Here is a 51,491-nt window from a genome sequence, read left to right on the forward strand (position 1 = left end):
CTTGAACTTCTTCTTACTTGATCCGTCAAACTATAACGTTCTTCCACCGGAAAACTCTTTGATACAATAAAAATCAAATTTGCTACCTCTTTAGCTTTCTGAAATGCTTTTAGTGTTTTATAGCCAGGCATAGGTGATGTTTTAAATTCAAAATAGAAAAACTTATTCTTTACTGCAACTGGTAACTTCATCGCCTTACGACTTTCGACTAACGACTACCGGCTATCGGCTATTTTCCTACCTTTGAATTCTAATTCATCAACTATGCAAATTTTTGATTTAACTAAACCCGTTGCCATTGGTTGCGACCATGCAGGGTTCGATTATAAAGAAGACCTGATCTCCTTCCTCGAAGGAAAAGGAATTGCGTTTAAAGATTTTGGTACACATTCAAAAGACAGTGTAGACTATCCCGATTTTGCGCATCCGGTTGCATCGGCTGTTGAAAACGGCGAAGCTGCTTTTGGTATTTTACTTTGCGGCAGTGCAAATGGTGTAGCCATAACTGCCAACAAACACCAGGGTGTTCGTGCCGGCCTTTGCTGGGGCGAAGAAATTGCTCAGCTTGTTCGTGCACACAACAATGCCAACATTATTTGCATTCCTGCCCGCTTTGTACGTGAAGGCGATGCAGAGAAAATGGTGCACACGTTTATGACAACCGAGTTTGAAGGCGGCCGCCACGGTTTGCGTGTAAATAAGATTGCCTGCAGTTAGTTTAGAAACACGAATTAACCATTCATACAACTATCCCGCCAATGGCGGGATTTTCGTTTATATTCGACCTTCTAAAAAATTTAATGCATGAGGACTTACTTCCTTGCCGCACTTAGTTTGCTGGCACTCACTGCATCGGCACAAAAGAAAAACAAAACAGCCGAGCAGTTTTCAAAAACAATCACTGCTGATGATCTGAAAACACATCTGTACATTCTGGCCGGTCCGGAAATGGAAGGTCGTGAAACTGGTACTGCAGGTCAACGTAAAGCTGCCGACTATCTGAAACAACAGTTTCAGCGCATTGGTATTGCGCCGGCAAACAATGGTAATTACGAGCAGTTTTATCCCTTGTACAAAGACACGTTGAAAGAAGCTGCTGTAACTGTTAACAGCAAAAGCTTTGAGTTTGGTAAAGATTTTTCTGCTGCACTCAACAACATCATTACAACGCAACAGTTTTTTAGCGAGGTAGTGTACATGAGTAAGATCGATACCACAACTGATATTCGTGGTAAAGCGGTAGTGATCGTTGCAAAGAACGGTACACAGTTGCCTGCGTTTAACGACATCAACAAACTCTACAGTCGCCAGCCTGCAGCTGTTTTGTTTGTGGTAAACAATGTAGACAAAACACCGTCGCCACGTGCAGGACGTTTAAGCATGAGCTTATACCGCAACCGCCAAACACCGCTTGTAGTTCGTATTTCGGAGGCAATGGGTGAAGCTTTGTTGAAAAACGATTTTGCAAATGCGAAAGCACAAACACTCGAAACAAAAACAGTTGCCACAGAGTTAATGCTCCACTTCAAAAAAGATTTTGATGTTACACAGGCTTCGAACGTGTTAGGCTTTATTGAAGGAACAGATAAGAAAGATGAGTGGGTGATCATTTCTGCACACTACGATCACGTGGGTGTTATTGGTGGTAAAATTCACCCCGGTGCCGATGATGATGGAAGTGGCACCGTTGGTGTATTGGAAATTGCCGAAGCATTTGCAAAAGCAAAAGCAGCAGGCAAAGGTCCACGTCGCAGCATTTTATTCTTAGCTGTGAGTGGCGAAGAAAAAGGTTTGTGGGGAAGTGCCTACTATGCTGAGCATCCTGTTTATCCGTTGGAGAAAACCAGCATTGATATCAACATCGATATGATCGGTCGTAAAGACGATAACCTGAAGTCGCTCGACAGCAACAATCATGTGTACTTAATTGGTGATGATAAGCTGAGCAGCCAATTAACACCGTTTGTTGACAGCATCAATAAAATGTACATCAACATTATTACCGATCGTAAATACAACGATCCGAAAGATCCGAACCGTTTATACTACCGCAGCGACCATTACAATTTCGCAGCGAAAGGAGTTCCGATTGTGTTCTTCTTTGATGGTATTCATAAAGATTACCACAAGCCAAGCGATACGCCTGATAAGATCAACTATGATCTGCACGAGAAACGCAGCCGTTTGGTGTTCCTGTTAGCATGGGAAGCTGCCAACCGTAACAACATGTTTGTGCGTGATATTCCGTTAAACGTTCCTCCAAGATAGTTGAGAAGAACAACGCATAAAAAACCCCGGCACATGTGCCGGGGTTTTTATTTTTTGTCTTTTCGGGACAATTTATCGGTAGAGAAATTTTTAAAAGTTATTACACGTTCCGTAGGAACGTTTGATGAACATTATCTTTCTTTTTTCAAGCGTTCCTAACGGAACGCAACCCAACTCCTTGTTTTCTGCTACCAAGCAACTGTTCCTACAGAATAAAATACACAGTAAGAATCTTTACTGTTGCTTTTACGATAAGAACAAAATCAATAGTTGAGCGGCAATAATGCGTAAGATCATTGTCAAGGGATATACAGTTGCGTAGGTAACAGAAGCTACTTCATTTTTGGCCAGTTGTGTAGAGAATGCCAATGCCGGCGGATCGGTGCTTGCACCGGAAAGCAAACCACATACTTCGAAAAATGTTTTACGAAATACATAGTGTGCAACCAATCCAACAATCAACAATGGAACAATGGTAACGGCTAATCCCATCACAATCCATAACCAGGCATTGCCCCCACTCAATGCGGCCTGCAAATTGGCACCACTGCTTAACCCAACACTGGCAAGGAACAAACTGATGCCCAACTCACGCAACATTAAATTAGCACTGTAAGTAGTGTATTGATTCAAATAAAACTTACCGCCGTAACGGCTCAACAGCAAAGCAATAATGAGCGGACCGCCAGCCAATCCAATTTTCACCGGCACCGGCATATTAAAAAAGTACATGGGAATACTGCCGAGCACAACACCTGCAACAATACCAATAAAGATAGGTGCCAGATCGGGCACATCCAAACGCTTCAGCTGATTACCTACAGTTTTTGTAACAAGATCAATACCTTCTTCGGTACCAACAACTTTCACCTGGTCGCCAAGTTGTAAAATAATATCGCCATGTGGTACCATTTCCACACCGGCACGGCTTAAACGTGTTAAGGTAAAATCGTGTTGGTGCAGTGCAGCAATATCGCCCAGTCGTTTATGCGTTACCTCGGGTTGCGAAACAATGATGATGCGTGAGATCAGTTCACTCTTCGGCAGTTCTTTCAAATTCATCTCACTCTCTTCGCCAATAATCGTCTTTAATACCTGCAGCTGATCTTTGTGTGCAACAATCAGCAATACATCGCCCTCTGCCAAATGCGTTTGCGGTGTAGGTGTCATTACTTTTCCATCGTGAAATAAACGGGATACAACAACCGGTTCTTTCAACAGTTCAAAAACATTACGCAGCGGTTTGCCGATCAGTTGCTTATTCTGCATCACCAAATGAATGGAAACTGGTTTGTTTGATTTGATGACATCGAGCTTGCGGTGCAGCTCCCGTTCTTTATCAAGGTTCACACGAAAAACAGCTTTCAAAATTAAGATGGCAGCGATGATGCCAAACACACCAAACGGGTAAACCACTGCATACGCCAGTGTAATGAATGAAATATCATCGGCCGGCAAATGCAGATCTTTTGCAGCTGCCTGTGCAGCACCAAGGCCGGGTGTATTTGTTACAGCACCACTCATAACACCTGTAAGCGTGGTAATGGGCTGACCCAGAAAAAAATAAAAAGCAACAACAGTTAACACACCAAGCAGTACCACCAGTGCTGCTAGCCCGTTTGTAACAGCTGCATTTTTTTTAAGTGATGAAAAGAAACCCGGGCCTACCTGTAAGCCGATGGAGTATACAAAAAGAATTAAACCGAACTCTTTTAAAAAGTGTTCGGTTTCTTTATTTACATGAATGCCTGCATAAGAAATAGCAAGACCCATAAATAAAATCCATGTTACACCGAGAGAGATGCCGAAAATTTTTACTCTGCCCAACCAGGTGCCGATTGCGATAACAACACCAAAAATGATGACTGTTTGCGGAATACTTTCTTCGAGCAGTAGTTTGAGAAACCAGTTCATGAGATTATGTTTTGGTATCTGCCAATGGCAGACGATGTTTTGCTAAGTAGTATGCTCATTGTTATTGTGGTTGGCTTTGAGCATTTCATTTATATAAAATAAGATGCGTAAAACTAAGTTGCTGATACGAAACAGGTACTAATCAAAATCACGGTTGATGCTTTTTTTAAACATGTTCTGTTGAAAATGCGGCTATGCATCCTGCACTGTCATGGTATACGTTAAGCTGTCGTGCCACATTAAACCGCCAAAAAACACACTAAACAATTCAAACGGAATAAGACGGCAAAGTGTCCGCAGAAACGCTTTCTTATAACCAAGAGGAGAACCGTCAACCTGTATGGCTTTTGTTTTCGTAAGCAGTTTGCCCAATGTTTTTCCCTTTGCGCCTTCTAGCAACGTATAGTACAAAAAATAAGAAGCAACAAATGCGATCAAAAAAAGCAGTTGTATCGATCCGCCCGGATAGCCATCTCCATCAAACCTCAGTGCAAATGCTAACAAGCCCGTTATTAATCCTAAAAGGAAATTGAGTACATAAAAAGCAACTGTGTCAACGATAAAATTTAACAGGCGTTGACCAGTACTTGCAAATTTGAACTGTGGTTCGGTAAAATCGGAAAGTACATTTGTTTGTTCTTCCATAAGTTTTGGTTGTGATGAAGGCTTTAAATTAATTCTTTCTTTTTGCTTACAAATAAAAAAGCCGCAGCAGTTGCTGCGGCTTGTAAATAAAAGTTCGGTTTATTATTACCAACCAAGAATCCATGCAAACATCAGCGGCGCTACAATGGTAGCATCACTTTCTACAATGAATTTTGGTGTATTGATGTCGAGCTTACCCCAGGTAATTTTTTCGTTGGGCACTGCACCACTGTACGAACCGTACGATGTTGTTGAATCGCTGATCTGGCAGAAATAACTCCAGAACGGAACATCGTGCCATTCAAGATCCTGGTACATCATGGGCACCACACAAATCGGGAAATCGCCTGCAATACCACCACCAATCTGGAAGAAGCCCACACCTTTTCCATCGCTGTTCTGGCGGTACCAATCGGCTAACCACACCATATATTCAATACCACTCTTCACGGTACTTGCTTTCAGTTCGTTTTTAATTACGTAGCTGGCGAAGATGTTACCGGTTGTGCTGTCTTCCCAACCCGGCACTACGATCGGAATATTTTTTTCTGCAGCAGCAACGATCCAACTGTTCTTTGGATCGATTTCGTAATACTGTTCCAGGTCGCCGCTTAATACTGTTTTGTATAAGAACTCATGCGGGAAATAGCGTTCGCCTTTTGCTTCTGCTTCCACCCACTGGCGGTGCAGATGTTTTTGCAAACGACGGAACGCTTCTTCTTCCGGAATACAGGTATCGGTTACACGGTTGTAGTGGTTTTCTAACAAATCCCACTCATCCTGTGGTGTAAGATCACGATAGTTGGGCACACGCTTGTAGTGGCTGTGTGCTACCAGGTTCATTACATCTTCTTCGAGGTTGGCACCTGTACAGCTGATGATCTGTACTTTATCCTGGCGAATCATTTCTGCCAGGCTTAAGCCTAACTCTGCAGTACTCATGGCACCAGCCAATGTAATCATCATTTTACCACCTTCGTTCAGGTGTGCTTCATAACCTTTAGCGGCATCCATTAAAGCTGCTGCGTTAAAGTGACGGTAATGATGCTGGATGAATTGAGAAACGGGTCCTTTGTTCATTTGTTGAATTTTAAAAGTGACCGCCTTCAGACCCCGGCTGTAAGCGTCGGGGGACTTTGCGAAAGAGTTGCAAAAGTAACGGATTGTGCGAAAAAAGGAGAGCGTTTTATTCGTTGCCGTAGTATTGCCCATAGGGAAAATAAAAAGCCCTCTTTTGTAAGAGGGCTTATCCAAAACAACAAGCAAACTACTGCTTTGTTATACACTTTTTTTCTTGGTTTTGCTAATACGTGTATAGTCGCCGGAAGCAAAAATTTTATACACACTTACGCATTTGTCATCGTCGATTTTTACAAGGTAAAACTGTTCACCTTCTTTGCTGATTTCGGCTACATTCAACAAGGTTTTATTCGCTGCTAATTCTTCAACTGTTTTTGCACTGAGGTAAGTCATTTGCGAAGGTTGGATAGAACGTTGCATTGCCTGCAGGTCACCGTTATCGGAGTACCAGGCCAGCATCCAGTCGTTATTCAGCTTAAACGATACGAGATAGTAACCATCTTTTTGTGTCCAGGAAACTTCTTTGGCTTCGCTGAATTCTTTTTTAAACGCTTCCTGTGCCTTTTCATTTTCAATTGGAGAAGGAGAAGCCCAGGCTGAGGCAGTGATGAAAGCTGCCGCCAGCATTACGAAGATCTTTTTCATACAGAACATATTTTTAAGGTTTAATGATTAATGACTCTTTACAGAAATCATTTTTGATGATGCAAACATATTTTTATGCTTGTTGTAGTGCAAGTGAATCGTGACAAAAGGCTGTTAACAGTACGTTCATAGTGATGAGCGGATGCAACAGGTGTAACACGGACATTCAGAAAAACAAAAACCCTTTACAGCAAAGGGTTTCAGCTACTCTTAAAGAAATGATAAATGCCGATTGGCTTCACGAACGGCAAAACCTGTAATGGTTGAACGGAAAATACTTTTACTGTTTTTTACATTGTTCCAGCCAATCGTTAATGCCTTGCACAATTGTTTGCGCCATCTGTTTACGGTAAGCAGGGTTGAGTACATTCATTTCATCTTCCGGATTACTGATGAACAATGTTTCGATTAAAACATTGGGGAACTCTGTAAAACCATTGAGCATAAAATTGAAATTGCCCACATTACCATACTCGCCCAAACCCATTGCCAGCATACGTTGTAAAATTGTTTGTGTTAACGACCGGTAGCCAATGTGTTTATAATACGTGCTGACGCCTTTGGTTGTAAGCGGATCGGCACTGCTGTTCAAATGAATACTCAACAGTAAATCAGGATCTTTTTCCTGGTAGTAGGTATAGCGATCGTGATTATCGTACGTTGTATCTTTTAACCTTGTGGTAAGTACGGTTGCTCCTTCTGCTTCCAATACAAGCTGCAGTTCTTTTGCAATGGCCAGCGTCATATCTTTTTCCGCTACACCGGTTAAACCAAACGCACCTTTGTTGCTGCCACCATGCCCTGCATCAACTGCAATTACAAGATCTTTTAACAACAAACTCTTTGGTTGCCGTTTTACTCTAACAACAAGTGTATTGCCATTATAGTAGATGCGATGGCCCCAAGGCTGCGGATGTTTTAACTGAATGTTGATGCGGAAAATGTCTTCTTCAAGTTGGTTATAGGTTACGTTTGCAATTTCGTTGCTGCTGCTCATTTGCGTAATCCAATTAGTGTTGGATATTGCACCAAACACATCAACCGTTATGGTAGACGGATTCACTTGCTGAAATGTTTGATAAGCCAAACGCTCTGTCAATGCAAGCGAAACATAATCAAAACTGCTGTCGCCCCATACACGCATGTTACCGGTGAGTGATGAAGGTGTATAATTTTGAGCTAACACATTTACATGCTCAGCTTCGATATACGCCTGCCGGTTTTTACTCAGCTGCACACAATACTTATCGCCTACTTTGTTTACTGCTTTCAACTTTACCAGCGAGTCAACATAACCCATCTTTGTTCCACCTAATCGATCTTCACCCAAGCCTAGTAAAATGTACGGGATCTTCCCTTTAGTTTGCAGCAGCAACCCATTCTCCGGCATTGTTGCAAAACTGCTTCTGCTCGTTGCTTCAACAGGATCGTTGCCATCGGCCCAAACCATCAGTTTCAATTTCGATGGTTTGGATGTAAACAATTCATCATTCGGTTTTACAACATACTCCAGCTGATAAATTCCTTTTACGCCGTTTGAATCTTTAACCGGCAGTTCGGTAAACTTTGTTCCGTTCTCCAGTTGTACCACAGCACCTGGTAATGCTTTTGCTGTCATCTTTAATCTATCGCCCGGCTTTACCAGTACATCACCTTGCGGTTCAATACGCCAATAAGCCACGGTATTTGTTGTAAGCGATTTTTCTTTTTCGGGTAACTGATACTTGTAAAAGATTCGCTGCGTTTCTTTTGTGCCTTTTTCGTTTACAGCCTTTAGCAAAAAACTGGTATCACCCAACTGCAGTTTCAGTTCAACAGCAAATGCACCTGTTGGCCACACTTTCACATCTGCACCGTTTATTGTTACCGTACAGGTTTTGCAGGTAAGGCCTGCTATATATTGTTTCGATGCAGTAACGGTATTTTGATTTTTTATGGGCGTACTTAACCGCAAAAACACCTGTTGGGCTGTTGCTGTTTGTAAAAAAAAGACCGATGCAAAAAAAAGGAGCCTCATATAGTAAGTTAAAAAGGAGAAAAGCATGCCATACTTACAGGAACAACGAAATACAAGTAAGGCTTGCTGATTCTTGAAATAAAAAATCCTTTGCAAATTAGGCAAAGGATTTTTAAACGGGTGTAGCCGCAGGCTCACCATACTTATAACGGATACTTTCCGTCGTTTCTCAGCTTCGCTACGATGCGTCTTCTTGCTTCTTTTGTATTGAAAGGATCAACTTTTGTAAATCGTTTCAGACCGAGCAACATCATGCGGTGTTCGTCGCCTTCTGCAAATGCATTGATGGCATCTTTACCGAATTTGTTAATACGGTCTGCAGCATCGTACAAATAAGTACGCATGATATCCAGTTCAAACGCACAAGCTGCTTCGCCTTTTTCTTCCACGAGTTTTGCTGCACGCAGTAAAGCACTTTCTGCATTAAAGGTTTGGATAGCCATATCGGCAATATTCATCAGCACTTCCTGCTCGTGCTCAATCTTCATCATAAACTTTTGCACTGCAGCGCCTGCCGTTAACATAATGGCTTTTTTGAAATTGGCAATCGCCTTGTATTCTTTTGCAAACGCTGTTTCGTCTTCACTGCCAAAATCAGGAATGCTCATCAGTTCTTTCTGCACATTCATGGCGGCATTCATAATATCCAGTCGGCCTTTCATGGCACGCTTCAACACCATATCAACGGTTAACAAGCGATTGATTTCATTGGTGCCTTCGTAAATACGGTTGATGCGGCTGTCACGGTATGCACGTGAAATATCATACTCATCACTAAAGCCATTCCCGCCATGTATCTGCACACCTTCATCTACCACATAATCCAGCACTTCACTACCATCTACTTTCAGCATTGCACATTCAATAGCGTACTCTTCGGCTGCACCAAGCAATGCTTCGTTAAATGGTTTACCCGCAGCCAGCAACTGGTGCTCCATATCATCGATCCATTTACTGGTACGATACAGCGCACTTTCGCACACCCAAATGCGGATGGCCATTTCTGCAAGCTTATGTTGAATAGCCCCGAAGTTGAGAATAGGTTGTTTAAACTGCTCACGTGTTGCTGCATACGTTAATGCAATGTTGAGCGAACGTTTAGAACCACCCAATGCAGCAGCAGCTAATTTCAAACGACCAATGTTGAGAATGTTGAAGGCGATAACATGACCTTTACCAATTTCGCCCAGCAAATTTTCTACAGGCACTTTACAATCCTGGAAATAGAGTTGCACTGTAGAGGAACCTTTAATCCCCATCTTGTGTTCTTCCGATCCTTGTGTAAACCCTTCCATACCACGCTCTACAATAAAGCCGGTAAACTCTTTTCCATCAATCTTTGCAAACACGGTGTACACATCTGCAAAGCCTCCATTGGTGATCCAGCATTTCTGTCCGTTGAGGATATAATACTTACCATCATCACTAAGCTTGGCTGTTGTTTTAGCACCTAATGCATCGCTTCCGCTGTTTGGTTCGGTTAGACCATAAGCACCTTTCCACTCACCACTTGCGAGCTTGGGAATGTATTTTGCTTTTTGCTCGGGTGTACCAAAGTACAGAATGGGCAATGTACCGATGCCCGTATGCGCAGCTACGGCAACAGAAAATGAATAACCGCCGCCAAGCGCTTCGTTAACCAAGGTTGATGTAATGAAATCTTTACCGAGGCCACCATATTCTTCCGGTGCGGATGTGCCCAGCAAACCCTGTTCGCCGGCCTTATCCATCAGCGAAGGCATAAGGCCTTCTTCCATTTTGTCGAGACGCTGAACAACAGGCAACACTTCGGTATCAAGAAACGTCGCACACATTTCTTTTACCATTACCTGTTCTTCATTAAAATTTTCGGGAATAAATGTTTCCTGCGGAGTACTTGTTTTAATCAGCCACTCGCCACCTTTTAAGGTTGTTGCAATCGTTGGGGTGCTCATATCAATAGTATTTAAAGTTTAGAGATTCGTTGTTTCAGAAAACAGCCGTTACTTGAGATTATCGTATACAATCTGCAATACTTCTTTACAGATCTCGATCTTATCGGCAGGTACACTTTCCAAAGCTTCGTTTAATGTGTTGTTGGCTACGTTCATGGTTTCTTCTTCCAGCTTGCGGCCCTGCTCGGTTAAAAACACCTGGTTAATTCGGCGGTCGTTTTTACTTGCCACCCGCTTAACGAGTTTCAGCTTTTCAAGATTATCGACCAGCCGTGTAATACTGGGTTTATCACGAAAAGTTGCGTTGCACAAATCCTGCTGGCTCAATCCATCGCTTTTCCACAAATGATAGAGCACACTCCATTGTTCAACGGTAATTTCAATACCGCCCTGCTTCATATTTTTCTGCAAACGCCGTGCTATAGCCGTGCTGGCTTTGCCCGTCATGAAGCTGTATAACTCGCCTTTTTTAAATTGGTTGTTTGGCATATAGTTGTTTATGCAACTACTCAAATATAATAATACTTCCCGAAAGCTGGCAAATTTTTTCTTAAAAGAGTATCTTAAAGTTCACTCCGCCTCCCTCCGCAAAGCAAAACCTGCATTTTCACTTTTAAACCAACCAAACATGACCATCAATGAAGCTGCTCCTGTATCGCAGGGAGAACGTATTGTACTCATCGACTCACTCAGGGGTATTGCCATACTTGGCATTTTACTCATGAACATTCCGGGGTTTGCTTTGCCCGATCCGGTTTACCACGATCCATCTGTTTTAAACGAATGGGGTACCCTCAGTTACAAAGCCTGGTATTACATCGACTGGATATTTGAAGGCAGCCAACGTGCCTTGTTTTCGATGCTGTTTGGCGCCGGCATTATTTTATTTATCAGCAGGCAGGAGCGAAAAACAGAAGGACTCTGGCCAGCCGATTATTTTTTCCGCAGACAATTATGGCTGCTTGTATTTGGTTTATTTAATGCATTTGTATTGCTGTGGTTCTGGGATATTCTTTTCCAGTACGCCTGTTTTGGAATGGTTGCATTTACATTTAGAAGATTAACAACGAAGGGGTTGCTGATAGCAGCTTTTGTTTCGCTTCTATTAATGACGGCAAGGGAAAACATTGATGCCTACCGTGACTATAAAACCATTGCAAAAGGAGAAGCCATTGCAAAAATTGATACCACTGTTACAAAGCTTACTGATAAACAAAAAGAAGAACTGAGTGCAATGACGGAGATGAAGGAACGATCATCAATGACAGCGAAGAAAAAGAAAATGGAAAAAAGTCTTGCCTTGGTTCGTGGAAACTATAGTGAGTTTTACCGCTACCAAAGCAACCGCAGTTTTGAAGGTGAAGTATTTTTTACCTACTTCGCTATTTGGGATATTCTGGTGTTTCTTTTTCTTGGGATGGCTTTTTATAAGTCGGGTGTGTTAACAGGGCAGGCTCCTGTGCGTACTTATCTTATTCTTTGCATTACGGGGCTGGGGTTGGGTTTGTTTCTTTCTTATCTCCGCTTACAACCTTTAATTGTACATAAGTTTAATGGTTTTGAAATTATGCGGCGTTTGCATTTTGAGTTTTATGAAATCTCCAGAACGTTTCGCTCCATTGGTATTTTCGGATTAATCATGTTGTTGTATAAATCCGGTTGGTTTAAGTGGTTGTTTGCTTTGTTACGTCCGGTTGGGCAAATGGCTTTTACCAATTACCTGATGCAATCGTTCCTCGTTGGTTTATTCTTTTATGGCGTTGGATTTGGCATGTACGGAAAGCTGAGCCGTTTTGAAATGTATTATGTTGTTGGCGGTACATGGTTGTTACAAATTATCTGGAGCCACATTTGGCTACGGTTCTTTCGCTTCGGGCCGCTTGAATGGTGTTGGCGCAGTTTAACGTATTGGAAGAGGCAACCGTTTGTGAAATTGTAATGAAAGCCTGTTGTTTAATTTGAGCAACAGGCTTTCTTCTTTGTTGAACAACTTCTTCTGTTACTCTAATTGCAATTATCTTTGCCCCTTCAATGCCGCAATTACACCGCAACGATATACTCAACCTGTTTTCGAAAATTACGCCACGCCGTGCATGGAATATGACGAAAGTGTGGAGCAGTTATCAACTGAGCAGGCTGTTGAACAAACCCATTCAATGGGGTTATCCCGTTTCTATTTCGTTTGAGCCAACTACCAGTTGTAACCTGCGTTGCCCCGAATGCCCCAGCGGCTTACGTGAGTTTACCCGACCCACCGGCATGTTGCAGAAAAGTTTTTTTGAACAAACCATTGATGATATTCATAAAGACTTACTCTATCTCATCTTCTATTTCCAGGGTGAGCCATTTTTGAATCCGGAATTTCTGCCGATGGTGAAGTATGCAGCACAAAAAAAAATTTACACCGCTACATCAACCAACGCACATTACTTAACCGATGAAAAAGCAAAGCAAACAGTTGAGAGTGGATTGGACCGTTTGATCATTTCCATCGACGGTACTACACAGGATGTGTATCAACAGTACCGAGTAGGTGGCAATCTGGAAAAAGTAATTGCAGGTGCAAAGAATATTGTGAAGTGGAAGAAAGAACTCAACAGTAAAAAACCGTTTGTGGTGTTTCAGTTTCTGGTGGTGAAGCCCAACGAACATCAACTGGAAGAGGTAAAGCAACTGGCGAAAGAAGTAGGTGTAGATGATGTGTGGTTTAAAACTGCGCAGGTATACGATTATGAGAACGATCCTAATCAACTGATACCTACACTCAACAAATACAGCCGCTATAAAAAGAACGCCGACGGTTCTTACGCTCCCAAAAACAAATTACAAAACCATTGCTGGAAGCTGTGGCACGCCAACGTTATTACCTGGGATGGTTTGGTAGTACCTTGTTGTTTCGATAAGGATGCCATGCATCAACTGGGTAATTTAAAAATGCAATCCTTTAAACAGGTGTGGCAAAACGATAACTACAAACAGTTTCGCCGTGAACTCATGACCAGCCGCAAAAACATCGATATCTGTGCCAACTGCAGCGAAGGGTTAAAAGTGTGGGAAGAATAAAATAATTTGCCGGTTCAACCTTTAATAGTACCCGTTCAGGAGTTTTTCTTCCTGTTCGGCTGTTGTTGTTTCTATCTTTCAAAAAAATAATTATGAAACAACTATTGCTTTTCATTTGTGGCTCTGTGCTGTTTTTCTCCTGTAAAAAAAATAATTCTGTAACGCAACAGCCAACAGTTATAAAAGAGTTTACATTAAACTTAAGTGCCAAAAACGAAAACCCTGCACCGGCAGGCAGAAATGAAACAGGTGTTTTTGTTTTAAAAATTATGAGCGATAACTCTGTTCAATACAATATTACCGTTTCGGGCCTGTCTTCTACCGATGCATTAACATCTGCACACATTCATACAGGTAACCCGGTTGTAAACGGTGGTGTAATTTTAAATTTTACCCCAACTTTTACCGGAGGTGCAGCAAGCGGAACTGTAAAAGATGTTCGTACTACCTTATTAGACAGTATGAAAAACGAAGCGGTTGACCTTTACGTAAACGTGCATTCGTCTCAAGTTGGCAGTGGTTTGGTAAGAGCACAATTAAACAAAACAGTTGAATGGACACAGGATGTTGCATTAGCCGGCAGCAATGAAGTACCTGCTGTTACAACAACAGCAAACGGTACAGCAAGGTTTCGTTTAACAAGTGATGGGACTATCTATTATCTTGTGAATGTTACCGGCTTAACTGCAGGTGATGGTACCCTAACTGCTGCACATATACACAATGGTGCAGCCGGCACAAACGGCTCTGTATTGCTTGCCTTAGCTTCGGGTGCAGCCGATTTTGGTGTAGATAAAAAAGTAGTACTTACCGATGTGCAAAAAACAGCTATTACCGGCACCTCTGCTATTTATGTTAATGCTCATTCAAGTACATTTCCCGGAGGGCTTCTTCGTGGACAGATAAGATAGTTTGCGCCTCCTCATTATAACCGGGCTTGTGCCCGGTTTTTTTATGGCTGAACCTGTTGCAGTTTTTCTTTGTAATTTCATTTCATGGCATCATTCAGCAGCCGCTTACGGCAAATTATTCTCTTGGTTGTTTTAATTGCGCTGGGCTTTTTATTGGTAAAGGAGCTGTATATTTTTCTGCCCGGCTTTTTAGGTGCAGTTACATTATACATTCTCAGCAGAGGATGGTACCGGTATCTAACCATCAATCGTAAATGGAACAAAAACGCAACAGCCACTTTGTTCATGTTTGGCTTTCTCATTATGATTGGTTTTCCGGTGTATTACATCATCAGTTTACTATCACCCAAAGTAACCGAAGTATTTAAGCATTCAGATGAAGTGCTACTTGGCTTAAAATCTGTTTCTGCGCAAATAAAAGAATGGACCGGACAGGAGTTGTTTACCGATGCCAATGTTGCTGAGTTGCAAAAACGTATTGCAAACTTCTTCCCCGCTTTTCTCAACAGCACAGCCATGATTCTGTCGAACCTGGCGATGATGCTGTTTGTATATTTCTTTATGCTTACCAATGGCAAAGCCATGGAAGCTTCGTTCGATTACTTTTTACCGTTACACGAAAAAAATATTGATATACTCGGCAAAGAAACCATCAGTGTTGTGCGTGCAAACGCCATTGGTATCCCACTGATCTCTTTTATACAGGGTGTTTTTGCCATGATCGGTTACTGGATCTTTGGCATAAAAGAACCGGTCTTATGGGGTTTTATTACCGGTGTGTTTGCGTTCTTTCCTATTGTTGGTACAACGCTCATCTGGGCTCCACTGGTTGTGTATTTGTTTTCGCTAGGGAACACAGGCCAGGGAATTGGTTTGCTCATTTACAGTTTACTGATAACCGGCAACGTTGATTACCTCGCCCGTATTACATTGATGAAACGTTTGGGCGACGTGCATCCGATGGTAACAGTATTGGGCGTCATTGTGGGATTAAGTTTGTTTGGCTTCTGGGGTTTTATTTTTGGTCCCTTACTCATCAGTTACTTTATGTTGCTGTTTAAAATTTACACCAACGAGTTTGGACCAATGCATGCTACGGATAATGTGCATGAGCACGGATCTTAGGAACCACGAAGACTCAAAGAACAGAGAGGAACACAAAGAATACAATTAACGATTGCTTCGTGAAGCTTTGTGACTTCTGTCTTTGTGGTTCAATTCTTTTCAAGTTCCTTTATCCACTTACTAATCAACGCCACTCCTTCTTTATGAATGCGTGTTCTTACCAACTCCGGCATGGCAATTCCTACATCGGTACTGTTCATCCGATATACTAAAAACGATTGATTGGGTTTGCCTGGTTCAATCGCATATTTGAGATTGCCACTTCCTCTGCCTGCAGCAACAGGTGTTTTAAAAATACCAAGTGCTGTTGGGTTGCTTGTATGAATATCTAACAACAAACCCGATGTACTTGCCGGACCATAGGCATTATGGCAATGACCGCAATTAATATCAAGATAAGCTCTTGCCCGATCGTTGAGGCTACCACTTTGCTCATCGTTCCATTTGGCATTGGCAGGAATAGTGGTTGATGGAAGAACGATGAGCCCACGCTGTTGCCAATACTGTAATTGATTTTGTTTACCTGTTGCATAAGCATAGTCACCATTAAGGTGACGGGCTGCCATACCAATGGGCACAATCGTATCTCTGCGACTATGACAACCTTTGCATTGCGGTTGACTAGGCACTACATATTCTGCTTTTATTTTCTTCCCTGCTGCATCAATGTATTCAGCCGTTGTTACATCACCAATGGGTTCAAACACCGCATCGGTTTGTTCTTCGTTCCAGATGTATTGATAGGTATGCCAGCCATCCTGCATATGCGCCAGTAAACGTGTTTCAATAATTCGTCGGCCCAGTTCCGGTTTGCGTACATCGTTGTAGAAATAAAAGTTTTTGATGAGCACTGTGCCCAATGGCATATCAAATAAATGGTCGGCGTTGTAGCTGATCTTTTTTCCTGCCGGTACTTTTATGAAGCGTGCCTTTTCTGCATAATCGGTAAACAAAGGCGTGTTCAGGTCGTAAGGAATAATATCGTCAGCAGGCTGCAGTTTGTTCAGTTCACCTTTAAAGAAGTTGTATTCGCTGAGGTTTTCGTGAAATTGAAAATAAGGATCGGTCTGTTTGTTACTGAATGATAAAACAACAAACATGCAGCTTAGCACAATAACTGTAATAACAATTTTCTTCATGATTCGAAAGTAAATTTTTCTGTCATACCGACGAAGGAGGTATCTGCCCGGCTTTGTACAAATGCCTAACAGATTCCTCGTGCCTCGGAATGACAATTGCTATTCCTCAATTCTTCAACTCTACATTTGGTATCGGCTGTAACGTACAATCATGTTTCAATGCATCACGACTGATCTTTTTAAATCCATTCTCCGCATCCAGATTGGCAAAGCTTTGGTTCGTGTTATTGCGGATGCAGATCTCTGCCGGGTTCTTTGCATCCACAATACCATCGTATTGAATGTGCGGTACATTTTTTCCAAAGCGTAGTTTAAAGCGATACATCTTTCCCATTCTTCCTTTACCGGTTGCCCTCACGTTTTCACGTTCGTAATTGTTGTTATAAACATTGATCTGTGTTGGAAACGGATAGTACGATGAATCTTTAATCGGGTTTTCAGTAATATAATAACTCACAATAGCGGTGCTGGCGGTGATGTTGTTGACGATCTTATTCTCAAACACATCCACATGGTTGGTGGCAAGGATCATTACTCCGGTTCCCTGCGGAACTTTTCCAACAATATTTCCTTTGGGTGCAAAGTTGATATGATTGTTGTGATGCACATTGTTCCGGTATACCCGAACATAACCACCTTTCTTCTGCACGAGATCGGGCAGATCGAAAATTAAAATACCACCAGTGTTGTTGGTTGTTTCGTTATCATACACATCTGCATACAACGAGTTTTCAATTTCAATACCGGCTACATTTTCGGTTGCCTTTGAATTACGCACAATAATGTATTTGCTTTGTCCCACATAAATCCCGGCATCGCTGGCGCCTCGTGCTTCGCATCCATCAATCAATACATTCGTGCATTGCACCGGGTATAAACCGTATCCGCCATTATTACTGTTTGCTCCTCTTGTCCATTCAGCTTTCACCTGTTTAAACGTCATACCATCAACATACTGCGTTTTTACGGCATCGCCTTTTGTATCCTGTACGGTTACATCCTGCAGTGTAATGTTTTTTCCGTTGGTAATTTTTATCCCTTCTGCACCACTTACCTGGTTGGTAAAATTGAGAATGGTTTTATCCATTCCCTTTCCTTTAATAATGACGTTTTTCTTTCCGTCGAGCCACAAACTCATGTTGAGTTGAAACGTCCCTTCCGGTAATTCAATGGTTGAGTTGTCGGTTGCTGTTACAAACAGACGCTGCAGTTTCTTCTGCTCTGCATCCTGTGCGTTAACAGTTGCAAATGAAACCAACAAAACAAAGCTGATACAAAGACGAAAGAAGCAAAGCATAATAGTGGAATAAGGTTGCAACAAATTACAAATTCTTTTCTACGCTTGCAGTGCTTTCGCTAACTTTCAATCTTAAAACATTTGTTATGTCATTCAACGGAAAAACAGTTTTCATTACCGGTGCATCAAGAGGTATAGGTAAAGCAATGGGTTTAAAATTAGCGAAGGAAGGTGCCAATGTAGTAGTGGCAGCAAAAAGTGTAGAAGAAAATCCAAAGCTCGGCGGTACTATTTTTTCTGCAGCGGAAGAAATGACAGCTGCTGGCGGTAAAGGATTAGCTATTCAGTTAGATATTCGTTTTGAAGACCAGATACAGGCGGCTGTTGATAAAACAGTTGAAACATTTGGCGGTATTGATATTCTCATCAACAATGCATCGGCTATTTCACTTACGCCAACCGAACAAACAGAGGCCAAACGTTTTGATTTGATGCACAGCATTAATGTACGTGGTACATTCTTCATGACGAAGGCTTGTATTCCGCATTTACGCAGAGGAAAAAATCCGCATATACTTACGCTTTCACCGCCTGTTCATTTAAAACCAAAGTGGCTGGCGGGACATATTGCCTACACGCTCACCAAATTCAACATGAGTATGATGACGCTGGGCTGGGCCGAAGAGTTGAAGAAAGATGGCATTGCTGCGAATGCGCTCTGGCCACGTACAACAATTGACACGGCTGCTGTGCGGAATTTATTGGGTGGTGAAGCACTTGCAAACATGAGTCGTACGGTTGATGTACTGGCTGATGCTGCTCATATAATTTTAAGCAAGCCATCGAACGCATGCACAGGTAATTTATTTATTGATGAAGACGTGTTTGCAGCAGAAGGTATTACCGATTTAAGCAAATACAGTGTAGTGCCTGGTGGCAAGTTGTTTACAGATTTATTTGTGGATTAATTGGCCGCAAAGGCACGAAGAAAGGAAGAAGCACAAAGAGAACCGAACCTGAATTTTGGCTTTACTTTTTTTCTTTGTGCATCTTAAAGCATTTACGCCTTCGTGGCAAAAAAATGTAGGCATAGCTTACAATTCACAACACAGAGAAATAGAGGTGCAGAGAACCCAGAGATTGAGTCAGGCCGCTCAAAGCGGCCAGACAATGAAACTACCAAACTTATTTTTTCTTTTTCTTCTTTGTGCATCTTTCAGCCTTAGCGCCTTTGTGGCAAAAAACATGAAATACTTATTTATACTTTTTCTATTCGCAGCATGTAAAACAAAACCGGCCATGCAAAACGACGAAGTAAAAATTCACGCCTTCCGTTTAAAACCGGGGCAGGATCTGAAACAGGAAATCACATCATACGTGCAGCAGCACAAGATTGAAGCTGGTTGGATCATGACCTGCTTAGGCAGTGTTACACAATACAACCTTCGTTTTGCCAACCAGCCCGAAGGCAATAAAGCAACCGGTCATTTTGAAATTGTAAGTTTGGTAGGTACTGTCAGCATCAACGGTTCGCATTTGCACATGAGTGTAAGCGACAGCACGGGCAAAACCATCGGTGGACATTTGCTCGACAGCAATCTTGTTTACACCACTGCCGAAATTGTAATCGGCGAAGGCAAACAACTGGTCTTTACAAGAGAAAAAGACGGCACAACGCCTTGGGAAGAATTACAGGTAAAACCAAAGCAGTAAGCATGCTTAGCCGTTTACAATTCATCAGTATTTTTTATATAGCAGCTCTGTTGCTCTTTACGGTTTACTGGGCCAACTATTATCCAACTTACAGCGGACATACGAAAGGTGAGGAACTCTTTACTGCATTGGAAGTATTTTTGTTACTCAGCTTTTTCTATTTTGTTGTGTTGCAACTTTCCGTGACCCGTAACAACTGGGTGCTTGCTTTGTTCCTGCCCATCATCAATGCCATTGTTACTTTCTTGATTACGGTTGTTGTATTATGGCTGGGTTCTTTTGATGGCAACCCGGTAGAAGATATTTTAATTTTCGGAGTAACCTATACGTTGCTTTCTGCAACAGTGGGATTGGTGTTGTGGAGGAAAATCTAAGGGAAAGAATTAATTTAGATATTTTCGAAGCCTTTGGCGCAAAGAAAAGAGAACGCAAATGCAATCGCAGAGTGTAATCTCTGCGTTTTACTCTTTTACTTCTTTCTCTGCGCCAAAGTTTTAATAACAAGCAAAATAAAAACCGGAGCTCATCACTCCGGTTTTCTTTTATCGAAATCATTCATTTTACTTTATCACTTCCTTCGGCACTTCTCTTTCTAATAAATTCTTGTAAATAAACAGTGCAATTTCGTTTTGCGAATGCAGCTGTTGGTTACCTCCCCAGCCGTGTCGGCCACCGGGGTACAGCATAAACTCAAAATGTTTTTTCTTCTCCTGTAATTTTTTAATCAGCTGAATGCTGTTCTGCATGTGTACATTGTCATCCATTGTTCCATGATAAATACGCAGTAAACCTTTGTACTGATCGATATAAGTATAAACAGAAGATGATTTATAACCTTCCGGATTTTCTTTCGGTGTATCCATAAAACGTTCGGTGTAATGACTGTCGTACAAACTCCAATCAGTAACACTGCCACCCGCTAAACCATGTGTAAAATAATCAGCACCATAAGTCAGCGCATAACAAGTCATGTAACCGCCATAGCTGAAACCGCTGATGGCCACTTTGTTTTTATCTACGCCTGCATTTTCAATGAGCCACTTTACAATCGTAATCCAGTCTTTCATTTCCCAGTAACCCAGGTTGCGGTGCATATAGTTCACCCCTTCTTTACCAAAGTGGCCGCTTGCACGATGATCCATTGCTACCTGTATCATGCCTTCTTTGGCCCACCATTGCTGCTGCATGTTTAACTGCCAGCCATCATAAACAGTACCTGCGTTAGGACCACCATAAATGCTGATCATCACCGGGTACTTTTTATTCTTATCGTAATTAGCAGGCCACACAATACGCAAAGGCAAATCGTATTTACCATCTTCACTCTTTACACGCAGCAATTCTGTTTTAGCCAATGCCGTTGTTGCAAACGCTTCGCCTTTTGCATTACCTAATTCACGCAACTGTTTTCCTTTCGTATCAACCAATGCCATTACATCGGGCGTAGATACATTGGAATAAGAAGTAACAAAGTAAGTTCCGTTGGGCGATACACGGATATTGCGATGTGTAAACTCGCCAAAGGTTAAACGCATTAAACCGGTACCGTCCATTTTTACTTTGTAGAGATCGTAACGGGCACTGTTGTCTTTACGGCAGGTGAAGTAAACGAGTTTGTTTTTTTCATCCACGAGGTTTACATCCGTAACGGTAAAGCTGCCACTGGTAATAGCGTTGATGCGTTTGCCTGTTATATCGTGCAGGTACAAATGATTCCATCCTGTTGCATCGCTTTGCAGAATAAACTGCTTACCGTTTTTCAAAAACGTAATGCGGTTTGCATCATCAAGATCAATCCATGTTTTTTGTGTTTCATCGTAGATTACTTTTTTGCTGCCATCCGCCAAATTCATTTCATACACTTTCAGATTATCCTGTGTACGAGGCATCCACTGAATCCACAAGGCACTGCCATCGGGTTTCCACATCGGCATACCAAAATACTGATCGTCTTTCTGGTTAAAATCGGCCCACACCGTTGAACCTCCATCAGCAGCAACAACACCCACTTTTACTTCCGGATTTTTATCGCCTGCTTTGGGGTAACGGGTGCGTTCAATAAAGCCATGCTGTCCTTCTTCGCTGTAAATGGGGAACATCGGCACTTCACTTTCATCCATGCGCATGTAAGCAATCTTCTTGCTGTCAGGACTCCACCAAAAACTTTTGTAACGGGTGGCACGACCCAGGATTTCTTCAAAATACACCCAGCTTGCGTAACCGTTTAAGATCACATCAGTACCATCGTTGGTGAGCTGTGTTTCTTTTTTTGTATTGAGGTTGATTGTGTACAGGTTGTTGTTACGTGTAAACGCCACGTATTGCTTATCGGGCGACAGAACAGGGTTCTTCTCTTCGTCTTTATTGTTGGTGAGACGGGTTTCTTCGTTCGCCATTTTCAAATACAGATCGTTGCCCTTGTTGATGATTTCGGGAACAACCACTGTAGTTGTCATCACGGAACCTGCATAATCTGTTTCCTTACCTGTTTTCACATCGTGCAGGTATTGCTTTCCTTCTCTGCGGATGACAAAGCTGTTATCGCCCACCCACTCTACAAATTGCGGTAAAGGTTTGGTTACTTTCTGTGCAGCTCCTTTGAGCATTTGTTCGGTAGTCAATGCTGTTTGTGCCGATGCGCCAAATGCAGCAGCAATAAACAACAGCAAGAATCCATTTTTTCGCATGCTTGATTTTTTTAAGGGGATGAAGATAATTTTTTTGTTGAAAGATGCAGTGGCATTTGGATGAATGGAATAAAAAAGCCGCAGCTGTTTTGCTGCGGCCCGAACAGATAGAAGAATTCTTTATTTCTTACCTAAATTGATCTGCACACCAAAGTTGAGATTGAGTGCGCCCTGATCCATCATATCGCTGTACAATCGGTCGTAGGTAAGCTGTGTAAACAGGCCCACTTTCTTTGAAGGAAACCATGCCAGACCGGCTCCACCACCATAGTTCAAATAATTTAACCGGCCTTTGGTTGTTACTCCGTTGTAAGTAGTTCGATCGAACTGCCAGTTGTACCCTGTTGAAATGACGGCAAACGGTTTCAGTTGCTTTGTTCCAAAATAATATTTGCTGTAGAGTTGTGGCGCAAAGGTGATTGAACGGGATTTGTCTAAATTAAACAGATCGTTGAACGGCGCTTTCTGTTTTAGTGTATTAAAACCGGTTTGTATGCCTGCACCTATTTCCCAATTGTTCTTTACAAAGTAGCCCACGTTTGCGCCTACATTTAATTTAAACCGGTTAAAGGCATCAGTGCTTTGAAACTGTCCACCGCTATTGCTTCCAAATAAACCATTGATGTTGATTGTTCCCTGTTCGGTTTGTGCAGTTGCAGCAAAGGTGCTCAGCAGCATAGCAGTAGCTAAGTAAAATGTTTTCATGTGTTATAAATTTTGAGCAAAGAAACAGGCAGCACCTGTTATAAAAAACAAAAGAAACAGATGCTGTTTTATTTTAACATAACTGTAAGTGCAAGAAAAAACCGCAGCTGTTTTCAACTGCGGTTTACTTTCTTTCTGCATCAAGAAACATTTTTATCAACTCAATATTTCGTGGTAAATGATTTTGTACAACATCCCACACAATCTCAACTTCTACTCCAAAATAATCGTGGATCAATACATCTCTGAACTGCGCCATTCTTCTCCATTCAACGGCTGCATTTATTTGTTTTGTTGAAGTACTGATGAGTTTCGATGCTTCGCCGATAATTTCCAGATTACGAACAACTGCATCAATCATCATGTCGTTTTTTACAAACTCAGCAAAAACAATATTTTTCGTGTAAGCCGCAATCTTATCGCCCGATTGCAAAATGTCGATGAGAAGTAATTTGTCTTCCCGTTTAGGCATAAATCAGTTCGTCTTTTATTGCCTGAAAATACAAAGGCTTGATTGCTTTACGGGTAACCACCTGTACAGATACTGTGGCGAAAGTTTGTTGAAGTAAATCGTAGGTTTCAAATAGAGCAGCGGCAGAAGAATGTTTAAAATCAAGAAGCAGATCAAGATCACTTTCAGGCTTTGCTTCATTACGGCTGTAGGAGCCAAACAATGCAAGCTCCGTAAGTCCATACTTTTCTGCAAGTACCGGCTTAATTGCTTTTAGTTGTTGTATGATCTGCTCTTTGGTCACGCTGAATAAAAGTACAACTAATTTTTTTGAATGATAAGTAACAAAAAACCGCAGCTGTTTTCAACTGCGGTTCATTTATTTTAATGTAGCTCACAACTATAAACTACAAACCATAAACTTTAAACTTACTCAACTGTTTTCTCGGGACGCATCATCGGAAACAACAGCACATCTTGTATGCTTGGTTGATTGGTCATCAACATCACCAAACGATCGATACCAATGCCAATACCACTTGTTGGCGGCATACCGTATTCCAATGCACGGAGGAAATCATAATCAATAAACATCGCTTCATCATCGCCACGTTCTTTCAGCTTCACCTGATCTTCAAAACGCTCACGCTGATCGATCGGATCGTTCAACTCGCTGTATGCATTGGCAACTTCCTTCCCATTCACCATTAACTCAAAGCGCTCTACCAATCCTTCTTTGCTGCGGTGCTTCTTGGTAAGCGGACTCATTTCAATCGGATAGTCAATGATAAATGTTGGCTGTATACATTTTGCTTCGCTTGTTTCGCCAAATAATTCATCAATCAGTTTGCCTTTACCCATCGATGCATCTACATGGATGTTGAGTTGTTTGCACACACTGCGTAATCCTTCTTCATCCAAACCGCTTACATCAATACCGGTATTTTCTTTAATGGCTTCGAAAATAGACAAGCGTTTGAACGGCGCTTTAAAGCTGATGGTTTTATCGCCCACCTGTACATCGGTTGTACCATGCAGCGCAATAGCAATACGCTCCAGCAGATTTTCTGTAACATTCATCATCCAGAAATAATCTTTGTACGCCGTGTACCATTCCAATACGGTAAACTCAGGGTTGTGTGTGCGATCCATACCCTCGTTACGGAAGTTGCGGCTGAACTCATACACCCAATCGAACCCACCAACGATCAAACGTTTTAAATACAACTCGTTTGCAATACGCATGTACATCGGTACATCCAAGGCGTTGTGATGCGTGGTGAACGGACGGGCAGCAGCGCCACCGGGGATGGTTTGCAGTACCGGCGTATCTACTTCCAATGCACCATGCTCATTCAAGTATTCACGAATGGTATTGATAAGGATGGTACGTTTAACAAACACATCTTTCACCTGTGGGTTAATGATGAGATCGGCATAACGCTGACGGTATTTGAATTCCGGATCGGTCACTGCATCGAAGGTTTGTCCTTCTGCTTCCTTCACCACCGGTAATGGCTTTAATGACTTGGTAAGAACGGTGAGTTCTTTTACGTGTAAACTTGTTTCACCTGTTTTGGTGGTGAACACATAGCCCTTCACACCAATAATGTCGCCAATGTCTAATAACTTTTTAAACACCACATCATACAAGGTCTTGTCTTCGCCGGGACAAATATCATCTCTACGCACATATACCTGCAAACGGCCATGGCTATCCTGCAACACGGCAAAGCAGGCTTTACCCATATCACGCACACTCATAATACGGCCGGCAATACAAACATCTTTGTACTCGTCTTTGGTTTCTTCGTTAAACCCTGCCTTTACAGCAGTTGAATAATGGGTAACAGGGTACAACGGTGCGGGGTATGCATCGATGCCCAGTTTGTTTAACTCAGCTAATTTCTCTCTACGGATAAGTTCCTGTTCGCTCAAATGTGTACTCATAACATGGGGTTGATGTGAAGCCGCTGCATGTTTGGCTTCGTTTTAACAGCCCGCAAAATTACCGTAAGAACAGCAAACGGGCAAAGCAAGTATCTTCGGCACAGAATATGCAACGTTTCGCTTGTCAAATCCGTTTAACTGTAAAATAAATATCAATGAAGCGTTTTCTACTGTTACTGACCGTTCCCCTGTTATTGACCTCTTGCGAAGTATTAAGCCAGCTGCCTACCATACCGGGTTCAACAGGCGTTACCGAAGCCGAAGCCGGGCAGGGTATTAAAGATGCCTTGGGCCAAGGCCTTACCCGTGCCGTAAGCAACCTCAACAAGACGGATGCCTTTTTCGGCAGCCAGTTGTACAAAATATTGTTACCCCCCGAAGTGCAGAAAGTGGAGCGTACGCTGCGGACCATCGGGCTGGGACCAACCGTAGACAAAGCCATTCTGCAGATTAACCGTGGTGCAGAAGATGCGGTGGGCTACGCCACACCCATTTTTGTAAATGCCATTAAGCAGATGACCATTACCGATGCGATCAATATCATTAAAGGACCGAAGGATGGCGCTACCAATTACTTCAAACAAAAAACAACGGAGCAATTGATTGCTGCATTTTCGCCTGCGGTTAAAAATTCGCTGGACAAAGTGGAAGCCACCAAATATTACGGCGACCTGGTAAATGGTTACAACAGACTGCCCACTACCCGTAACAAGCTCAATCCCGATTTGACAGCGTATGTTGTAGGCAAAGCTGTGGATGCGTTGTTCGATCAGATTGCAAAAGAAGAATTAGAGATTCGTGAAAACCCGGTGAAGCGTACCACAGAAATTATGAAGAAAGTGTTTGGTGCTGTATGGAACTAAGAGTTTAAAAAAGTGAAAAAAGATAAAGAGGGGGGTTGCAGCTGATGCAGCCCTTTTTTTGTCTCACACAGATTACACGAATTAACACAGATTAACTCATATTTTTTATCCGTGTTTATCTGCGAAATCTGTGAGCAACCTATTGTGAGCAAAGCGAACAATCAAATCTGTGTTGATCCTTCTAATCTGCTTCATCAGTGATTCTATCTATTGTGAGTGAAGCGAATAATCCAACATCCCAATACCCAATTACTAATTCCTCTCTACTTCTTTTCTGTGTTCTCTTCACCTCCAGTTCTCTGTGTTAATCATTGTAAGCGAAGCGAACAATCCAACATCATAAATCCTACATCCTCAATCAGACATCAGTCTTCTCTTTTACTCCTTCCCTCATTCAATCTCTTAGCCTGCCTTTCACCTCATCATACTTTGCCTCATAATCTTCCCGCATGGTACCCATCAACCGATCCCAGAATAAAAAGTACAAACCATAGTTACCGGTGAAGTATTGGTGATGTTGATTGTGTGTAACCGAAGTGTTGATCCAACGGCCAATCCAGGTACGTTGAAAATTTTTCGGAAATAATTCCCAACCCAAATGACCATACACATTGTACAACATCTGGAACAAAAAGAAAAAGAACAGGTGTGCTTTGGTAACAGGAATGGTATAGATGAGCACAACTAATATTCCAACTTCTAAAATTGCCTCCAACGGATGAAATGCAAAAGCTGCCCAGGGCGATGGGTTGGTACTTTTGTGATGAATAAGATGAAAAATGCGGAACAGTTTGGGATGATGCATCAGGCGATGAATCCAGTAAAAATAAGTATCGTGTATGAGCAACATCAAAGGAAATGCCAACCAGAAATACAATTGCCCGTGCAGGTTGATGTCTTTGTAAAACGTAGTTGTTTTTCGCATGGCTTCATGACCCAGAAAAAACCAGGGAATAAAAGCAAACAGAAACATCGTGCAGAGCGAAAAGAAAATTTCCCGTTGATAATCTTTGCCCGAAGGAAACCGCAGCTGAATTTTTTTAAATGAAATTCTCTTGCGCAGCAAAACATACCAAACAAAAAAAGCCAGTCCGGCAACAAGTAAATACCGGATACCGATCACCAGAAAATAACTGATCCATGTACCATTGGGGTGAAGCATACGCTAAATTAATCTGTTGTTGTTAATACAGCACAACAGCAGAAAAAGTTCAGCAGATTTACTACAGGTCTATTGTAAATCGTACAGATGGTACAACCGATCTTGTAACTCCGTTTAATTGCAGCCGCTGCACAGGTTGGGCTGTCATCGATAGGGCCACTTTTTTATTTTTTGCCGACTGATTGAACAAGACAATACTGGTAACAATCGCACCCGTGCCCAGTAGTAACAATGCAACACCTGCATTGGTTATATTTCGGGCCCTGTTGTCGGGTTGCTCGCCCGAAATACCGGAGCCAATCGTTTCAACAAAAAAAATGGTGCCGCCACCAATAACCATCAATCCGCCAAACGTAGCGGTGAGAATACCGCCGGTTAAACTAACAATGGCACCTGTACGCTGGCGTTTACTCTTCAGTAAATAATCTTCTTTTGTTAAGGAAGGAATGGTGTCGGTAGAAATGGATGCAGATGCATTTGTTGCCTGTACAAAAAAGAATACAAACAACAAGTAAACAATCTTTTTCATAACAAGGGTTTTACTGTGGACAAATCCAGTTCACTTCCTGTAATGAACCGGCACCTATAAGTTACGAAAAGAAAGCTGCTTTATCAACTATCAGCCAGTAATACCTGCCAGGCTTCTGTTACGTTTCCTGCATCGAGTAATTCTTTCGCATACTTGTGCAACTCCTTATCCATCTCATCGGGGTTGATGGAGAAATACTGGATGATGTTTTTCAACCGCTCATCTTCGAACGTTGCATCAACCGTTGGGTATTCGTGCACATTTGCTAACTGACCAAGATTGTTGCCGGTAAGAACCGAACTGTTGCGGATGGTTTCGGGCAGGGCATCGATGCCAATGCCGAGCTGGGTGTTGGGTTTGGCTACATGAAACAGGCTTTGCTCATCCACCTTGCAATACCAATCGCCGCCGAGGCGTGCAATCAGCTGCAGTTTACGTTGATCGATCATGGTGCCTTCTGCATTGAGAATACTGTCATCTACATGCATGCGCAGCACTTCGCAAATCACCAGGTTACCGGCACCACCTTCGCTGCCCAGCGGTTTTACTTCAACCACCTTGCATTCCATTTTCACTTTGCTTTCTTTCACCATCGGTGGTTGTACCAGCGTAGCGGCTTCCTGTGTAAAGCCGGCTTTGATGAATTCGTTGGTGCCTTTTGGAAATTCGCAACTGCTGAGACTTACCTGCTGCACCATATCATAGTCCACAATATTGATCACTACTTCCGGCACTTCCAATACATTTTCCAATGTATGCTTGGTAGAATTATCTCTCACTCTGCGTGCAGGCGAAAACACCACGATCGGCGGATTGGAAGAAAACAAATTGAAGAAACTGAACGGACTGAGGTTGACATTTCCTTCCTTATCGATTGTTGATGCAAAACAAACAGGACGAGGTGCAACAGCGTGTTGCAGCCATTGTTGTTTTTGCATGGGGTTCAATTGTTGTAAGTCGATAATCATTTTAACCGCAAAAGCGCAGAGGCGCTAAGTTTTAAATGTTATTTACAAATCGTTTAATTCCATCTTTTATCAAAGGAGAATTAAAGTTTACAAGAAATCCTAATCGTTTATTAGCAAGTTTAAGGTAAGAAATGATTTGTGCTTCATAAACAGGATGCATGATTTCACTGCTTTTTATTTCCAAAACAATTTCATCTTCCACTAAAATATCAATTGCATAGCTTTTACCGGTATCAAACCCCTTATAAAATAATTTTACAGGAACCTGATTAAGCGCTTTTATTTGTCTTAGTTCAAACTCTTTCAGCAAAGCAAATTCATATACAGATTCAAGTAAACCAGGACCAATTGTAACATGTACCTGATAACAAGCATCTACAATAATTTTTGAAAGTTCATTTAGACGGTCTGTATTCATTTCTTTGCGACTTTGTGTCTTAGCGGTTAACCTTTCTTCCTTCCCAAAATTGAAAAATCATCCTCGTCTCTCACCATCGTATTACTTAATCTCCCAAGTCCATCAATTTCCATTTCAACGATATCGCCCTCCTGCAACCACTGTTCCTGGTAATTCGGATCGTTGAGTTTGCCGGTGCCGTTGAGTTCGAGGAAACAACCGGTACCAACAGTGCCGCTGCCAATTACATCACCAGGATAAAGATCCACACCATAACTCGCCCGTTCAATGATCTCTGCAAAGGTCCAGTCCATTTGTGCCACATTACCTGCACTTACTTGTTTGCCGTTTACCCAACACTTCATATTTAAGTTCCAGTTGAGGCCAACGTGATTTTCTTTTGCCGGCACCACATATTGCTGCAGTTCATCGAGGGTAACCAACCATGGGCCAATCACTGTTGAAAAATCTTTTCCCTTCGCAGGACCAAGATTCAGCAACATCTCTTCCATCTGCAAACGGCGTGCACTCATATCGTTCATGATCATCAAGCCACCAATGTACTGATCGGCTTCTTCTGCACGAATGTTGCGGCCATGCTTGCAGATAACAATGGCCACCTCCAGTTCAAAGTCGAGCTTTTCAAAATGATCGGGCATGCAACGCACATCGCCCGGGCCTTGTATGCTGTGATGATTCGTAAAATAAAAAATGGGGTATTGATCAAACTCAGGAATCATTTCCACCTTACGGTTTCTCCTGGCAGCTTCCACATGCTGACGGAACGCATATCCATCTCTGCAGCTGGCAGGCATGGGCACGGGAGCCAGTAACTGTAAGTCTTCAATACGCTGTGCACTGCCCGGCATCAATCTTCCTTCCTGTACTGCTTTCACACTTGCATTGGCCAAGGCAATATATTCATCCCAATACTGCAAAAACATATTCATACTGGTGGGCAAATCGGGATGGAGTGTATCCATGTCGTACACGAGTCCATCGTGTAACACCGCTAACTGTTCGTGTTCGTCTTTTAAGTAAGAGATTAGTTTCATGCAAGTCAATTTTTTTGAAGAAAGCCAAAGGTAGAGAATCTCATTTCACTTTAATGTTTCAATTACTTTTGCTGTGTATGATTACTTCTATCAACGACTTCAACAACGTTTTTTTTATTGGTGTTGCCGGTACGGGCATGAGTGCGATTGCACAGTATTTAAAAGGCATTGGTAAAGATGTGAGTGGCAGCGACCGTTACTTTCATCCCGGCCAACCCAACGAAACAAAAGAAAAACTCGAAGCAGAAGGCATTCGTTGTTTTTTGCAGAACGGCGAAGGCATTACCAATGAAACAGATTTAGTTGTAGTATCAACAGCTGTGGAAGATACGGTTGAAGAAGTGATCAAAGCCAAACAACTGAATATCCCCATCATCAAGCGTGCAGAACTGTTGGCAGTCATTGCAAGAAGTAAAAAGACCATTGCGGTGGGTGGCACCAGTGGTAAAAGCACCACCAGTGCTATGCTGTTCGATATACTGCAGCATGCAGGTATGCAACCAAGTATCATCAGCGGTGCAGGCCTCACCAGTATTATCAAAGAGGGAAAGATCGGCAATGCAAAAGTGGGCAGCGGCGATTGGCTGGTAATTGAAGCCGATGAAAGCGATGGCAGCATTGTGAACTATACACCAGAAGTAGGTTTGCTCCTCAACATCGATAAAGACCATAAAGAAATTGATGTGCTGATGGATGTATTCGATCAGTTTAAAAAGAACACTTCACAATTCTTTGTCGTGAACCAATCGCATGCGCTGGCAAAAAAACTTTCAGCGAATCCTGCACATAATTTTTCTGTTGATGCAGGTGATGATGCAGCTTTTCATGCCAGCAATTTCCATCAACATGGTTTTTCCATTTCATTTGACATTGAGCACGAAGTCTTGAGCGAAGTCGAAAGGTCACCATTTACCATTCACGCCGTAGGCCGCCACAACATGGAAAACGCCCTCGCCGCAGCAACAGTTGCCAACCTCATTGGCGTTCCGTTAAGCACTGCAGCCGAAGCATTGAAAAATTATGAAGGCATTTATCGCCGTCACCAGATTATTGGGCAAAAGAACAATGTATGGCTCATTGATGATTATGCCCATAACCCGGCAAAATGTGCAGCGAGTATTGAAGCCTGTCAGCCCATTGCCAAAAAAGTAATTGCCTGGTTTCAGCCGCATGGCTACGGACCAACCAAATTTCTTCGCCACGATTTTGTAGAAGAGATCAGCAGAGCGCTTCGTCCGCAGGATGAAATATGGATGAGCGAAATTTTTTATGCCGGTGGTACTGCAGTGAAAGATATTTCTGCCAATGATCTCATTACTGATCTCAAAGCAAAAGGTGTAGATGCTTTTTTTGTAGAAAACAGAAACGAGCTGGTTGAAAGCATGCGTCCGCATTTCACAGAAGACTGTGTACTGCTGCTCATGGGCGCCCGTGACCCTTCGTTGGAGCTGTTTGCAAAAACAGTGTGGGAGCAATTGTAAGGATTGTTCGCTTTGCTTACAATGTTCAACACAGCGATTAAGAGATACGGAGAACGCAGCGTTTAAAGGAGTCAGGACTAGGGTTCCGATAGCTATCGGGATCAGAGTTTTATCTTTTGCACCATCCCATGTTTCCTTGCTGCCTTTCTTCTTGGTTTTTGTTTTTTGGTCATTGGGATTTTTCTTGTGCCTTGAACCTTGTGCCTTAACTCTTGTGCCTTCTTCCTGGATTTTAGTTTTTGTGACTTGAATTTTTCTTCTGTCTTCCTCTTTTTAACCGCATCTGACCAATATCAGCTTTCGTTCGAGCACTGTTAACCGAATTGGCCTAAATTTGTGCCGCTTACAAAGCGTTTTGTAAAACAGGCAAACATGAAGATGAATATCGATACGCCAATTCCTATCGTCGATGGCACAACCATCACCCGTAAAGAGTTTACTGAAAAATATTTAAAGCCGCAGAAACCGGTTATTCTGCGTGGTTTGTGGAAACAATATCCTGCTTACGAAAAGTGGACCATGGATTATTTCAAACAATCCATGGGCGATATTAAAGTAAAACTGTTCAGCACCAAGCAAGCTAACCCCAGCGAAACGCTGAGTGTGGCACATGCCGAAATGAAGTTCAACGAATACCTGGAGTTGATTGAAAAAGAACCAACCGATCTGCGTTTGTTTTTATTCCCTGTGTTCAAACACAAACCCGAACTGCTGAAGGATTTTGGTTATCCCAACATCACCGGCCGTTATATTAAAATTCCGTTCATGTTCTTTGGTCCGAAACATTCGGTAACCCGTATGCACATGGATATTGATATGAGCAATGTGTTTTTAACGCAATTTGCAGGCAAGCGTCGTGTGGTGTTGTTTCCTCCCGATCAAAGCGACTTCTTATACCGTTTGCCGTTTAACGTACACGGTTTGGTAGATATTGATAAGCCCGATTTCGAAACCTATCCCGCCATGCAGTATGCAAAAGGCTGTACAGGTATATTGGAATACGGCGATACGTTGTACATGCCAAGCGGTTACTGGCACCACATTGAATATGCGGAAGGTGGTTTTGGCTTATCGGTACGCACCATTGGTGCAAGTGTGGGTACCATCTTAACCGGGTTATGGAATGTAAGTATCCAGCGTAAGTTTGATGATATTATGTTCAAGATCCGTGGACAAAAATGGTTCAACTACAAAAAGCAACTTGCCTTTAAACGTGCAGAAAAGGCGATGCAACGGGTAAAAGAAAATGCAGTGTTGCAATAATTAAATTTAAATTTCTCCGCAAAGGTTGTCTAACGACAACCTTTTCTTTTTAACCGGATTTAAACTCTGCAACAATACCCTATTTTAGTATCGCACAAACCATTTTGCTCATGCCTCGTTACAACAAAATCATACCGCTAACCAACCACGTTACCGACAACATTCTAGCCATTTGTTACAGTTGCTTTCAGCAATTAGGCTGGAACATCCGCTATGCAACAGAAGATCGTCTTGTTGCTTTTACGCCCTCATCTGCCTTTTCCAAAAGCATGGAAGTGGTAGCTGCTGTTACACCGGAAGGATTACAGATTTCAAGTGAAATGATTCATGATGAAATGCTGGACCTTGGGAAGAAAAACAAAAAGAATGTAGACCGTTTCTTAGAAGTATATGCGCAAACAGAGTCGTCTCTTCTTCCCGAAACCATTAAAGCAAACAAGCAGGCGATACAGCAACTGGCTGCGGAAACACTTGTTGCTGCAGAACAGGAAATAAAAGATCTGAATGAGTTGGATGAAGCCATGAACCTCAGCTCGGGAACAGCCTCTGTTACCTATGCGCTTATTGCAATAAACGTTGTTGTATTCATACTGATGGCTATACAAGGTGCCGGTATTTTTGATGCTAACGGGCTTGTACACATCAGGTGGGGAAGCAACTTCGGACCACTTACGCAGAGCGGCGATTGGTGGCGTTTGTTTACTGCCATGTTCATTCATTTTGGTATAATTCACCTGGCATTAAACATGTATGCACTCTTTTCTATTGCCAACTACCTTGAGCCGATGCTTGGTAAGGTTCGTTATACAATTGCCTATTTGTGTAGCGGCGTCCTTGCAAGCCTTGTAAGTTTATGGTGGCATAGTACTCCTGCAAACAGTGCAGGTGCTTCTGGTGCTGTATTTGGGATGTATGGTGTGTTTCTTGCTTTGCTCACCACCAGTCTTATTCCTAAAAAAGTAAGAGGCCCTTTGCTGCAAAGCATCGTCATTTTTGTAATCTACAATCTTGCTTATGGTTTGAAGGGCGGTATTGATAATGCTGCACATATTGGCGGATTGATAAGCGGCATGGGTATTGGCTACTTGTTTGCGTTTGCTATTAAAAAAGAAAAGCAGGGACAAAAAACTACATGGGTTGTGCCTGTTGTTGTGGCTGTAAGTATTGTAGTTTGTGGCTATTATCTTCAACAAAATCCTTCTTCGCAGGAAGAACGAAAAGCCGTTTTGAGTGAATTAAGCAATGCAGGCTATCCCGACAGCGATCGGTTCAACGAATTATACAACCAGTTTGTGAGTTTGCAAGACGAGGCTTTACAGGGTTACAATCAATCTGGCGAAAATCCGGCATTATTAGCTGATCAATTACAGGAAAAATCAGCACCAAAATGGAATGAAGCCGATACTGTTGCCGACAAAATGCTAAAGCTCAATGTAAGTGAAGAGCAAAAACAGAAAGCAGTGGTTGTTAAAAACTACATTGCATTACGCCGGAAAGAAATGGAACTTGAAATAAGGATGGTGAAAGAGCCGGCAAATGAAGCGGCAATTGCGAAAGAGCAAGTGCAGGTGCGGGTGGAAATTGAAAAGGAAGTTGCCAAGTTGAAATAACTAAAAAGGCGGCCAATGGCCGCCTTTTTAGTTTAACCAATAAACTTTGCAGAAGCCCATTGTTCTTTTATTCGGTTTAGTTTAACCAGGTAAGGAATTAACAGCACCAACTCAAGTTTTAACAGCGAAAACGATACGTCTTCGCTTAAAAGCGGCTGAATATAACTTGTATAAACGCAGATTATAATACCGGCTATAGCATCAATCATAGCCAATTGTACAGCCCAGTCTTTCTCCTTGATGAAGCCAAACGAAACCACGCCCTTTGTTGCGAAAACAAGTACAAGCAGCAACCCTGTAAATGTAAACACCCTGTTTGTATCAAGTCCGTATATCGCAAGCTGTATTTCAAATCCTAAAATTGCCAAAACCAATAAAACAGGAACAAAGAAACTGATCACAAGAAAGATCCACATAAAAATTTTGATCCACCATGGAAGAAGTTTGGATCGCTTAATTGATGTATTTCCGACAATTTCAGTAAGAATATCCTGCTGATGTTCCATAGCGTTAAAAATAAAACAACCTGTTTGTTTTTGTACACATTGTATCACTATAAAACTAAAAAAATGTCGGGTTACATTTGAAACAGTACATAAAAACCAACTAGCAGTTTTAAAACAACTCCGTAACCTTTTGCAAATACCTACTTATGGGTATCGTTCGGTTAGGTATATTAATTAACTTTAAACACCATGTACCGTCGCTTCTATCTATTTACCTCCCTGTTCTTTTTTTCACTGAGTACGCAGCAGCTGTTTGCACAGCAAAATGCAAAAGGCTCTGCCGAAGAAGAAGTAACTGTTGCCGGACAAAAAACAACGTATGCAGTTATTGTGGGTGTGTCTGAATACGATGCGCCACGTTTAAAGCTGAACGTAGCCGATAAGGATGCAGCCTTGTTTGCCCGCTTCTTACTCGAAACAAAAAAAGTAAACAAAGAAAATCTGCAACTCCTTCTCAACAAAAAAGCCAACAGTGCTGCAGTTAACGCTGCTATCCGTTCGTTACTGAGTAAGAAAATAAAAAACGGCGACGAAGTTATCGTCTATTTCTCCGGGCATGGCGATATTCAAAAATCAAAAGACACCGCCAATGCAGGTGGTTATATCGGGTACCTGCTCTGCAGCGATGTAAATATTGAACGGGCCTACACCGGTGCACAGGGAACACTCAGTTTTAAAGACCTGAATGAAGTTGTAACCCAACTTTCGCAAAACAATATACAAGTAAGCATTGTGCTGGATGCCTGCCACAGCGGGCAAACGGTAAACGAAGAAGGCGCAAACCTGTTAAGCGAATCTGCTCTTACCTCTTTTCGCAATACCATCCGTTATTTAAGTTGTGGTGCAAATCAACGCTCATTTGAAAGCGAAAGCATCGGGCATGGTTATTTCACTTTTTACCTTGTGAATGGAATGATGGGCGCAGCCGATAACAGCCCGCTCAACAATAAAATAAATGTGAACGAGCTGAACCTGTATGTGTACAACAACGTATACCAGGAATCGAAAGAGTTGCAGGAGCCAAACATTGGTGCATCAGCCGGCGGTAAAATAGTAATGACGGTTTCTCCCGAAATGAAACTGATTGCGTTCGACAGTCTTCGGGAAAATGCAATGAAGGAAATTAAAGAATCGAACAACGCTGCCAAATCAATTACAATTGAACCCAATCCAACACTCACAACATTATCGGCATCGCAACAGGAGCAGCTCAGCAAATTAAATGCGCTTTTAAAAAAGCAAGTGCATAAAGAGGCGGTTGCTTTGTATGCTTCCTTTGTAAAACAACAACTGTTTCCTGCCGACTGGCTCCGTTTTATAAAACTGAAACTGGTACAGCAACTCTCCATCGATCCGCAACAGGCTGTTAATACAGTGTTGTTGGGCAACAACAGTCAGCCACCAGCCGCTTACTTTAAAGCAGCTGCCGAAAAAAGTTCATTACTGTTATCTGTACTCGATACTGCCGATTACGAACACAAGATCTATTACATCTATGCCCGTTACCTTGAAGCTTATTCTTACCTGCGTGGAAAAAATTACAAAATGTATCCTGTAGCAAAACGTTTATTACACGAAGCGCTTGTTGCCGAACCGGATGCTGCATTTGTGTTGCATGGCTTGGGGTTGGTTGCCGAATACCAGGACGATTTTCCGTTAGCAGAAAAATATTACAGGCAAGCCATTGAACTTATTCCTACATGGACCTATCCGAGAAGCAGCCTTGGCAATGCATTACGCAGTCAGAACAGGTACACAGAAGCCATCAAAGTTTTTCAGGAAGTAATCAAGCTGGCACCTGCATTCAGCTGGCCGTATAATAATCTTGCCAATGTTTATCTCGATTTAAAACGATACAAAGAAGCTGAGCGGTTGTACAACTATTCTGTACAAATTGATTCGGTAGATGCCGCTACAGAATACAGCAACCTGGGACTTGTATTCAAAGACAGAGGTAACATCAAAAAAGCAGAAACGTTTTTTATAAAAGCCATCAATGCCGACAGCAACATGGTGTATGCCTATCATCATCTTGCAGAGTTGTACAAAACCATCAACGCCAAACAAACCAATACACTGCTTACGCTTTCGGTTAAACGGGAACCGTATTTTGCAGAAGGACTTACCGAATTGGCCGATTACTATCGTGAAGGACCGTTGCCGGAAGAATGGAAACTGGCCGACAGTTTATACGATGCAGCCATCAGCAACAACCCTTACAACACCTGGGCTTATGCAGGCAAAGCATGGGGCAAGGCACAAATGAAAGATACTGCAGCAGCCATCCGCCTGTTTAAAGAAGCCATTCGTGTTAACCCGGATAAACCAACAGCTTATGGTTATTACGGAAGATATTTTCAGTTAACAAAGAATTACAAACAATCGATTGAATGGTATAAGAAAAGTTTAGCGGTAAGTCCGTGGTATTGGTATGGCTACGAATGGATGCACGAAAGCTGGATGAAACTAAACAAGCCCGATAGTGCATTGGCGGTACTGCAGCAGGCCTTGCCTTATTTCGATGAAAACCCCGACCTCTACAACTTACTTGGTAACTATTACTACGCTAAAGGAAATTTTACAGCCGCAGCTGCAGAATATGCAAAAGCCTTAACAGCCGACAGCAGTTATGCGAACGCATATGGCAACCTTGCTTATACATCGCTTGAAATAAACGATTTTAAAAATGCTGTGCTGTATTTCAAAAAAGCCAACGCTAATGATCCGTTGCTGTTTTCCATTAAAGACATTTCGCTTGTGTTAATTGATAAAGCTGATAATCTTTTACTGGAGCAAAAGCAAAGCGATGCACTTACATTACTTTCATTTGCTGCCGGATTTATTCCTGCAACGCAACACGATTTTTATTTTAAGGCAACAGGTTTATACTACCTCAACGGCGAATACAAAAAAGCTGTACCGTTACTCGAACAGTTACTTAACCAACAGGAACTGCCGGTTGCTTATCGCTACCGTTTTCTGCAACTGCTGGGTTGGTGCAAACTCGATGAAGGAAATTTTACAGAAGCGGCCCGGTTATTTGAAGCATCGTTCGCTCATTCAACCAACCCCTCCTATCTTGGTTTAGCTGCGGCTATGTATGCAGCTAACGAAAAGCAAAAAGCTGCGGCCTGGTTACAAAAAGAAAATCAAAACAATCCTAACTGGCAAAACGAAGCAGGCTGGACCAAACTGTACAGTAAAACAGGCATCCGCTTATTGCAACAACTGAAACAAACGAATTAGTATGCTCCGCATCAAACATTATTTCCTGTTACTGCAAATACTCGTTACACTTTCTGCAACAGCAGGTGTAAACATCAAAAGCGGCAACTTTTATATTTCCTATACCGATCATGATCTTGTACGGTTTAACGGAATTGATATTATGCGTACCTACAATTCCAAATCTTCAGAAAAAGGATTGTTTGGCATTGGCTGGGGCTCCGAAATTGAAACCCGTCTCTATGTTATCGGCGATGGTAATATCCTTATTAAAGAATACGGAGCCGGTACCGGCAACCAGTTTTCACCGGTTGAAACAAATGAAACACGTATTACCGAATGTATTAACCAGCTTGTACAGGCGGCCCTGCAAAATGAAGATATTGAAAACAACCCCGTAGAGATAAACCGCTTTCGTCGTGAAATGCGTAACAACCTGGAGACTCGTTTTCGTAAATGGTTATTGTATGCAGAACTGGGTTTACTGAAACAACCCGTTTTAAACGAAAATGAAAAATGGGAAAGTCAGGACCTCGGTTACCAGCAATTGTTTAAAATCAAAAACGGTTTTAAACGTATCCAGGACGATGGCAGTTACGATCTGTTCAATCAGCTCGGACTGTTTACCGGCCGGTATAAAGCCGATGGCCGGTTGCAATACAGCATCAGCTACGATGCAAACAAACATATCGCCGTTTTAAAAGACAAAGGCAACAACAGCTTTCTGTTTACAACTGATAAGGAAGGGAAAGTACGCAGTATTAAAAGCAGGCAGGGTACTTCGTACTATTGGTACCGTGGTTTGGCACTGGTTAAAACAAAAGATATTGCCAACAATATTTACGTGCACGAATACGATTCTTCTTACAACATGACAGCCATTCGCTACAGCAATGGAACCAGCATGTTGATGGAATACGACCCTTCAACATTTTTTTGTATTAAAGTAACCGAACCCAATGGCAATATTACTGAATACGAATACAAAACATTTTTTGATGCAGAAGGCAACGTAAACGATAATCACTATGCCACACTTGTACTTTCGAAAAAGAAGGGTACTATAAAAACCGACAGCGCCTATTACGAATACGAGATAAAAGATAAGCCCGATGGAAGCTCTTATCTCTATCATTTTATTTACAAACAAAACAGCGATGTTTTTGAAGAAATAAATAATGAACAATGCGAAATGCCGGATTACGTAATTAAAAACAAGCGAAAGCACAGCTTTACCTACAACCAAAACTGCATTCCTGTTTCAAAAGAAAACGACAGTGTACTGGTTAAAGCAGTTATTGACAGCAACTGGAACAAAGCATCCAGCCTGCATATTCACTATAAAAAAACAAATACAGCAACCGAAAGACGGTTTATCTATAACAATAGCGGCAACCCGGTACGTATTACAGAAGATACCGTTATCACAACCATTACATATTCCAAAAGCCAGAAGGTAACACGTATTGCAAACGCACAAACAACATTACTGTATAAATACAACAGCTTCGATCAACTGATAGCCGTAACATTGAACGGAACAGATGAATTGCTGTTTGTATACGATAAAGACGGGGCTTTGTTGCGAAAAGAATCGAAGAAAGGAAAAGCCGTTGCCGATGCTGTTGAAGCCGTTTACAAGCAACTGGAAAAATATATTTCAGAAACAGGTATTCTGTTCGATTATTAAACGTAACTGTTAATTGCAACTACATGATCAGGAAAAAGAAAGCAAGATGCTTCTTCGCAGCTGTATGCTGCATGGTACTGTCAACTCCGCTATTTACAATAGCCGGTGTTAACTTAAAAAACGGCAACTTCTATATTACCTATACCGATCATGATCTTACAAAGAGCAACGGTATTTCTATTGACCGTACCTATAATTCCAAAACAACCTCCATTGGTTTATTTGGTTTTGGCTGGGGTTCTGAATTAGAAACCCGTCTTTTTGCAATGGGTGACGGAAGTGTTTACATCAGAGAATTTGGTGGTGGCAGTGTGACCTCTTTCTTACAATCGGTGGAAGATGATTTGCTGCTCACAACCTGCATCAACAATATTGCAAAAGCTGCTATTGAAAACGGAGATCTTGTAAACAACCCTGTTGCCATCAATAATTTTAAAAAGCTGATGCGGGAAAGCGAAGAAAGACGTCGTAACAGCTGGGAAAAATACCAGACAGCCGGTTTATTGCAAATGCCTGCCTTTCCCGAAAACACAAAATGGACCACAAGAGATCTGGGCAGCCAGGAACTGGTAAAAACAGCTGACGGCTTTAAACGACAGTACAACGACGGCAGCTATTTCCTGTTTAACAACGACGGTTTATTTACCGGCAAGTACGATAAGTACAAGCAGCTTGTTTATACGCTTGCCTACAATGATACAAAACAATTGCGTTTGATAACCGATAAGGGAGGTAATCAATATGCTATAACCACCAACAACGATGGACTCATTACCCGTTTACAAACAAAGCAGGGCACATCGGTGTACCTGTATAAAGACAAGAGCCTCATCAGCACAACCGATGCAGGCGGCAACAAGTACAACTATACGTACGATGACAAATACAATATGACGAGTATCGGTTACAGTGATGGCTCCTTTCTTAAAATCGAATACTACAACGTAACGCTGTTTGTAAAAAAGATTACAGACAGAAACGGAACGGTTACCGAGTATGTATACAAAAACTTTTACGATGCTGAAGGGAAAATCAACGACAACCATTATGCTACGTGGGTAATTAAAGCCAACAGCTATACCAATCAACCAGACAGTAATTATTACGAATACGAAGTGCGTAAAAAACCAAATGGTGCAAGTTATACGTACCGCATAGTGCAACGTATTAACGGTATTGAAACGGAAACAGTGTACAGCGAAACCTGCAACAATCCTGTATTGAGAAGAAAAGGTGTGAGAGAAACAACGTTTCAATACAATCAAAACTGCGATTTAATTTATAAAGAAACCTACGATTATATTGCCCGTGCCGAATACGATGAAAAGCTGCGTAAAATAACCCGTACAGAATACATCAGCAAAACCGATGGGGATACAACCATCAACACATTTACTTACAACGCAAATGGCGATCTGGTAAAAGCAACGGAAGGCAATAAGTGGATTCTATTGAGCTACAACAGCGAACACAAAATTGTGAAGATGGAATACGAAGATGGAATCCTTACATACGAATACAACAGTATAGGAAAGCCCTCTAACATCACCGTTTCCGGTAAAGGCTCTATTACTGTAGAATACGATAAGTATGGTGAAATAAGTAAAGTAGAAAGTCCTGATGGCTCGAAAACAGCAATAGCTGTTACACAGGCTATGCAGGCCTTGCTCAGCCGCACCAAACCAAAAGGACTTGATTTTAATTAACTGCTTTACGCACCTCTTTGCGCTCCGCCAACATGCTTACCAGCACTGCTTGCTGTTTTGGTATTGGCTTTACCGCCACCTTTCGGTGCTATAAACATCGACTTATTACCTGCTGGTGCGTTTTTCTTTTTATCCTTTTTGTTCTTTCCGGTATTAAACAACGACATAGCAATGAATTTGTAATGATGAAATGTTCCTGCACTCAACAGGACTGTGAATATACCGATTCTTTTCTTTTTGCCGAAAAGACGCAAACACACAAAGAAGAAAAGAAAAAGTCAAAAAAGAAGGTTCAAGGAACAAGAAAGAAAATCCATCTTTCGACAAGCTCAAGAATCAAAAACCCAATTCCATTCAACTCTGCGTTTTCTGCACATCTGCTCCTCTGTGTTAAACATTGTAAGCAAAGCGCACAATCTCTTTTACTCTTTCCCCCTCCTTCAAACTCTTAGCTTATCTTCGTACAAATGGTAAACGTCGGTCAATACAATCGTCTTATTGTAAAACGCATCAAAGATGCAGGTGCTTATCTCGATGATGGAGCCGAAGGCATCCTGTTACCCAAACGTTTTGTACCCCGTGGTACACGTGCAGGTGATGAATTAACCGTGTTTGTTTACCACGATGGTGAAGACCGTTTGATTGCCACCACCCAGCACCCTACTGCTGTTGTGGGCGATATTGCGTTGATGAAAGTGGTGGGCACCAGTGCACATGGTGCATTCTTAGACTGGGGTTTGATGAAAGATCTGTTTGTTCCTAAGAGCAAACAAATTTCGGCCATGCGTTTGGGAGGCGAATACCTGGTGCATGTGTATATTGATGAACAAACGGGCCGTGCAGCTGCATCGCAATACATTGAGCACTTGCTGAGCAACGATGAGTTGACGGTAAAAGAAAAAGATGAAGTGGAGCTGATCATTTATCGACAGACAGATCTGGGATGGTCCGTCATCATCAACAAAAAACACATCGGTCTTTTATATTTTAATGAAGTGTTTCAACCGCTCAACATTGGCGATAAAGTAACCGGCTACATTAAAACCATTCGTGAAGATGGAAAAATTGATGTGGGCTTAGGTAAGCAAGGCTACCAGCGTGTGGAAGATGAGGCACACAAAATCCTGCGCCTGTTGGATGACAACAACGGCTATCTTCCTTACCACGATAAAAGCGATCCCGAAGCCATTTACAATTTCTTTGGCATGAGCAAGAAAGCTTTTAAGATGACCATTGGCAAATTGTACAAAGAGAAAAAAATCGAGTTGACGCAAACAGGGATTAAAGCTGTTGAATCATAATTGTAGTTTGCTTGCCTGCAAGTTGACCGTACAAACTCCTTATTCATTCTGCACGCAACTTCGCTCTGCATTAAATGCCGGCCGATTCACATACATACGTAGGCATAATACCTGTTGCACGGATGCGTGTTTCCGCATCATCAGGCAAGGTATTACCTGAAAGCACAAGCACTGTATCTAAGCCAAACTTATTACCACCCAATATATCGGTATGCAATGTATCGCCCACCATCAGAATATCTTTTTTACTGATGGCTCCACTGCTGCGTTCACGCAACAGATCATAGGCAAACATAAACATCTGCGAATCGGGCTTGCCAAAGCGGATGAACTTTTTGCCCACAATACTTTCAATCATGGTTGCTACACCGCCAATGGCAATGGATACATCGTTGGTTCCAGTAATGGGATAAATATGATCGGTATTGGCTACAATTGCAGGGATGGTGCGTTTGCGTAAAATATTAACGGTACGGTTCAGATCATCAAACCAGTTAAAGCCTTCATCATCCAGCAACACCAATGCATTTACCTGGTCAATATTGTATTGCGTAATAGCGCTTACCGGCAACGTGTGCAAACCAGAACTGTCAATATAATGCGCCGAACTTTCCGTACCGAGGTAGGCCACAATACCATCGTTCACTTTCAGATCTAAATATTCTTTAGCCAGCATGCCAGAAGAAATAATGCGGTCGTGCTGAATAATATCAAGGCCGATCTTATGATAAGTTTGTGCCAGTTGCATCGGACTTCGGCTTGCATCGTTGGTAACAATGTAGTATTCCTTGCCCTGCTCTTCAAGATAAGCAAAGGTTTTATCCATACCGGTAATTAAACCATTGTAACTTTTTATGACGCCGAAGGCGTCGAAAAAAATGACTTTGTATTGATCTACCACCGTTTTAAAGTCCTGAACTGAAAACATGCCGTTGTTTGATTTTAAGTGTTAGGGCGGTGTTACTTCTTTACAGGTTTCTCTTCTTTTATCTTCAGTGCTTTGATGAGTTTTTCTGCATCAAAATCTCTGTCAACCGAGGGCAGATAAATATCGTAGGCTTCTGCCCGCAGTTTCTTTGCATACTGTTCGCTGAAGAAATGACTGCCGTCTTTAATCACATAATTGAGAATAAAGAAACGGTAGCCTTCTTTTAAAAAGCGTAACTCATCAGCCGTAAGCGGATTCACTTTATGGTATTCTTCAAGAAAGATAATAAACCTGTCTTCCATCATGGTATTGATGTAATAGCTGAACACCGTTCTGTCGCCTGCATCACTCACCACCCGGCTGAAGAAATAAAAATCCATCATACGGCTGCTCATGCGGAACCAGTCGTAATCCCAACGTGAGTACAATTCCAGTTTATCGGTAACAGAAAAGTTACCAATGTTCCAGTCAATAAACACAGGAATGGTTTCAAACGATCCTGCATTTGTTTTCAGGCGGTTCTTTAAAAATAATTCGCAATGATATTTTACCAGATCGGCCTGTGCTCTGGTGCCGAATTGCTTTTCATCATCTTCAATCAAATCCATCAGCGTATGAATATCGGTACGTAATGTTTTGGATGATTTTGGAAGAATATGCCGCAACCTTGAACAGGCTTTATGAAACTTACCAATCTGCTGACCAAACTTGCGGATGAGTTTTTCATCCAATCGTTTAGGCAGGCGTTGCAACACCCGCACAGGATTATAAAACACTACCCATGCTTCTGTTTTTTTGGTGCGGTAATGATAGGTGTACACCCGGTTGTTCTTCAGCAACGATTTTGCCAGCAGGTTTTCGAACGGGTATAATAAGTTGTTGGAAAGCGTATGGATGATGCGGTGATCTTCTTTAAAATGTTCGTACTTGCCAAAGTAAGAAAGCTTGGCAATCACGATATCTTCATCTTCGAAAATAATCCGGTAAACATGGTTGGTGCTCACCATGGCACTGATCTCTTCAATATGTGCAATCTTTTTGGTTGCATCATATCCTTCCCAAGCTTTATGAATAATTTTTAATACTTCTGTCATTGTTTAATGTTTTGCCACAAAGGCGCAAAGGCACAAAGATATAGCCACAGATTAACGCAAATACACACAGATAAAGACAATCACCAATTACACAAATTGCACGAAGGAAACAGAACTGCAATATCCACTCTGAAAGCTATCGGAAACAAATTCCTATTTCTTACCGTCTGGCCACTTTGAGCGGCCTGACTTAAACCCTCATAGCTCTCCGTGTTTCTGTAACTCTGTGTTGAAAATTGTGAGCGCTGCGAGTAATAAAATCAATGTACATCCCTCCAATCTGTGTCATCTGCGAATCTATCCATTGTAAGCGAAGCGTCAATCTTCTTTCCTCTTTCAACCTCTTAAATAATCTCGAAATACCGTTTCAACTCCCAGTCGCTTACATGCTTTGCAAATTGACGGCACTCCCACATTCGTGTATTGGTAAAATGTTCTACAAATGCATCGCCAAACAAATCTTTTGCAACCGATGAGTGTTGCATATGGGTGGTTGCTTCTAACAGGTTCGATGGTAATACACCGTTGCTTTTATCGGCATAGCCATTTCCTTTTGTTGCTTCGATGTTTAACGGCAGTTGATGTTTGATGCCATACAAACCCGAAGCAAGCGATGCAGCGATTGCTAAATACGGATTGGTATCGCTGCCGGGCACACGCATCTCCACTCTTGTGTTTTTAATGGTTGGATGCAATACTCGTACTGCTGTTGTTCTGTTATCAACTCCCCATGTTACTGTTGTGGGTGCCCATGCACCTTCCACCAATCGTTTGTAACTGTTGATGGTGGGCGCATACATCGGCAACACATGTGGTAAGCAATACAGCAGACCAGCTACATAATGTTCCATCAACTGACTCATGTGATGTTTTCCTTCTTCACTGTAAAACAGATTTTCTTTCGTAGCAGGGTTCCACAAGCTTTGGTGCACATGTCCGCTGCATCCCGGCAACTGTTCGTTCCACTTGGCCATGAAGGATGCCATGATGCCATGTTTATATGCAATCTCTTTCACGGCTGTTTTAAACAGCACTGCTTTATCAGCAGCGGCCAATGTGTTATCGTGTACAATGGCTGCTTCGTACACTCCCGGACCAGTCTCGGTATGTATTCCTTCTATTGGTATGTTGAATTTGTTGAGCAGGTCAATGAGGTCGAAATAAAAATCACTCTGTAAGGATGTACGCAGAATGGAATAACCAAACATGCCTGTGGTAAACGGCTCGGGTTGTACAAACTGTTTCTGTTGCAGACTGTGCGGACTTTCATTAAAGTTGAACCATTCGAACTCCTGTGCAAACTCGGCATGATAGCCCATGTCTGCACATTCCTGCACAACCTTCTTCAACAGCGAACGGCTGCAGGCAGCTACCTTGCTCTTGCTGAAATCCGCTAAGAAAAAAGGCAAATCGTTTTGCCAGGGGATAGTACGCAACGTAGATAAATCGATATGCACCTGTTTATCAGGATAGCCACTATGCCAGCCCGTTAGTTGTACGTTATCGTAAGCAGCATCGTTACTGTCCCAGCCAAACACCACATCACAAAAGCCGATACCGCTTTCGAGTGTATCGAGCAGTTTTTGTTTGCTGATGACTTTGCCACGCAATATGCCATCAATGTCTGCAAAGGCAAACTTCACCTGTTCGGCATTGTGTTCGTTCAGGTATTGTATCAATTCATCTTTCGTCATGAACCTGTTTTTAAGTGTTTACAAAGTTGTGGCTTAAAAGGGGTATTTCAAAGTGAAAAGATTGTTTGGTTGAACCACGAAGAACATGAAGCTGCACAAAGACTAACTCAACGCTCTGCATCTGAGAAGGCCACAGATGAACACCAATGCACGCAGATAAAGAAAACCACGAAAAGATTTTCCACTCACTTTGTCTGGCTGCACAAAGCGGCCTGACTGGCAAGCCTCAGCGCTCTCTGCATCTCTGTGTTTAAAAATTATAAGCAAAGCGAACCCTTTGTACTGCTTCGTGTTATTCGTGCCTTTATGGTTCATCCATTGCCAGCAAAGCGCCGCAATCAAATCTGTGTTCATCCCTCCAATCAGCGTCATCCGTGATTCTATCTCTTCATTGCAAGCGAAGCGAACAATCTTCTTTTCCATTTTCCCCTTTTTTAAACTCTTAGTTCTTTATCTTGCTGCAAAACCTAAACCACATGCCCTTCAGTCTCGCTATTTCTAACTACCGCACACCGTTACAAAAAAATTACTGGCTCTGGATTTTTATTGTTGTTTTCACCGGCATCTGGATCAGCACACTGGTTGGCACTACAGATATGAACAACTGGTTACTTGAAAACACTCTCGTATTTCTGTTTTTAGCTTTCTTGTTGTTCACCTACCGCTACTACAAATTCAGCGATTTGAGTTATTTGTTAGTTTGCGTGTATCTCTGTCTGCATGTGTATGGATCGAAATATACCTATGCCGAAAACCCGTTTGGTTATTGGTTGAAAGAGGTGTTTCATACCGAGCGGAATCACTACGACCGGATTGTGCATTTCAGTTTTGGTTTTTTATTAGCGTATCCGATGCGTGAACTTTTTTTGAAATGGATCGGTTATCCCAAACTCGTATCGTGGATATTACCGATTGAGATCACGCTTTCCATCAGTGCCTTTTATGAGTTGATTGAGTGGGCCGTAGCCGATGTGTTTTTCAAAGCACAGGGCGATGCGTACCTCGGTACACAAGGCGATATCTGGGATGCGCAGAAAGATATTTTCCTCGCCTTCTCGGGAGCAATACTTGCAACAACAATTGTGTCGGCGGTAAAACGCATCTTCAACATTTACGAAGAGAAAAAGTAATAGGAATACAGCAAGAACACACTATTTCTTTGAACCACAGAGACACAAAGACACAGAGCAGCACGAAGAAAGAAAACATAGTATTGAAGAAGGCCGCAGATAAACACAAATGCACACAGATGAAGAAAACCACGAATTCCCTTCTACGTTGAAACTTCGAAGGGCAGGGCACGAAAGACAGGAAGGTTTTCTGTTATTCTCGTCTGCCTGCATTGAGTGACCTCTCTCGCATTTCTCTCTGTTAAACATTGTAAGCAAAGCGCAGCAATCTAATCTGTGTCTATCCCACCAATCTGCGTCATCTGTGTTTCTATCTATTGTAAGCGCAGCGAACAATCAAATCCTGCATTAACCATTTCTCACCTGCGCTTCCTTCTCTGCTTTTTCTTATTTTCAATTTCCAAAATCAACGATTGCTTATGCTTGCCGTCAACCGCTTCCGGTCGCTGGATGTATTCCGTGGCCTTACAGTTTGTTTCATGATTATCGTAAACACGCCGGGCAGTTATACCACAACGTATGCGCCTTTGCTGCATGCTTCATGGCATGGTTTCACCCCCACCGATCTGGTGTTTCCTTCGTTTCTTTTTGCGGTAGGAAATGCCATGAGCTTTGTTGCCGTGAAATGGCAGGAGCTGCCACAGCAACAGGTGTTACTCAAAATCATCAAACGCAGCTTCCTCATTTTTTTATTGGGTTACCTGATGTACTGGTTTCCGTTTGTATCGCTCGATGCAGACCGTAACCTGCACTTCCTGCCCTTTGCCAACACAAGGGTATTTGGCGTATTGCAACGCATTGCGCTTTGCTACCTGTTTGCAGCATTGTTGTTTTACTATCTCAAAGAACGTTGGGTGTACATTCTCGCTGTAATTGTATTGCTGCTGTATTGGGCAGTAATGATCGGCTTTGGTACCGGCCCCGATCCCCTGAGTATGCAAACTAATGCAGCGCTTCGGCTCGACCTGTGGTTGCTGGGTCCCAACCATCTCTACAAAGGCGAAGGTTTTCCGTTTGATCCTGAAGGCTTGTTGAGCACCTTCCCCGCCATGGTGAATGTAATAGCCGGCTATTGGGTGGGCAAGCATATCCAGACAAAAGGCTCTTCGTACGAAATGCTGAGCAAGCTGTTGCTGTTTGGCATAAGCATGGTCGCCCTTGGTTATGTGTGGGACTGGTGGTTTCCCATCAACAAAAAATTATGGACCTCTTCGTATGTATGTTATACCGTTGGATTAAGCAGCCTGGTACTGTCCGGCATTATGTATGTGATCGATTTCAAACAACAGCAACGGGGCGCCCGGTTTTTTGAAGTGTTTGGCAAAAACCCCTTGTTTATTTACCTGTTGTCGGAAGTAGCTGTTATTCTGTTATGGTTTATTCCCGTTACACAAAGCAATGGCAGTACTACGCATCTTTATCCCTTTATTTACAAAACTGTTTTTGAACCAATGGGTGCCTACTTTGGTTCGTTCCTGTTTGCCATTGTGTACATGCTGCTCAACTGGAGTGTAGGGTATGTGTTGCACAAACGAAAAATCTATATCAAAGTATAAGCACGTTGTACAAAAACAAAAGAGGCAGGAACGATGTTCCTGCCTCTTTGCATATACGCTACGCTCATTTCCAGGGCACTTTCGGCGAAGCATAATACTGCACGCCCCATGCGTTGTAAAACGCAGCATGTTGCGCCAGTCTGTTTTTATATTCTTCCCAGTTTCTGCCTTCCTGTTTCGACCAGGCAATTTCTGCATAGCCGGTGAGTCGTGGAAATACCATGTATTCAATATCCTTCATCGTAACAATGGTCTCCGTCCACAATGGCGCCACGACACCGAGGATTTTTTCTGCAGGTACACCCTTTACTATTTGTGCCGGATCCCAGTTGTAAGCCTCATCCACTTCAATATAAGCGGCCCAATGAAGTCCCAGCTTCGTAGTGGAATCGTATTGCATATCCATGTACACCCGTTTTGCCGGACTCATGAGCACATCGGCCCCCTGTGCCACCGCTTTTACCGGGTTGGCGGTATCGCTCCAGTGCTGGGCAATGGTACCGGGCAATAAGGTTGCCTGTGCAATTTCGTCCCAGCCAATGACCTGTTTACCGTGACTTTGAATAATCGTCTGCACCCTGTTGACAAACTTGATGTATTCGTCTTTAGGCGTTACCAGGCTTTCATCGCCACCCATGTGGAAATAAGGCGATGGGCTGATGGCAGCAATTTCGCCTACCACATCGTTGATAAAGCCATATACCTTTTCATTGGTGGTGCACAGCGTACTGAAGCCCACTTCGATACCGGTGTACAATCCTTTGATCGTGTCTTTCGGGTTGCAGTTGAGCTCAGGGTAAGCCGCCACCGCTGCATGGGTATGCCCCGGCATATCAATTTCGGGAATGATGCTGATGTAGCGTTCAGCTGCATACCGCACCAGTTCCTTAAACTGCTCCTGCGTGTAAAAACCACCGGCACCACCACCCACCTGCGAGCTGCCGCCATATTCGGTAAGGCGTGGCCATTTTTTGATTTCGATCCGCCAGCCCTGGTCATCGCTTAAATGCAGGTGCAGGGTATTGAGTTTATAATAAGCCAGCAGGTCGATATACCGTTTTACATCTGCTACGCTGAAAAAGTGCCGGGCCACATCGAGCATAGAACCACGGATAGCGAAGCGTGGAAAATCCTGGATGGTACAATTCGCCAACACGGGTTGTGCTGTTGTTTTCGTTGCAGGCAGTAACTGGCGGATCGTTTGGAGTCCATAAAAAACACCCGCTGCTGTGGGCGCCTGCAACTGTACCAGCGAATCGCTGATGGTTAGGTGGTAGCCTTCTTTACCCGGCAAGCCGTCGGTTAGCAGCTGCAGCACAATGGCCTTGCTGCCGGCTGTCCGTTCGGTTGCAGACGTAAACGTGGTTGATGGAAAAAGTGCTGAAAGCAATGTTGTGTTGCGCAGCAGTACCGAATCGGCAGCCGCAACCACCAGCTGCATCTGTGCATCGGGTTGAAAATAACCGGCTGTACGTGTAACCGTTACAGGTTTGGGAATAAGATTGTTGAGGGCTGCATCGGCCTGTTCTGTTGCTTTGTTGGTACAGGCAACAGCACATAACAGCAGCAGGCCACCAACGGCAAATTGCAATCGTTGTAAACGCATAGGAAGAATTTTGTTCCGGACAAAAATAGCTGTTCTGCGCATTTCGGCGGGGAAGAGTAAAGCCACGAATTACACGAAGGACACGAAAAGGTTTTTTGAACCACAGAGACACAAAGGCACGGAGCTGCACGAAGAAAGAAAACACAATAGCAAAAGAATAAAATCCAAATTCCAATACCCAAACAAACACAATCCACAGTATTGAAGAAGGCCACAGATGAACACAAATAAACGCAGATGAAG

The 51,491-nt window shown here is 42.5% G+C and carries 46 protein-coding genes (1 of these 46 cut by a window edge); 19 read left to right on the forward strand and 27 right to left on the reverse strand.

Annotated features, from left to right (window positions below; all coding sequences use genetic code 11):
• Positions 1–191, reverse strand: partial view of a four helix bundle protein gene (locus IQ13_RS13460; protein WP_199758259.1) — the start only. Its footprint begins 232 nt before the window's first position; only the first 191 of its 423 coding nucleotides appear in the window; it begins with the start codon at positions 189–191; its stop codon lies off the left edge, out of view.
• Between the two features lie 73 nt (positions 192–264).
• Between IQ13_RS13460 and rpiB the strand changes: the two genes are divergently transcribed.
• Both rpiB and IQ13_RS13470 read left to right on the forward strand, forming a co-directional pair.
• Positions 265–717 carry a ribose 5-phosphate isomerase B gene (rpiB, locus tag IQ13_RS13465; protein ID WP_144886893.1) on the forward strand — a complete coding sequence of 151 codons (453 nt, stop codon included), beginning with the start codon at positions 265–267 and terminating at the stop codon, positions 715–717.
• Between the two features lie 87 nt (positions 718–804).
• Positions 805–2,268: a M28 family metallopeptidase gene (locus IQ13_RS13470; protein ID WP_144886894.1), complete on the forward strand. Its 1,464-nt coding sequence runs from the start codon at positions 805–807 to the stop codon at positions 2,266–2,268.
• Between the two features lie 246 nt (positions 2,269–2,514).
• Here IQ13_RS13470 and IQ13_RS13475 read toward each other — a convergent pair whose 3' ends face one another.
• The 7 genes from IQ13_RS13475 to IQ13_RS13505 form a co-directional block, all read right to left on the reverse strand.
• Positions 2,515–4,182, reverse strand: coding sequence for a putative transporter (locus IQ13_RS13475; RefSeq protein WP_144886895.1), 1,668 nt, complete (start codon positions 4,180–4,182; stop codon positions 2,515–2,517).
• Between the two features lie 192 nt (positions 4,183–4,374).
• Positions 4,375–4,827 carry an RDD family protein gene (locus IQ13_RS13480; RefSeq protein ID WP_144886896.1) on the reverse strand — a complete coding sequence of 151 codons (453 nt, stop codon included), beginning with the start codon at positions 4,825–4,827 and terminating at the stop codon, positions 4,375–4,377.
• A gap of 105 nt (positions 4,828–4,932) precedes the next feature.
• Positions 4,933–5,907 (reverse strand): deoxyhypusine synthase family protein, encoded by a 975-nt coding sequence (locus IQ13_RS13485; protein WP_144886897.1) that lies wholly within the window; start codon positions 5,905–5,907, stop codon positions 4,933–4,935.
• Positions 5,908–6,105: 198 nt separating this feature from the next.
• Positions 6,106–6,552 carry a hypothetical protein gene (locus IQ13_RS13490; RefSeq protein ID WP_144886898.1) on the reverse strand — a complete coding sequence of 149 codons (447 nt, stop codon included), beginning with the start codon at positions 6,550–6,552 and terminating at the stop codon, positions 6,106–6,108.
• A gap of 280 nt (positions 6,553–6,832) precedes the next feature.
• On the reverse strand, positions 6,833–8,569 hold the full coding sequence (locus IQ13_RS13495) for an N-acetylmuramoyl-L-alanine amidase (RefSeq protein WP_158637394.1): 1,737 nt from the start codon (positions 8,567–8,569) through the stop codon (positions 6,833–6,835).
• Between the two features lie 143 nt (positions 8,570–8,712).
• The gene (locus tag IQ13_RS13500) at positions 8,713–10,503 is read right to left on the reverse strand and encodes an acyl-CoA dehydrogenase FadE (protein WP_144886900.1); all 1,791 of its coding nucleotides are present in this window, start codon (positions 10,501–10,503) and stop codon (positions 8,713–8,715) included.
• 48 nt (positions 10,504–10,551) lie between these two features.
• Positions 10,552–10,992 carry a MarR family winged helix-turn-helix transcriptional regulator gene (locus tag IQ13_RS13505; RefSeq protein ID WP_144886901.1) on the reverse strand — a complete coding sequence of 147 codons (441 nt, stop codon included), beginning with the start codon at positions 10,990–10,992 and terminating at the stop codon, positions 10,552–10,554.
• A gap of 139 nt (positions 10,993–11,131) precedes the next feature.
• On the opposite strand from IQ13_RS13505, the gene IQ13_RS13510 reads away from it, so the two are divergent.
• From IQ13_RS13510 to IQ13_RS13525, 4 genes are all read left to right on the forward strand, one after another.
• Positions 11,132–12,442, forward strand: a complete 1,311-nt coding sequence (locus tag IQ13_RS13510) for a DUF418 domain-containing protein (RefSeq protein WP_158637395.1) — start codon at positions 11,132–11,134, stop codon at positions 12,440–12,442.
• 92 nt (positions 12,443–12,534) lie between these two features.
• Positions 12,535–13,566: a radical SAM/SPASM domain-containing protein gene (locus tag IQ13_RS13515; protein ID WP_144886903.1), complete on the forward strand. Its 1,032-nt coding sequence runs from the start codon at positions 12,535–12,537 to the stop codon at positions 13,564–13,566.
• Positions 13,567–13,658: 92 nt separating this feature from the next.
• Positions 13,659–14,477, forward strand: a complete 819-nt coding sequence (locus tag IQ13_RS13520; protein ID WP_144886904.1) for a CHRD domain-containing protein — start codon at positions 13,659–13,661, stop codon at positions 14,475–14,477.
• A gap of 84 nt (positions 14,478–14,561) precedes the next feature.
• A complete protein-coding gene (locus IQ13_RS13525) occupies positions 14,562–15,602 on the forward strand; it encodes an AI-2E family transporter (protein WP_144886905.1) in 1,041 nt (346 codons plus the stop codon).
• Between the two features lie 89 nt (positions 15,603–15,691).
• Here the strand turns inward: IQ13_RS13525 and IQ13_RS13530 are convergent, their stop codons facing one another.
• Positions 15,692–16,741 carry an SO2930 family diheme c-type cytochrome gene (locus tag IQ13_RS13530; RefSeq protein ID WP_144886906.1) on the reverse strand — a complete coding sequence of 350 codons (1,050 nt, stop codon included), beginning with the start codon at positions 16,739–16,741 and terminating at the stop codon, positions 15,692–15,694.
• A 106-nt stretch (positions 16,742–16,847) separates the two neighbouring features.
• Positions 16,848–18,002 (reverse strand): parallel beta-helix domain-containing protein, encoded by a 1,155-nt coding sequence (locus IQ13_RS13535; RefSeq protein WP_199758260.1) that lies wholly within the window; start codon positions 18,000–18,002, stop codon positions 16,848–16,850.
• Positions 18,003–18,124: 122 nt separating this feature from the next.
• Here IQ13_RS13535 and IQ13_RS13540 point away from each other — a divergent pair, with 122 nt between their 5' ends.
• The 3 genes from IQ13_RS13540 (at position 18,125) to IQ13_RS13550 (ending at position 20,065) form a co-directional block, all read left to right on the forward strand.
• Positions 18,125–18,946, forward strand: a complete 822-nt coding sequence (locus tag IQ13_RS13540; RefSeq protein ID WP_144886907.1) for an SDR family oxidoreductase — start codon at positions 18,125–18,127, stop codon at positions 18,944–18,946.
• Positions 18,947–19,223: 277 nt separating this feature from the next.
• The gene (locus tag IQ13_RS13545) at positions 19,224–19,691 is read left to right on the forward strand and encodes a PPC domain-containing DNA-binding protein (protein WP_199758261.1); all 468 of its coding nucleotides are present in this window, start codon (positions 19,224–19,226) and stop codon (positions 19,689–19,691) included.
• 2 nt (positions 19,692–19,693) lie between these two features.
• On the forward strand, positions 19,694–20,065 hold the full coding sequence (locus IQ13_RS13550; RefSeq protein ID WP_144886908.1) for a hypothetical protein: 372 nt from the start codon (positions 19,694–19,696) through the stop codon (positions 20,063–20,065).
• 186 nt (positions 20,066–20,251) lie between these two features.
• On the opposite strand, the gene IQ13_RS13555 is transcribed toward IQ13_RS13550, so the two are convergent.
• The 5 genes from IQ13_RS13555 to lysS form a co-directional block, all read right to left on the reverse strand.
• Complete coding sequence (locus IQ13_RS13555; protein WP_144886909.1) at positions 20,252–22,378, reverse strand: S9 family peptidase; 2,127 nt, start codon at positions 22,376–22,378, stop codon at positions 20,252–20,254.
• A 120-nt stretch (positions 22,379–22,498) separates the two neighbouring features.
• Complete coding sequence (locus IQ13_RS13560; RefSeq protein WP_144886910.1) at positions 22,499–23,083, reverse strand: porin family protein; 585 nt, start codon at positions 23,081–23,083, stop codon at positions 22,499–22,501.
• A 124-nt stretch (positions 23,084–23,207) separates the two neighbouring features.
• On the reverse strand, positions 23,208–23,555 hold the full coding sequence (locus IQ13_RS13565) for a HepT-like ribonuclease domain-containing protein (protein ID WP_144886911.1): 348 nt from the start codon (positions 23,553–23,555) through the stop codon (positions 23,208–23,210).
• Positions 23,548–23,838 carry a nucleotidyltransferase family protein gene (locus IQ13_RS13570; RefSeq protein WP_158637396.1) on the reverse strand — a complete coding sequence of 97 codons (291 nt, stop codon included), beginning with the start codon at positions 23,836–23,838 and terminating at the stop codon, positions 23,548–23,550. The genes IQ13_RS13565 and IQ13_RS13570 overlap by 8 nt, the downstream gene beginning before the upstream one ends.
• Before the next feature lie 125 nt (positions 23,839–23,963).
• Positions 23,964–25,484 (reverse strand): lysine--tRNA ligase, encoded by a 1,521-nt coding sequence (gene lysS, locus IQ13_RS13575; protein WP_144886913.1) that lies wholly within the window; start codon positions 25,482–25,484, stop codon positions 23,964–23,966.
• 155 nt (positions 25,485–25,639) lie between these two features.
• Here lysS and IQ13_RS13580 point away from each other — a divergent pair, with 155 nt between their 5' ends.
• Complete coding sequence (locus IQ13_RS13580) at positions 25,640–26,347, forward strand: DUF4197 domain-containing protein (protein WP_144886914.1); 708 nt, start codon at positions 25,640–25,642, stop codon at positions 26,345–26,347.
• A gap of 394 nt (positions 26,348–26,741) precedes the next feature.
• Here the strand turns inward: IQ13_RS13580 and IQ13_RS13585 are convergent, their stop codons facing one another.
• The 5 genes from IQ13_RS13585 to IQ13_RS13605 all read right to left on the reverse strand — a co-directional run bounded on the left by IQ13_RS13585 (position 26,742) and on the right by IQ13_RS13605 (position 30,458).
• Positions 26,742–27,509: a sterol desaturase family protein gene (locus tag IQ13_RS13585; RefSeq protein ID WP_144886915.1), complete on the reverse strand. Its 768-nt coding sequence runs from the start codon at positions 27,507–27,509 to the stop codon at positions 26,742–26,744.
• 61 nt (positions 27,510–27,570) lie between these two features.
• Positions 27,571–28,038 (reverse strand): hypothetical protein, encoded by a 468-nt coding sequence (locus tag IQ13_RS13590; RefSeq protein WP_144886916.1) that lies wholly within the window; start codon positions 28,036–28,038, stop codon positions 27,571–27,573.
• Between the two features lie 83 nt (positions 28,039–28,121).
• On the reverse strand, positions 28,122–28,976 hold the full coding sequence (locus tag IQ13_RS13595) for a flavin reductase family protein (RefSeq protein WP_242009543.1): 855 nt from the start codon (positions 28,974–28,976) through the stop codon (positions 28,122–28,124).
• Between the two features lie 61 nt (positions 28,977–29,037).
• Positions 29,038–29,424, reverse strand: a complete 387-nt coding sequence (locus IQ13_RS13600; RefSeq protein ID WP_144886918.1) for a GxxExxY protein — start codon at positions 29,422–29,424, stop codon at positions 29,038–29,040.
• 26 nt (positions 29,425–29,450) lie between these two features.
• The gene (locus IQ13_RS13605; RefSeq protein ID WP_144886919.1) at positions 29,451–30,458 is read right to left on the reverse strand and encodes a fumarylacetoacetate hydrolase family protein; all 1,008 of its coding nucleotides are present in this window, start codon (positions 30,456–30,458) and stop codon (positions 29,451–29,453) included.
• Positions 30,459–30,511: 53 nt separating this feature from the next.
• Here IQ13_RS13605 and IQ13_RS13610 point away from each other — a divergent pair, with 53 nt between their 5' ends.
• The 3 genes from IQ13_RS13610 (at position 30,512) to IQ13_RS13620 (ending at position 34,812) form a co-directional block, all read left to right on the forward strand.
• Positions 30,512–31,939: a UDP-N-acetylmuramate--L-alanine ligase gene (locus IQ13_RS13610; RefSeq protein ID WP_242009544.1), complete on the forward strand. Its 1,428-nt coding sequence runs from the start codon at positions 30,512–30,514 to the stop codon at positions 31,937–31,939.
• A 372-nt stretch (positions 31,940–32,311) separates the two neighbouring features.
• Positions 32,312–33,202, forward strand: a complete 891-nt coding sequence (locus IQ13_RS13615; protein WP_144886920.1) for a cupin-like domain-containing protein — start codon at positions 32,312–32,314, stop codon at positions 33,200–33,202.
• 110 nt (positions 33,203–33,312) lie between these two features.
• Positions 33,313–34,812 (forward strand): rhomboid family intramembrane serine protease, encoded by a 1,500-nt coding sequence (locus IQ13_RS13620; protein WP_144886921.1) that lies wholly within the window; start codon positions 33,313–33,315, stop codon positions 34,810–34,812.
• Positions 34,813–34,844: 32 nt separating this feature from the next.
• On the opposite strand, the gene IQ13_RS13625 is transcribed toward IQ13_RS13620, so the two are convergent.
• Positions 34,845–35,318 carry a hypothetical protein gene (locus IQ13_RS13625; RefSeq protein ID WP_144886922.1) on the reverse strand — a complete coding sequence of 158 codons (474 nt, stop codon included), beginning with the start codon at positions 35,316–35,318 and terminating at the stop codon, positions 34,845–34,847.
• 189 nt (positions 35,319–35,507) lie between these two features.
• Between IQ13_RS13625 and IQ13_RS13630 the strand changes: the two genes are divergently transcribed.
• Genes IQ13_RS13630 through IQ13_RS13640 form a run of 3 tightly spaced genes read left to right on the forward strand, consistent with a single transcriptional unit; the run spans position 35,508 to position 41,939 of the window.
• Complete coding sequence (locus IQ13_RS13630; RefSeq protein ID WP_144886923.1) at positions 35,508–38,564, forward strand: tetratricopeptide repeat protein; 3,057 nt, start codon at positions 35,508–35,510, stop codon at positions 38,562–38,564.
• A 1-nt stretch (position 38,565) separates the two neighbouring features.
• On the forward strand, positions 38,566–40,233 hold the full coding sequence (locus IQ13_RS13635; RefSeq protein ID WP_144886924.1) for a DUF6531 domain-containing protein: 1,668 nt from the start codon (positions 38,566–38,568) through the stop codon (positions 40,231–40,233).
• Positions 40,234–40,256: 23 nt separating this feature from the next.
• Positions 40,257–41,939 (forward strand): DUF6531 domain-containing protein, encoded by a 1,683-nt coding sequence (locus tag IQ13_RS13640; protein ID WP_144886925.1) that lies wholly within the window; start codon positions 40,257–40,259, stop codon positions 41,937–41,939.
• Between the two features lie 5 nt (positions 41,940–41,944).
• Here the strand turns inward: IQ13_RS13640 and IQ13_RS21385 are convergent, their stop codons facing one another.
• Entirely contained in the window at positions 41,945–42,106 is a 162-nt protein-coding gene (locus tag IQ13_RS21385; protein ID WP_158637397.1) for a hypothetical protein, read from the reverse strand.
• 300 nt (positions 42,107–42,406) lie between these two features.
• Between IQ13_RS21385 and IQ13_RS13645 the strand changes: the two genes are divergently transcribed.
• Positions 42,407–43,240 carry a CvfB family protein gene (locus IQ13_RS13645; RefSeq protein WP_144886926.1) on the forward strand — a complete coding sequence of 278 codons (834 nt, stop codon included), beginning with the start codon at positions 42,407–42,409 and terminating at the stop codon, positions 43,238–43,240.
• Positions 43,241–43,310: 70 nt separating this feature from the next.
• Here the strand turns inward: IQ13_RS13645 and IQ13_RS13650 are convergent, their stop codons facing one another.
• From IQ13_RS13650 to IQ13_RS13665, 4 genes are all read right to left on the reverse strand, one after another.
• Positions 43,311–44,168, reverse strand: a complete 858-nt coding sequence (locus IQ13_RS13650; protein WP_144886927.1) for an HAD-IIA family hydrolase — start codon at positions 44,166–44,168, stop codon at positions 43,311–43,313.
• Positions 44,169–44,200: 32 nt separating this feature from the next.
• Entirely contained in the window at positions 44,201–45,262 is a 1,062-nt protein-coding gene (locus IQ13_RS13655) for a hypothetical protein (RefSeq protein ID WP_144886928.1), read from the reverse strand.
• Positions 45,263–45,606: 344 nt separating this feature from the next.
• On the reverse strand, positions 45,607–46,956 hold the full coding sequence (locus IQ13_RS13660; protein WP_144886929.1) for a glutamine synthetase family protein: 1,350 nt from the start codon (positions 46,954–46,956) through the stop codon (positions 45,607–45,609).
• A 102-nt stretch (positions 46,957–47,058) separates the two neighbouring features.
• Positions 47,059–47,379 carry a hypothetical protein gene (locus IQ13_RS13665; RefSeq protein WP_144886930.1) on the reverse strand — a complete coding sequence of 107 codons (321 nt, stop codon included), beginning with the start codon at positions 47,377–47,379 and terminating at the stop codon, positions 47,059–47,061.
• A 53-nt stretch (positions 47,380–47,432) separates the two neighbouring features.
• Here IQ13_RS13665 and IQ13_RS13670 point away from each other — a divergent pair, with 53 nt between their 5' ends.
• A complete protein-coding gene (locus IQ13_RS13670) occupies positions 47,433–48,086 on the forward strand; it encodes a DUF2238 domain-containing protein (protein WP_144886931.1) in 654 nt (217 codons plus the stop codon).
• A gap of 419 nt (positions 48,087–48,505) precedes the next feature.
• On the forward strand, positions 48,506–49,642 hold the full coding sequence (locus IQ13_RS13675; RefSeq protein WP_144886932.1) for an acyltransferase family protein: 1,137 nt from the start codon (positions 48,506–48,508) through the stop codon (positions 49,640–49,642).
• Positions 49,643–49,706: 64 nt separating this feature from the next.
• Here the strand turns inward: IQ13_RS13675 and IQ13_RS13680 are convergent, their stop codons facing one another.
• Entirely contained in the window at positions 49,707–51,248 is a 1,542-nt protein-coding gene (locus tag IQ13_RS13680; RefSeq protein WP_144886933.1) for a beta-N-acetylhexosaminidase, read from the reverse strand.
• Positions 51,249–51,491 lie beyond the last annotated feature (243 nt).

This window comes from Lacibacter cauensis, from assembly GCF_007830055.1.
In the GTDB taxonomy this organism is placed as follows: Bacteria; Bacteroidota; Bacteroidia; order Chitinophagales; family Chitinophagaceae; genus Lacibacter; species Lacibacter cauensis.

What these genes read in the sequence shown, in the direction of transcription:
- rpiB (WP_144886893.1), top strand. Translation starts at nt 265, where the DNA reads ATGCAAATTTTTGATTTAACTAAACCCGTTGCCATTGGTTGCGACCAT.
- IQ13_RS13470 (WP_144886894.1), top strand. Translation starts at nt 805, where the DNA reads ATGAGGACTTACTTCCTTGCCGCACTTAGTTTGCTGGCACTCACTGCA.
- IQ13_RS13475 (WP_144886895.1), bottom strand. Translation starts at nt 4,182, where the DNA reads ATGAACTGGTTTCTCAAACTACTGCTCGAAGAAAGTATTCCGCAAACA.
- IQ13_RS13480 (WP_144886896.1), bottom strand. Translation starts at nt 4,827, where the DNA reads ATGGAAGAACAAACAAATGTACTTTCCGATTTTACCGAACCACAGTTC.
- IQ13_RS13485 (WP_144886897.1), bottom strand. Translation starts at nt 5,907, where the DNA reads ATGAACAAAGGACCCGTTTCTCAATTCATCCAGCATCATTACCGTCAC.
- IQ13_RS13490 (WP_144886898.1), bottom strand. Translation starts at nt 6,552, where the DNA reads ATGAAAAAGATCTTCGTAATGCTGGCGGCAGCTTTCATCACTGCCTCA.
- IQ13_RS13495 (WP_158637394.1), bottom strand. Translation starts at nt 8,569, where the DNA reads ATGAGGCTCCTTTTTTTTGCATCGGTCTTTTTTTTACAAACAGCAACA.
- IQ13_RS13500 (WP_144886900.1), bottom strand. Translation starts at nt 10,503, where the DNA reads ATGAGCACCCCAACGATTGCAACAACCTTAAAAGGTGGCGAGTGGCTG.
- IQ13_RS13505 (WP_144886901.1), bottom strand. Translation starts at nt 10,992, where the DNA reads ATGCCAAACAACCAATTTAAAAAAGGCGAGTTATACAGCTTCATGACG.
- IQ13_RS13510 (WP_158637395.1), top strand. Translation starts at nt 11,132, where the DNA reads ATGACCATCAATGAAGCTGCTCCTGTATCGCAGGGAGAACGTATTGTA.
- IQ13_RS13515 (WP_144886903.1), top strand. Translation starts at nt 12,535, where the DNA reads ATGCCGCAATTACACCGCAACGATATACTCAACCTGTTTTCGAAAATT.
- IQ13_RS13520 (WP_144886904.1), top strand. Translation starts at nt 13,659, where the DNA reads ATGAAACAACTATTGCTTTTCATTTGTGGCTCTGTGCTGTTTTTCTCC.
- IQ13_RS13525 (WP_144886905.1), top strand. Translation starts at nt 14,562, where the DNA reads ATGGCATCATTCAGCAGCCGCTTACGGCAAATTATTCTCTTGGTTGTT.
- IQ13_RS13530 (WP_144886906.1), bottom strand. Translation starts at nt 16,741, where the DNA reads ATGAAGAAAATTGTTATTACAGTTATTGTGCTAAGCTGCATGTTTGTT.
- IQ13_RS13540 (WP_144886907.1), top strand. Translation starts at nt 18,125, where the DNA reads ATGTCATTCAACGGAAAAACAGTTTTCATTACCGGTGCATCAAGAGGT.
- IQ13_RS13545 (WP_199758261.1), top strand. Translation starts at nt 19,224, where the DNA reads ATGAAATACTTATTTATACTTTTTCTATTCGCAGCATGTAAAACAAAA.
- IQ13_RS13550 (WP_144886908.1), top strand. Translation starts at nt 19,694, where the DNA reads ATGCTTAGCCGTTTACAATTCATCAGTATTTTTTATATAGCAGCTCTG.
- IQ13_RS13555 (WP_144886909.1), bottom strand. Translation starts at nt 22,378, where the DNA reads ATGCGAAAAAATGGATTCTTGCTGTTGTTTATTGCTGCTGCATTTGGC.
- IQ13_RS13560 (WP_144886910.1), bottom strand. Translation starts at nt 23,083, where the DNA reads ATGAAAACATTTTACTTAGCTACTGCTATGCTGCTGAGCACCTTTGCT.
- IQ13_RS13565 (WP_144886911.1), bottom strand. Translation starts at nt 23,555, where the DNA reads ATGCCTAAACGGGAAGACAAATTACTTCTCATCGACATTTTGCAATCG.
- lysS (WP_144886913.1), bottom strand. Translation starts at nt 25,484, where the DNA reads ATGAGTACACATTTGAGCGAACAGGAACTTATCCGTAGAGAGAAATTA.
- IQ13_RS13580 (WP_144886914.1), top strand. Translation starts at nt 25,640, where the DNA reads ATGAAGCGTTTTCTACTGTTACTGACCGTTCCCCTGTTATTGACCTCT.
- IQ13_RS13585 (WP_144886915.1), bottom strand. Translation starts at nt 27,509, where the DNA reads ATGCTTCACCCCAATGGTACATGGATCAGTTATTTTCTGGTGATCGGT.
- IQ13_RS13590 (WP_144886916.1), bottom strand. Translation starts at nt 28,038, where the DNA reads ATGAAAAAGATTGTTTACTTGTTGTTTGTATTCTTTTTTGTACAGGCA.
- IQ13_RS13595 (WP_242009543.1), bottom strand. Translation starts at nt 28,976, where the DNA reads ATGCAAAAACAACAATGGCTGCAACACGCTGTTGCACCTCGTCCTGTT.
- IQ13_RS13600 (WP_144886918.1), bottom strand. Translation starts at nt 29,424, where the DNA reads ATGAATACAGACCGTCTAAATGAACTTTCAAAAATTATTGTAGATGCT.
- IQ13_RS13605 (WP_144886919.1), bottom strand. Translation starts at nt 30,458, where the DNA reads ATGAAACTAATCTCTTACTTAAAAGACGAACACGAACAGTTAGCGGTG.
- IQ13_RS13610 (WP_242009544.1), top strand. Translation starts at nt 30,512, where the DNA reads ATGTTTCAATTACTTTTGCTGTGTATGATTACTTCTATCAACGACTTC.
- IQ13_RS13615 (WP_144886920.1), top strand. Translation starts at nt 32,312, where the DNA reads ATGAAGATGAATATCGATACGCCAATTCCTATCGTCGATGGCACAACC.
- IQ13_RS13620 (WP_144886921.1), top strand. Translation starts at nt 33,313, where the DNA reads ATGCCTCGTTACAACAAAATCATACCGCTAACCAACCACGTTACCGAC.
- IQ13_RS13625 (WP_144886922.1), bottom strand. Translation starts at nt 35,318, where the DNA reads ATGGAACATCAGCAGGATATTCTTACTGAAATTGTCGGAAATACATCA.
- IQ13_RS13630 (WP_144886923.1), top strand. Translation starts at nt 35,508, where the DNA reads ATGTACCGTCGCTTCTATCTATTTACCTCCCTGTTCTTTTTTTCACTG.
- IQ13_RS13635 (WP_144886924.1), top strand. Translation starts at nt 38,566, where the DNA reads ATGCTCCGCATCAAACATTATTTCCTGTTACTGCAAATACTCGTTACA.
- IQ13_RS13640 (WP_144886925.1), top strand. Translation starts at nt 40,257, where the DNA reads ATGATCAGGAAAAAGAAAGCAAGATGCTTCTTCGCAGCTGTATGCTGC.
- IQ13_RS21385 (WP_158637397.1), bottom strand. Translation starts at nt 42,106, where the DNA reads ATGTCGTTGTTTAATACCGGAAAGAACAAAAAGGATAAAAAGAAAAAC.
- IQ13_RS13645 (WP_144886926.1), top strand. Translation starts at nt 42,407, where the DNA reads ATGGTAAACGTCGGTCAATACAATCGTCTTATTGTAAAACGCATCAAA.
- IQ13_RS13650 (WP_144886927.1), bottom strand. Translation starts at nt 44,168, where the DNA reads ATGTTTTCAGTTCAGGACTTTAAAACGGTGGTAGATCAATACAAAGTC.
- IQ13_RS13655 (WP_144886928.1), bottom strand. Translation starts at nt 45,262, where the DNA reads ATGACAGAAGTATTAAAAATTATTCATAAAGCTTGGGAAGGATATGAT.
- IQ13_RS13660 (WP_144886929.1), bottom strand. Translation starts at nt 46,956, where the DNA reads ATGACGAAAGATGAATTGATACAATACCTGAACGAACACAATGCCGAA.
- IQ13_RS13665 (WP_144886930.1), bottom strand. Translation starts at nt 47,379, where the DNA reads ATGGAAAAGAAGATTGTTCGCTTCGCTTGCAATGAAGAGATAGAATCA.
- IQ13_RS13670 (WP_144886931.1), top strand. Translation starts at nt 47,433, where the DNA reads ATGCCCTTCAGTCTCGCTATTTCTAACTACCGCACACCGTTACAAAAA.
- IQ13_RS13675 (WP_144886932.1), top strand. Translation starts at nt 48,506, where the DNA reads ATGCTTGCCGTCAACCGCTTCCGGTCGCTGGATGTATTCCGTGGCCTT.
- IQ13_RS13680 (WP_144886933.1), bottom strand. Translation starts at nt 51,248, where the DNA reads ATGCGTTTACAACGATTGCAATTTGCCGTTGGTGGCCTGCTGCTGTTA.